This window comes from Streptomyces sp. NPDC079020 (genome assembly GCF_044542225.1).
Lineage (GTDB): Bacteria > Actinomycetota > Actinomycetes > Streptomycetales > Streptomycetaceae > Streptomyces.
On the sequence record NZ_JBITUB010000007.1, the window covers coordinates 343,760 to 401,430 of the forward strand.

Annotated in this window: 49 protein-coding genes (2 of these 49 running past the window's edge); 26 read left to right on the forward strand and 23 right to left on the reverse strand. The window is 71.3% G+C overall.

Annotation, left to right across the window (positions count from 1 at the left end; genetic code table 11):
• Both ACIGJO_RS17580 and ACIGJO_RS17585 read right to left on the reverse strand, forming a co-directional pair.
• Positions 1-598 carry the beginning of a phage holin family protein gene (locus tag ACIGJO_RS17580; protein WP_399959001.1) on the reverse strand. The gene continues 1,634 nt to the left of window position 1, outside the view, so only the first 598 of its 2,232 coding nucleotides appear in the window; the start codon lies at positions 596-598; its stop codon lies off the left edge, out of view.
• A gap of 157 nt (positions 599-755) precedes the next feature.
• A complete protein-coding gene (locus tag ACIGJO_RS17585; RefSeq protein WP_399958823.1) occupies positions 756-1,160 on the reverse strand; it encodes a hypothetical protein in 405 nt (134 codons plus the stop codon).
• A gap of 195 nt (positions 1,161-1,355) precedes the next feature.
• Here ACIGJO_RS17585 and ACIGJO_RS17590 point away from each other — a divergent pair, with 195 nt between their 5' ends.
• A complete protein-coding gene (locus ACIGJO_RS17590; RefSeq protein WP_399958825.1) occupies positions 1,356-2,132 on the forward strand; it encodes an MBL fold metallo-hydrolase in 777 nt (258 codons plus the stop codon).
• Complete coding sequence (locus ACIGJO_RS17595) at positions 2,129-2,758, forward strand: DedA family protein (RefSeq protein WP_399958827.1); 630 nt, start codon at positions 2,129-2,131, stop codon at positions 2,756-2,758. Before ACIGJO_RS17590 ends, ACIGJO_RS17595 begins: the two co-directional genes overlap by 4 nt.
• A 33-nt stretch (positions 2,759-2,791) precedes the next feature.
• On the opposite strand, the gene ACIGJO_RS17600 is transcribed toward ACIGJO_RS17595, so the two are convergent.
• Positions 2,792-3,997 carry an aminotransferase class I/II-fold pyridoxal phosphate-dependent enzyme gene (locus tag ACIGJO_RS17600; protein WP_399959003.1) on the reverse strand — a complete coding sequence of 402 codons (1,206 nt, stop codon included), beginning with the start codon at positions 3,995-3,997 and terminating at the stop codon, positions 2,792-2,794.
• A 410-nt stretch (positions 3,998-4,407) separates the two neighbouring features.
• On the reverse strand, positions 4,408-5,256 hold the full coding sequence (locus tag ACIGJO_RS17605; RefSeq protein ID WP_399958829.1) for an SMP-30/gluconolactonase/LRE family protein: 849 nt from the start codon (positions 5,254-5,256) through the stop codon (positions 4,408-4,410).
• A 179-nt stretch (positions 5,257-5,435) separates the two neighbouring features.
• Between ACIGJO_RS17605 and ACIGJO_RS17610 the strand changes: the two genes are divergently transcribed.
• From ACIGJO_RS17610 to ACIGJO_RS17620, 3 genes are all read left to right on the forward strand, one after another.
• Complete coding sequence (locus tag ACIGJO_RS17610) at positions 5,436-6,995, forward strand: bifunctional phosphatase PAP2/diacylglycerol kinase family protein (protein WP_399958831.1); 1,560 nt, start codon at positions 5,436-5,438, stop codon at positions 6,993-6,995.
• 135 nt (positions 6,996-7,130) lie between these two features.
• Entirely contained in the window at positions 7,131-7,940 is an 810-nt protein-coding gene (locus ACIGJO_RS17615) for a class I SAM-dependent methyltransferase (protein ID WP_399958834.1), read from the forward strand.
• A 98-nt stretch (positions 7,941-8,038) separates the two neighbouring features.
• The gene (locus tag ACIGJO_RS17620; protein ID WP_399958836.1) at positions 8,039-8,392 is read left to right on the forward strand and encodes a VOC family protein; all 354 of its coding nucleotides are present in this window, start codon (positions 8,039-8,041) and stop codon (positions 8,390-8,392) included.
• Positions 8,393-8,416: 24 nt separating this feature from the next.
• On the opposite strand, the gene ACIGJO_RS17625 is transcribed toward ACIGJO_RS17620, so the two are convergent.
• Positions 8,417-10,390, reverse strand: coding sequence for a DUF5107 domain-containing protein (locus ACIGJO_RS17625; protein ID WP_399958838.1), 1,974 nt, complete (start codon positions 10,388-10,390; stop codon positions 8,417-8,419).
• Positions 10,391-10,613: 223 nt separating this feature from the next.
• Between ACIGJO_RS17625 and ACIGJO_RS17630 the strand changes: the two genes are divergently transcribed.
• Both ACIGJO_RS17630 and ACIGJO_RS17635 read left to right on the forward strand, forming a co-directional pair.
• A complete protein-coding gene (locus tag ACIGJO_RS17630; RefSeq protein WP_266925534.1) occupies positions 10,614-10,967 on the forward strand; it encodes a DUF6204 family protein in 354 nt (117 codons plus the stop codon).
• Between the two features lie 348 nt (positions 10,968-11,315).
• Positions 11,316-13,793, forward strand: coding sequence for an ATP-binding protein (locus tag ACIGJO_RS17635; RefSeq protein ID WP_399958841.1), 2,478 nt, complete (start codon positions 11,316-11,318; stop codon positions 13,791-13,793).
• 81 nt (positions 13,794-13,874) lie between these two features.
• On the opposite strand, the gene kdpB (ACIGJO_RS17640) is transcribed toward ACIGJO_RS17635, so the two are convergent.
• Positions 13,875-16,025 (reverse strand): potassium-transporting ATPase subunit KdpB, encoded by a 2,151-nt coding sequence (gene kdpB, locus ACIGJO_RS17640; RefSeq protein ID WP_399958843.1) that lies wholly within the window; start codon positions 16,023-16,025, stop codon positions 13,875-13,877.
• 525 nt (positions 16,026-16,550) lie between these two features.
• Here kdpB (ACIGJO_RS17640) and kdpF point away from each other — a divergent pair.
• From kdpF to ACIGJO_RS17670, 6 genes are all read left to right on the forward strand, one after another.
• Entirely contained in the window at positions 16,551-16,640 is a 90-nt protein-coding gene (kdpF, locus tag ACIGJO_RS17645) for a K(+)-transporting ATPase subunit F (RefSeq protein WP_037777601.1), read from the forward strand.
• A 7-nt stretch (positions 16,641-16,647) separates the two neighbouring features.
• Positions 16,648-18,312, forward strand: coding sequence for a potassium-transporting ATPase subunit KdpA (gene kdpA, locus ACIGJO_RS17650; protein ID WP_266924706.1), 1,665 nt, complete (start codon positions 16,648-16,650; stop codon positions 18,310-18,312).
• 26 nt (positions 18,313-18,338) lie between these two features.
• The gene (gene kdpB, locus ACIGJO_RS17655; RefSeq protein ID WP_399959005.1) at positions 18,339-20,447 is read left to right on the forward strand and encodes a potassium-transporting ATPase subunit KdpB; all 2,109 of its coding nucleotides are present in this window, start codon (positions 18,339-18,341) and stop codon (positions 20,445-20,447) included.
• Positions 20,448-20,453: 6 nt separating this feature from the next.
• Positions 20,454-21,119 carry a potassium-transporting ATPase subunit C gene (locus tag ACIGJO_RS17660; protein ID WP_399958846.1) on the forward strand — a complete coding sequence of 222 codons (666 nt, stop codon included), beginning with the start codon at positions 20,454-20,456 and terminating at the stop codon, positions 21,117-21,119.
• Positions 21,120-21,232: 113 nt separating this feature from the next.
• Complete coding sequence (locus ACIGJO_RS17665; protein WP_266925527.1) at positions 21,233-21,919, forward strand: response regulator; 687 nt, start codon at positions 21,233-21,235, stop codon at positions 21,917-21,919.
• Between the two features lie 72 nt (positions 21,920-21,991).
• Positions 21,992-24,535: an ATP-binding protein gene (locus tag ACIGJO_RS17670; RefSeq protein WP_399958849.1), complete on the forward strand. Its 2,544-nt coding sequence runs from the start codon at positions 21,992-21,994 to the stop codon at positions 24,533-24,535.
• On the opposite strand, the gene ACIGJO_RS17675 is transcribed toward ACIGJO_RS17670, so the two are convergent.
• From ACIGJO_RS17675 to ACIGJO_RS17685, 3 genes are all read right to left on the reverse strand, one after another.
• A complete protein-coding gene (locus tag ACIGJO_RS17675) occupies positions 24,530-25,093 on the reverse strand; it encodes a universal stress protein (protein ID WP_266925524.1) in 564 nt (187 codons plus the stop codon). The two genes, ACIGJO_RS17670 and ACIGJO_RS17675, sit on opposite strands and share 6 nt — an antisense overlap.
• A 154-nt stretch (positions 25,094-25,247) precedes the next feature.
• Positions 25,248-25,964: a cation transporter gene (locus ACIGJO_RS17680; protein ID WP_399958851.1), complete on the reverse strand. Its 717-nt coding sequence runs from the start codon at positions 25,962-25,964 to the stop codon at positions 25,248-25,250.
• Between the two features lies 1 nt (position 25,965).
• Positions 25,966-26,301 (reverse strand): helix-turn-helix transcriptional regulator, encoded by a 336-nt coding sequence (locus tag ACIGJO_RS17685; protein WP_266925521.1) that lies wholly within the window; start codon positions 26,299-26,301, stop codon positions 25,966-25,968.
• Between the two features lie 181 nt (positions 26,302-26,482).
• Between ACIGJO_RS17685 and ACIGJO_RS17690 the strand changes: the two genes are divergently transcribed.
• Positions 26,483-26,809 (forward strand): thioredoxin family protein, encoded by a 327-nt coding sequence (locus ACIGJO_RS17690; RefSeq protein ID WP_399958853.1) that lies wholly within the window; start codon positions 26,483-26,485, stop codon positions 26,807-26,809.
• A 131-nt stretch (positions 26,810-26,940) separates the two neighbouring features.
• Here ACIGJO_RS17690 and ACIGJO_RS17695 read toward each other — a convergent pair whose 3' ends face one another.
• The 9 genes from ACIGJO_RS17695 to ACIGJO_RS17735 all read right to left on the reverse strand — a co-directional run bounded on the left by ACIGJO_RS17695 (position 26,941) and on the right by ACIGJO_RS17735 (position 37,290).
• Positions 26,941-27,615, reverse strand: a complete 675-nt coding sequence (locus ACIGJO_RS17695; RefSeq protein ID WP_399958855.1) for a methyltransferase domain-containing protein — start codon at positions 27,613-27,615, stop codon at positions 26,941-26,943.
• Positions 27,616-27,738: 123 nt separating this feature from the next.
• Complete coding sequence (locus tag ACIGJO_RS17700) at positions 27,739-28,293, reverse strand: GNAT family N-acetyltransferase (protein ID WP_399958857.1); 555 nt, start codon at positions 28,291-28,293, stop codon at positions 27,739-27,741.
• A 220-nt stretch (positions 28,294-28,513) separates the two neighbouring features.
• The gene (locus tag ACIGJO_RS17705; RefSeq protein ID WP_399958859.1) at positions 28,514-28,753 is read right to left on the reverse strand and encodes a LapA family protein; all 240 of its coding nucleotides are present in this window, start codon (positions 28,751-28,753) and stop codon (positions 28,514-28,516) included.
• Positions 28,754-28,891: 138 nt separating this feature from the next.
• Entirely contained in the window at positions 28,892-30,682 is a 1,791-nt protein-coding gene (locus ACIGJO_RS17710; RefSeq protein WP_399958861.1) for a CocE/NonD family hydrolase, read from the reverse strand.
• A 306-nt stretch (positions 30,683-30,988) separates the two neighbouring features.
• Positions 30,989-31,978, reverse strand: coding sequence for an LD-carboxypeptidase (locus ACIGJO_RS17715; protein WP_399958863.1), 990 nt, complete (start codon positions 31,976-31,978; stop codon positions 30,989-30,991).
• A complete protein-coding gene (locus ACIGJO_RS17720; protein WP_399958865.1) occupies positions 31,975-33,999 on the reverse strand; it encodes a S9 family peptidase in 2,025 nt (674 codons plus the stop codon). Before ACIGJO_RS17720 ends, ACIGJO_RS17715 begins: the two co-directional genes overlap by 4 nt.
• A gap of 23 nt (positions 34,000-34,022) precedes the next feature.
• Positions 34,023-35,366: a M20/M25/M40 family metallo-hydrolase gene (locus tag ACIGJO_RS17725; RefSeq protein ID WP_399958867.1), complete on the reverse strand. Its 1,344-nt coding sequence runs from the start codon at positions 35,364-35,366 to the stop codon at positions 34,023-34,025.
• Positions 35,359-36,192 carry a M55 family metallopeptidase gene (locus ACIGJO_RS17730; RefSeq protein ID WP_399958869.1) on the reverse strand — a complete coding sequence of 278 codons (834 nt, stop codon included), beginning with the start codon at positions 36,190-36,192 and terminating at the stop codon, positions 35,359-35,361. Before ACIGJO_RS17730 ends, ACIGJO_RS17725 begins: the two co-directional genes overlap by 8 nt.
• 96 nt (positions 36,193-36,288) lie before the next feature.
• Entirely contained in the window at positions 36,289-37,290 is a 1,002-nt protein-coding gene (locus ACIGJO_RS17735) for an aldo/keto reductase (protein ID WP_399958871.1), read from the reverse strand.
• A gap of 127 nt (positions 37,291-37,417) precedes the next feature.
• Here ACIGJO_RS17735 and ACIGJO_RS17740 point away from each other — a divergent pair, with 127 nt between their 5' ends.
• The gene (locus ACIGJO_RS17740) at positions 37,418-38,374 is read left to right on the forward strand and encodes a LysR family transcriptional regulator (RefSeq protein ID WP_399958873.1); all 957 of its coding nucleotides are present in this window, start codon (positions 37,418-37,420) and stop codon (positions 38,372-38,374) included.
• A gap of 6 nt (positions 38,375-38,380) precedes the next feature.
• Here ACIGJO_RS17740 and ACIGJO_RS17745 read toward each other — a convergent pair whose 3' ends face one another.
• The 4 genes from ACIGJO_RS17745 to ACIGJO_RS17760 form a co-directional block, all read right to left on the reverse strand.
• Entirely contained in the window at positions 38,381-38,752 is a 372-nt protein-coding gene (locus tag ACIGJO_RS17745; RefSeq protein ID WP_399958875.1) for a hypothetical protein, read from the reverse strand.
• Positions 38,753-38,876: 124 nt separating this feature from the next.
• On the reverse strand, positions 38,877-39,602 hold the full coding sequence (locus tag ACIGJO_RS17750) for a class I SAM-dependent methyltransferase (protein WP_399958877.1): 726 nt from the start codon (positions 39,600-39,602) through the stop codon (positions 38,877-38,879).
• 213 nt (positions 39,603-39,815) lie between these two features.
• Positions 39,816-42,263, reverse strand: a complete 2,448-nt coding sequence (locus tag ACIGJO_RS17755; protein WP_399958879.1) for an MFS transporter — start codon at positions 42,261-42,263, stop codon at positions 39,816-39,818.
• 224 nt (positions 42,264-42,487) lie between these two features.
• Positions 42,488-42,931, reverse strand: a complete 444-nt coding sequence (locus ACIGJO_RS17760) for an SRPBCC family protein (RefSeq protein ID WP_399958882.1) — start codon at positions 42,929-42,931, stop codon at positions 42,488-42,490.
• 149 nt (positions 42,932-43,080) lie between these two features.
• Here ACIGJO_RS17760 and ACIGJO_RS17765 point away from each other — a divergent pair, with 149 nt between their 5' ends.
• On the forward strand, positions 43,081-44,124 hold the full coding sequence (locus tag ACIGJO_RS17765) for an Rv2578c family radical SAM protein (RefSeq protein WP_399958884.1): 1,044 nt from the start codon (positions 43,081-43,083) through the stop codon (positions 44,122-44,124).
• Between the two features lie 156 nt (positions 44,125-44,280).
• On the forward strand, positions 44,281-45,894 hold the full coding sequence (locus ACIGJO_RS17770) for an alpha/beta hydrolase (RefSeq protein WP_399958886.1): 1,614 nt from the start codon (positions 44,281-44,283) through the stop codon (positions 45,892-45,894).
• Positions 45,895-45,946: 52 nt separating this feature from the next.
• Here the strand turns inward: ACIGJO_RS17770 and ACIGJO_RS17775 are convergent, their stop codons facing one another.
• Entirely contained in the window at positions 45,947-46,519 is a 573-nt protein-coding gene (locus ACIGJO_RS17775) for an adenylosuccinate lyase (protein WP_399958888.1), read from the reverse strand.
• A gap of 375 nt (positions 46,520-46,894) precedes the next feature.
• Between ACIGJO_RS17775 and ACIGJO_RS17780 the strand changes: the two genes are divergently transcribed.
• From ACIGJO_RS17780 to ACIGJO_RS17820, 9 genes are all read left to right on the forward strand, one after another.
• Positions 46,895-48,676 (forward strand): 3-hydroxyacyl-CoA dehydrogenase family protein, encoded by a 1,782-nt coding sequence (locus ACIGJO_RS17780; protein WP_399958890.1) that lies wholly within the window; start codon positions 46,895-46,897, stop codon positions 48,674-48,676.
• 91 nt (positions 48,677-48,767) lie between these two features.
• On the forward strand, positions 48,768-49,586 hold the full coding sequence (locus ACIGJO_RS17785) for a TetR family transcriptional regulator (RefSeq protein ID WP_399958892.1): 819 nt from the start codon (positions 48,768-48,770) through the stop codon (positions 49,584-49,586).
• A 69-nt stretch (positions 49,587-49,655) separates the two neighbouring features.
• Positions 49,656-50,450, forward strand: a complete 795-nt coding sequence (locus ACIGJO_RS17790) for a GNAT family N-acetyltransferase (protein WP_399958895.1) — start codon at positions 49,656-49,658, stop codon at positions 50,448-50,450.
• Between the two features lie 353 nt (positions 50,451-50,803).
• Positions 50,804-52,177 carry a crotonyl-CoA carboxylase/reductase gene (gene ccrA, locus ACIGJO_RS17795; protein ID WP_399958897.1) on the forward strand — a complete coding sequence of 458 codons (1,374 nt, stop codon included), beginning with the start codon at positions 50,804-50,806 and terminating at the stop codon, positions 52,175-52,177.
• 10 nt (positions 52,178-52,187) lie between these two features.
• Positions 52,188-54,200, forward strand: coding sequence for a protein meaA (locus tag ACIGJO_RS17800; protein ID WP_399958899.1), 2,013 nt, complete (start codon positions 52,188-52,190; stop codon positions 54,198-54,200).
• The gene (locus ACIGJO_RS17805) at positions 54,197-55,171 is read left to right on the forward strand and encodes an HpcH/HpaI aldolase/citrate lyase family protein (RefSeq protein WP_399958901.1); all 975 of its coding nucleotides are present in this window, start codon (positions 54,197-54,199) and stop codon (positions 55,169-55,171) included. Before ACIGJO_RS17800 ends, ACIGJO_RS17805 begins: the two co-directional genes overlap by 4 nt.
• 2 nt (positions 55,172-55,173) lie before the next feature.
• Complete coding sequence (locus tag ACIGJO_RS17810; RefSeq protein WP_399958904.1) at positions 55,174-55,677, forward strand: MaoC family dehydratase; 504 nt, start codon at positions 55,174-55,176, stop codon at positions 55,675-55,677.
• A 27-nt stretch (positions 55,678-55,704) separates the two neighbouring features.
• The gene (locus tag ACIGJO_RS17815; RefSeq protein WP_399958906.1) at positions 55,705-56,910 is read left to right on the forward strand and encodes an acyl-CoA dehydrogenase family protein; all 1,206 of its coding nucleotides are present in this window, start codon (positions 55,705-55,707) and stop codon (positions 56,908-56,910) included.
• A gap of 180 nt (positions 56,911-57,090) precedes the next feature.
• On the forward strand, positions 57,091-57,671 hold the 5' portion of the coding sequence (locus tag ACIGJO_RS17820; protein ID WP_399958908.1) for a phosphatidylserine decarboxylase. Its footprint extends 67 nt past the window's final position; 581 of the gene's 648 nt are visible here — the first part of the coding sequence; it begins with the start codon at positions 57,091-57,093; its stop codon lies off the right edge, out of view.

Sequence of the window (57,671 nt, forward strand, 5' to 3'; positions counted from 1 at the left end):
GCCACGGGGTCAGCCGGTGGCCGGATCCGTCGGCGAGCCGGCCCGCGACGGCCGGCATCAGCCCGTCGGCCGCCGCCCTGGTCAGAACGTCGTGGCCGACCCCGTCGAGCTGGAGGAAGACGATGCCGGGGGGTCCGCCGCGTCCGCCGTCCGCGGTGCCGGCCGTGCCGCTGCGGCGGCGCCGCCGGTCGGCGAGCCGGGAGAGCCTGCGCCGGTAGGCGTTGTCGTCCCGCACCGCGAGCGCGGTGGAGGTCGCGGAGGCGACGGCGGACATGACGGCGGCGACGACCACCGCCGTCTGGGGGTCGGCCGCCCCGCGCCCGTCCGGGATGAGCCGCAGGGCGATCAGCAGCAGGGAGCCGTTGAGGAAGAAGACCAGCATGCCGAGGACCAGGGCGGGCACGATGAGCAGGGCCCGGACCAGGACGGGCCAGACCAGCGCGGAGAGCAGGCCGAACGCGCCCGCGCCCCATGCCGCGGTGAACGCGGTCTTGGTGATGCTGTCACCGTCGTCGGACTGGAGCTGGAAGTCGGGCAGGATCCCGGCCAGCGCCAGCATCGTCAGGGTGGACACCGCCCACACCGCGACCACTCTCATCAGGGCGCTGCCTGCCGTACGCCATCGCCCGTCAACCACGCCGTTCCACCTCACGTCCGGGTCCGTCCGTCGTGGACCCGGACCCAGCCTTTCACAGCGGGTCCCCCGGACGGCGGAGCCGGAGTGCGGAGCGGGACCGCAGCCGCTCCCGGGGTGATCAGCAGCCGTCGTAGCCGGCGGTGGGCATGGACAGCCTGCGGTGGACGCCGGCCTTCGACCGTGCCGTGTAGTCCGGCTCGTCCAGCCCGGCGAGTTCCAGGCGCACGCCCCGGCGCTCGCACTCCGCGGTGAAATCGGACACCGAGGTGACCGCCCGTGCGAGCACCCGGTCGTTGGGCGCCACGAACAGCTCGACCTGACCGTCCTCGACATCGCTCCACAGGGCGCGGTGGTCGAAGCGGAGCCCGTAGACACGCAGCTGCCGGGTGACGGCGTAGCCGTGCCCCGCCGCCCAGCGCGCGCACATGGCGTGCTGGCTGCGGGTGTCGACGAGGAACGGATCGCCGTCGAGCTCCTCGAGCGGTGTGAGGCTGGCGATGGCCGCCACCCGTACGTCCCCCATGAACGGTCCCCCCGTATGTGGAATCCCGGGGGCCGACCCTACCCGGTCGGTAGCCGTCCGTAACCGGTCGTACCGCCGCGGAATCGGGCGACAAGGCGCACTCCGGCGTGCCACCGGCGCGCGGCGCTTACGCTCGTACCCGGAGCCGCGGTTCACCGCGGCTCCGGGGCGACGAGCGAGGAGGCGGGACTGCCGGTGGAGGTCACCTGGTGGGGTCATGCCACCTGCACGGTCGAGGACTCCGGGGTGCGGGTGCTGACCGATCCGCTGTTCGTTCGGCGTCTGGCACATCTGCGCCGGCGCCGGGGCGAGCTTCCGCCGCCCCGGGCGACGGTGGCCGATGTGGTCCTGATCTCCCATCTGCACTCCGACCACCTGCATCTGCCGTCGCTCGCGCGGCTGGCTCCCGGCAGCCGGCTGATCGTGCCCGGCGGAGCGGTGGCCACCGTGCCCGGTCTGCGGATGCTGCGCCGGATGCGTGCGTTCCGGATCACCGAGGTGGCGCCGGGGGATGTCGTCCGGGTCGGCGAGGTGCGCGTACGGGCGGTTCCGGCGCTGCACGACGGGCGGCGGCTGCCCTTCGGCCCGCGCCGGGTGCCCGCGCTCGGCTATGTGGTGGAGGGTGAGGCACGGACGTACTTCGCCGGGGACACCGGGCTGTTCGACACCATGGCCGAAGCCGTGGGGCCGGTGGACGTGGCGCTGCTGCCGGTGGGCGGCTGGGGGCCGAACCTCGGCCACAGCCATCTGGATCCGGCCCGCGCCGCCGAGGCGCTGACCCGGCTGGGGCCGAGTGCGGCGGTACCGGTCCACTACGGCACGTACTGGCCGATCGGGCTGGACGGTGTGCGTCCGCACGAGTTCCACTCGCCGGGCGACGAGTTCGTCCGGCAGGCGGCGCGGGTGGCCCCGAAGGTCGCGGTGCATCTGCTGGGGCACGGCGAACGGGTACGGCCGGAGGCCGGCCGGTGATCCATGAGATCCAGGGGGTCGTGCGCGAGCTGCCGGCCGAGTCGACGCAGCAGGTGGTCGGCTATCCCTCGTTGTTCCTGCTGGTGGCCCTGGGGTCGCTGGTTCCGGTGGTGCCGACCGGGGCCCTGGTGAGCTCGGCCGCGGTGGTGGCCTTCCATCAGACGGCACCGTTCGCGCTGCTCGTGGTGTTCGTCGTGGCGTCGTCCGCGGCGTTCCTGGGGGACATCTGCCTGTACTGGCTGGGGCAGCGCGGGGTGCGTTCCAGGAACGGTTCGAAGTGGCTGGAGACGATCAGCCGCCGGGCGGCTCCGGAGCGGCTGGCGCAGGCGCAGCGGAAGCTCGACGAGCACGGTGTGGTGGTGCTGGTGCTGTCCCGGCTGGTGCCGGCCGGCCGGATACCGGTGATGCTGGCCTGCCTCCTCGGCCGGATGCCGCTGCGGCGGTTCGCCCGGGGCGACGTACCGGCGTGTCTGGCGTGGGCGGCGACGTACCAGCTGATCGGCATTCTGGGCGGTTCGCTCTTTCCGGAACCGTGGCAGGGCGTGGTCGCGGCGGTGGGGCTGACGCTGCTGATCAGCGGTGCCCCGGCGGTGTGGCGCAGGCTGCGGACGAAGAGCGGTAGCTGAGACCGGCCGGCCGGGCGGTCCCGCCGGCGGGGCTCATCTCAGTTCGTCGAAGGCCGCCGCGAAATCACTCAGCGCCTTCGCCACATGCGGAAGTTTCAGGGGCTCCACCGCGGTGAGGGATTCCCGCTGCTCCTGCGGCGTCGCTCCGAGCAGCGGCCCGGTGCCCAGGCGTACCCGCAGTGCGCCCAGTTCGTCGCCGAAGCGGTGTCCGCCGGGAGCCGGGGCTCCGAGGCGGCCCGTCAGATACTCCTCCAGCTCCATCGAGTCCGTGACGCCCCGGGTGGCCAGCCGGGAGCGGAGCGGGCCGAGGTCGGCGTAGAGATGACGGCCCGCCTGCGGGGGTCTGGCCAGCGCCCCCGACGCGAGCACGGCGCGGTGCGCGGCGGCGGCGACCCGGGCCTGGAGCTCCGCGGTCTGCCGGATTCTGGCCGTGACGGAGTCCGGCTCCCCCAGCGCGTGGGCCGCCGCGTGCGCGACGGGTCCCGCGACCAGTGCGCCCAGCGCGGTGAGGATGTCGAGGGTACGGGCGTGGCGTACGGCGGCCCGCCCGGTGTCCGGGAAGCGGGCGACCGCGACGGGCCAGGCGGCCGGGGTCAGCGCGCCGGCCAGGTCGCTGACCACCGTGACCTCGCCGGGGAACATCTCGGCGGGGCTCAGCAGGACCGTGTCATGGGGCCGGTGCAGGGTGTCGCGCCAGGTCTCGTCGCTGATGATGTGCAGCCCCTCGGCGACGGCGGCCTCGCACGCCTCGTTGACCAGCTCGGGCGGTGCGACGGTGGCGGTCGGGTCGTCGGCCACGGAGAGCAGCAGCAGCCGGGGTCGGCCGCCCTCGGCCCGTACCCGGCGCACGGTCTCCAGCAGGGCGTACGGGTCGGGGATGCCGCCGCATTCGGCCGGGGTCGGCACATGGTAGGCGGGCCGGCCGAGCAGCCGCGCCTGCGGCATCCAGGTGGTGGGGCAGGGGCGCGGCATCAGGACGTCGCCGCCGTGCGCGGCGATCAGCGCGAGGAGCAGGGACTGAGCGCCGGGGGCGGCCGCGACGTGCTGGGGGCCGCCGCGCAGCCCGCGGCGGGCCCAGTAGGCACAGGCAGCCTCGCGCAGTGCGGTTCCGCCGCCGGGAGGTTCGGGCCGGGCCCCGTCCGCCGCGGCGGCCAGGACCTCGGCCAGCTCGGGCAGTACCGGCAGGCCCGGGTCGGGGGCGGGCGGACCGAACCGGACGGGACCGTGGTCCTCCCGCACGTGATGCGCCACGTGCCCGTCACGCCCGGCACTTCCGGCGCTCCCGGCACCTCCGTCGCGCCCGGTACTCCCGCCGTTCCCACCGTTCCCACCGCTCCCGGCACCTCCGTCGCGCCCGGTACTCCCCGTACTCCCGGCACTCCCGGTCCCGTGCATCCCGGCCCTCCTCCGCTCGCCGCCTCCGCGTTCCCCGCCCGCTCCTGCCCCCGTCCGTACCTCGTGCCCGCGTCACGCCCGCTTCGTACCGTCGTACGTCCGTGCTCCGGGTCTGCCGTACGTACCGCGCACCCGTGCCTGCCGCGTACCTGCCCACCGCGTACCCGCACTGCCCTCAGGGCCCTTTATACGGAGGTTTGGGACACGGCGCCCGTCCAGCTGTGCGAACCGGCCGACGCCGGCCGGTCCCCCGGTCAGCCGGCGAACGGTGTGCCCGGCAGACCGAGTCCCGCGTCCGGCAGGACCAGCAGCGAGCCGGAGAGCGGGGGCGGGGCGTCGCAGCCGGTCCGGGCGGAGGTGATGTACAGGTCGCGCAAGTCCCGGCCACCGAACGCACAGGACGTCGGGCGCGGTACCGGCAGGGCGACCGTGCGCTCCAGCCTGCCGTCGGGGGTGTAGCGGCGCAGGGCCCAGCCGTTCCACAGCGCGACCCAGACACAGCCCTCGGCATCGACCGTCAGCCCGTCGGGGGCGCCCGCGCCGGGCTCGATCGTCGCGAACGGGCGGCGGTCGCGCACGTGCTCCCCGTCCACGTCCAGGACGTCGATCCGGAGGGTGGGCGTATCGATGTAGTACATGAGCCGGCCGTCCGGGCTCCACCCGGTGCCGTTGCTGCACGCCACCGCACCCACCGTGTCCGTCACCGTGCCGTCGGGCGCGACGCGGTGGAGGCCGCCGCCGGTCTCGGCCGCGTCGTCCCGCATGGTGCCCGCCCACAGGGAACCGTCCGGTGCCACGGCGGCGTCGTTGCCGCGCCGTCCCGGGACCGGGTCGTGGAACAGCCAGGAGAAGGTGCCGTCCGCGTCGTAGCGCCCGATGCCCTCGCGCAGATTGACGACCAGGCCGCCACCGGCGCGCGGCTTGGCCGCTCCGACGTGCTGCCCGGTGGCCATGACGGTGCGCCGGCCGGTCTCCGGGTCGTAGGTGTGGACGCGGCAGGAGAGGATGTCGACCCAGATCAGCCGCCCGGTCGCCGGGTCCCAGGTGGGTCCTTCACCGAGCTGCGCCTGTTCGCGCACGGCCACTTCCGGTCGGATGTTCATGACTGCTCCAGGTGATGTCCGGGCCGCTCCGCGCCCACCCTTGTACACGCGTACGACGCCCGGTCATCGTACGGATCCGCTTGCGCGGCCCGGCTCCGCGGGGGCGGCCGCCGCCGGTGTGACCTTCGCCGCGGCGCGCCTGCCGATTCATCATGGCCGGGCCGGGTATTCGCTGACCCATGCCCTCACCACGCGTCATGCCCTCCGTCCCCTCGTCCTTTCCCTTCCCCGCCTCCTCCCCCGTCCGCTCCCCCGTCCCCGCGCCCGTGACGGCCCGGCTGCGCGGGCTGCTGCACAGCGGTGACCTCGCGCTCTTCCGGAACGTCGCCGCCCGCAGCTGGCCGGCCGGCGACGCGGTGCTGCCCCGGCTGAGCCGCGGCGCCGATCACGGGCTGCTGTGGTTCGGTGCGGCGGCCGCGATGGCGGCACTGGGCGGCAGCGCCCGAGCGCGCCGGGCCGCGTTGCGCGGGGTCGCCTCGCTGGCCGTCGCCTCGGCGGCGATCAACACCGTCGGCAAGCGGGCGGTGCGCAGGGAACGGCCGGTACTGGACCTGGTCCCGCTGGTGCGGCAGCTCAAGAGACAGCCGTTCACCACGTCCTTCCCCTCCGGTCACGCGGCGTCCGCGGCGGCCTTCGCCACGGGGGTCGCCCTGGAGTCGAAGGGCTGGGGTGCTGTCGTCGCGCCGCTCGCCGTGGCCGTGGCCGCCTCCCGCGTCTACACGGGCGTGCACTATCCCGGCGATGTGCTGGCCGGCGCGGCGCTCGGTGTGGGGGCCGCCTTCGCCCTGCGCGGAGTCGTACCGACCCGGGGACAGCTGCCGCCGCCGGGGAGGCCGCCGGCGACGGCTCCGGCGCTGGTGTCCGGCAAGGGTCTCGTCGTCGTGGTCAACGAGGAGTCCGGCACGGCGACCGCGACCGCGTCGCTGGTGCGCGACGCCCTGCCGCTCGCCGAGGTCGTGGAGTGCGCGCCCGGCGAGCTGTCCGGGGCACTGGACGGGGCGGCGGGCCGGGGCAGCGCGCTGGGAGTCTGCGGAGGTGACGGCACGGTGAACCTGGCGGCGGCCGTCGCGGCGACGCACGGCATCCCGCTCGCCGTCTTCCCCGGCGGGACGCTCAACCACTTCGCCTACGACCTGGGCATCGAGACGGTCGACGACACGGCGGCCGCTCTCGCCTCGGGCGCTGCCGTCCGGGTGGACCTGGGACGGTTCCGGCCCGGTCCCGAGGGGCCCGACGGGGCGGACGGCTACTTCCTCAACGCGTTCAGCCTGGGGGTCTATCCGGAGCTGGTACGGACCCGGGAGCGCTGGGCGCCCCGGATCGGGGGCTGGCCCGCCGGGGTGCTCGCCGCCTTCGAAGTGCTGCGCGGACAGAGCCCCCTGGAGGCCGAACTCCAGGGCAGGCGGCGGCCTTTGTGGCTGCTGTTCGTGGGCAACGGGCTCTTCCAGCGGGTGGGCCCCGCCCCCGGGCGCCGGCACAACCTGGCGGACGGCCTGCTGGACATCAGGGTGGTCCACGGCGGCCGGACTCCCGGCCTGCGGCTGCTCGCGACGGCGGTCGCCGGACCGCTGACCCGTTCTCCGATGCACGCGGCGGTACGGCGCCACCGGGTGCGGATCGCCGGACTGGCGCCGGGGACCCCGTATGCGTACGACGGCGAAGTGTCGCACTCCGGGAAGGAGTTGATGATCGACAAGCTGCCGGAAGCACTCACCGTCTACTGCCCGATGACCGTATGACACAGGCCCCGATGACCGCATGGCAAGACGGCTATCTCAATATTCGACATCGCGGCGTACCGTGGCCGTACCGCTCGCGGGAGAGAACACCCGGAAGAGAACGCCGGAAGAAATATCGAGAGAGGACGCACGGCCATGCCGAAGGAGACCGCTGTCTACACCCACGGCCACCACGAGTCGGTGCTGCGCTCGCACCGTTGGCGGACCGCCGCCAATTCGGCGGCGTACCTCATCGGCGAACTCCGCCCCGGCATGGCGGTGCTGGACGTCGGCTGCGGCCCCGGGACCATCACCGCCGATCTGGCGGCGCTGGTCGCCCCGGGACCGGTGACCGCCGTCGACAGCTCGCCCGGCGTCCTCGCGCAGGCCGCCGGGGCGGTCCGCGAACGCGGTCTGGACAACGTCACGTTCGCCGCCGCAGATGTCCACGCGCTGGACTTCCCGGACGACTCCTTCGATGTCGTCCACGCCCATCAGGTGCTCCAGCACGTGGGCGATCCGGTCCAGGCCCTGCGCGAGATGCGGCGGGTCTGCCGGCCCGGCGGCCTCGTCGCCGTACGCGACAGCGACTACGCGGCGATGACCTGGTATCCCGAGGCACCCGGCCTGACCGAGTGGCTGGAGGTGTACCGCCGTACGGCGCGCGCCAACGGGGGCGAGCCCGACGCGGGCCGCCGGCTGGTCTCCTGGGCCCGGCGGGCGGGCTTCACCGACATCACCCCGACCGCGGCGGCCTGGTGCTTCGCCACACCGGAGTCCCGCGCCTGGTGGAGCGCCATGTGGGCGGACCGCACCACCGGTTCGGCGTACGCGAGGCGGGCGGTGGAGGGCGGCCACGCGAGCGCGGAGCGGTTGACGGAGATCGCGGGGGCCTGGCACGCATGGGGCGCCGAGGACGACGGCTGGTTCATGGTCCCGCACGGCGAACTGCTGTGCCGCGCCTGACGCCCGCGCCTGTCAGGCCGGACCGCGAACCGGAAAGCCACGGTCCGGCCGCGCGGAACTGATCACACGCCCCGGGGGCGCCAACTACCCTCGTACGCATGGAAATCATCGGAACCACTCTGCGCATCTGCGTCGACGACCTGGAGGCCTCGGTGGCCTTCTACGAGACCCTGACGAGCACTCCGGCGCTGCGCTTCGAGCGCGGCGGGGTCTCGGTCGCCGCGATCGGCTGCTTCCTGCTGATGAGCGGACCGGAGTCGGAGCTGGAGATCCTCCGCAAGGTGACCGCGACCATCGCGGTCAAGGACGTCGACGAGGCACACGCGGCCCTGACCCGCGTCGGCGCGCACATCGTCGCGGGCCCGGTCCCGACCCCGGCGGGCCGCAATCTCATCGCACTGCACCCGGACGGTTCGGTCTTCGAGTACGTGGACCGCAACGTACCCGCCTGACCCGGCCGTCCGGGCTCCGTACGCTCAGTTCTTCGGGCGCATCCGGTAGTTGTACGCGTCCGGCAGCGGCTCCTCGCTGACCGCGGCCCACAGTTCGCCCAGGATCTCGGCGCCCTCGCGCAGATCGGCGACCTCGAAGCCGGCGTCGAGGAGCGCCCGCGCCGCCCCGGTCTCCCCCTGGGCGACCAGGATGCGGGCGTCGAGGAGCCGGAACCTGCCGCGCTCGCGGACGGCGGGGTCCAGGGCTGCCCACACCTCGCGGGCCGCCGCCGGACGCCCGGCGGCGAGCTGCGCCTCGATCGCCTCACGGGCCAGCGCCGTGGCAGCGGCGGCCCAGGACGCGGACTCGTCGTCACGGCGTTCCGCGCAGAGGTCCTCGAACGCCTCGGCGTAGAGACCGGCGGCGCGGTCCGCCTGGCCGCTGTCCTGGGCGGCGACGGCGAGACAGCGCAGCAGCGGCCAGCGGAACGTGGCGAGGGCGAGGCCGCGTTCCCAGCTGCGGACGGCCTGGGCGCGGTCGTCGGCGTGCCACTGGGCGATTCCGAGGTGGTACTCGGTGAGCGCGTCCGCGGGCGCGGTCTCCAGCATGTCGCGCCAGTGCGGGGAGACCAGCGAGGGTCCGGGCGGGCCCGCCCGGCGCGGCCGGGGCAGGGCGCCCTGGTGCAGCAGCTCCAGCCAGGGGCCCTGCTCCTCGCCGAGGGTGGACTCGGCGAAGGGGGTGCCGGGCAGATCGAGACCGGCCCGCTTCACCTCCAGGGCGCCCCAGCCGGAGCCGGTGGCGAGGACATCCGCCGGCTCGGTGTCGGCGAACGGCAGCCACGCCGCGTACGCCGCGTCGACATCGGTGCGCGGCAGGGCGTCCGCGAGCCGCCGCTCCGTCTCGGCGCGGGCCGCTCCCCAGTCGTCGCCGTGCACGACGGCGGGGTCCGCGGACAGCGGTCCGTACGACTCCAGCCAGCTGAACTCGGCGCCGGGTTCGAGGGGGACGTGCTCCAGCTGGGTGCGGGCCAGACCGGCCTGGATCTCGGCGTAGCCGCCGGTGCCGGGTTCGGTCAGCCACTGCTGCCAGCGGCGTCCGCCCGCGCCGCTGCCCCAGAGGAAGAGCTTGCGGCCGCGCAGCAGATCGGTGGAGGTCTGCACCAGTCCGCGGCCGTCCCCGTCCAGGGCGGCGATCCAGCGGCGGGCGCCGTCGGGCACCTCGTAGAAGTAGTCGGCCGGGTACTCGCTGCGCAGCGGGTACGTGCGGTCGGTGCCGCCGGTCTCCGGGACGGGAACCCGGGTCAGGCTCCGCTCGTACCCGAAGTGCCAGGCCTCGTCCGCCGGGGCCAGGATCCGGGTGCCCTCGCTCTCGGGGACGGCGATGTTGGACCACCAGTAGACGGGCGCGGGGTGCTCGTGCGGGTTGCGTATCCGTACGCCGACATGGAGGAAGTCGGAGTCGTCGGGCAGCCACAGGTCCACCTGGAAGGGCAGGTCCCGCAGCCGCTCCCACTCCCAGAGCCGGACCATCCGGCCGCCGTCCGGGGCCGGGACCACGGCCGCGTGGACGGGGGCGCAGGAGAGGGTGGTGTGGCCGGTGGCGCCGATGTTCCATTCGATGCCGCCGGAGAACCAGGCACCGTTGAGCGCGAAATCGGCGGGCTGGAACACAGGGTTGCGGTAGACCAGTTCGCGGCCCGTCGGCTTGTGGTGCAGGGAGTGCAGCCGGCCGCCGAGGCCGGGCAGCACCGTGGCGCGCAGCCGGTCGTTCTCGATGACGATCGCGTCGAGGCCGGTGGGGGTACGCTCACGCCCGTACCCGTCGAGGACGCGCACCGGCAGGACCGTGCGCAGCGGCTCGTGGCCGAGCTGGCGCGCCATGTCCCTGGGCAGTCCGGGCCGCTCGCGCTCGTCGACGGCATGCGGTTCGTCGAGCGTCCGCAGGGCGGGCAGCGGATTCTCCGGTCCCCGTGGCGCCGCGGGCAGAGTCAGTACGGCACGTCGTACGGTCGTGGCCAAGACAACCTCGCTCCCTCGCACGGGCCGCCGCAGGTCCGGGCGCCCCCGATGACCATGGAACACGCTGGACGCCGACCCGGCCAGGGGCGGAGCCGTCAGACTTCGGAAAAGGAGTGGACGCCCTCCGCCGGCCTTCCGGCAGGGGGAAATTCCCTGGGCCCGCCCGGCCTGCCCGCCGTACCCTTCGGTCCGCAAGGGTTCCGGACGGAGGGCAGGCAACAGGATGGGCACGCAGCACACCTACCGGGTGATCGTCCGGGGCACTTGGGAGGGGCTGACGGACAGCGCCCGTGCCCGGCTGCTGTCGGAGGTGGAAGCGCACGGTCTGACGGCGATGCGGTTCACCGAGGACGGCTCCCTGACGTACGACGCCGTGCTCAAGCACTTCAGCTTCCGCTATGTGGTGGTCTCCGACGCGGCGGACGGCGAGGAGATGGCGGGGGCCATCGCCGAGGACCGGGCGCAGACCGCGCTGAGGGAACAGGGCTACGGCCACGGCGAGCTGCGCTCCACGGTGACGGACATGGACACGATGAAGATCAATGACAAGGGGCGCCGGGGACCGGGGCGGGCATGACACCGTGGCCGGGGCGGGTATGACACCGGGGGCCGGGCGGGCATGACACCGGGCGGCACGTTCCCGCCGGGGATCTGATCGGGCCGTTCCCGCCGTTCGGCCTGCCATGGGCCTGCCCGGGGGGGTGCCCCGGCTCCGGGGACATCACGAGCCGGCGGGCGGCGGTGCGGGAGCTCCGGCGGAGAACGACGCCTCCCCCGCGGCCAGGATCAGGGTCGCGTCAAGGTTGCCGTGCCGGGCCCCCCGACCGTCGTCCACGGCCGATCCTGATCAGCAGCACCCGTCGCCGCGGCCACGCGGGAACGCCCCCACAACCGGCCGCGCGTGCGGCGCGAGGAGGCGCCTGCGGTGACGGAATCAGAAGTGGGACGGGGAAGACTCAAGGTCTTCCTCGGAGCGGCCCCCGGCGTCGGCAAGACCTACCGGATGCTCGACGAGGGACACCGCAGGGCGCGGCGGGGCACCGATGTCGTGGCGGCCCTCGTGGAATGCCACCGGCGCCCTCTCACCGAGGAGCGGCTCAACGGGCTGGAGGTCATCCCTCGCGCGGCGGGCGCGCACCGGAGCGGCGGGCGCGCCGAGTTGGACGGTGACGCTGTGCTGCGGAGGCGTCCTCAGGTGGCGCTCATCGACGAACTCGCCCATGCCAATCCGCCCGGCGGCCGGTACGCCAAGCGCTGGCAGGAGGTCGAGCAGCTTCTGAGCGCCGGCATCGACGTCGTCACCACGGTGAATATCCAGCACCTGGAGTCCCTCAGCGATGTCGTCGAGAGGATCACCGGTGTACCGCAGAGGGAGACCGTTCCCGACGACGTGGTGCGCCGCGCCGATCAGATCGAACTCGTCGACATGCCCGCCGAGGCGCTGCGCCGCCGGATGGCGCACGGGAACATCTACGAGGCGGAGAAGATCGACGCCGCGCTGTCCAACTACTTCCGGCCGGGGAACCTCACCGCGTTGCGGGAGCTGGCGCTGCTGTGGGTGGCCGGACGGGTAGACGAGGCGCTGCAGAAGTACCGCTCCGAACAGGGCATAGACCGCGTCTGGGAGACGCGCGAACGCGTCGTCGTGGCGCTCACCGGGGGTGCCGAGGGGGAGACCCTCATCCGCCGCGCGGCCCGGATCGCCGACCGCAGCGCGGGCGGTGACCTGCTGGCCGTGCACATCATCCGCAGCAACGGGCTGACCGGCGGTACGTCATCGGCTTCGCTGGCCCGCCAGCGGGCGCTGGTGGAGAGTCTCGGCGGCAGCTACCACTCCGTCGTGGGTGACGACGTGGCCGCCGCGCTCTCCGAGTTCGCGCGGGCCGAGAACGCCACGCAGCTCGTGGTCGGCACCAGCAGACGAAGACGCCTGGAGCGGTTTCTCACCGGTCGTGGTATCGGCGAAACGATCGTCGAACTGTCGCAGGACATCGACGTGCACATGGTGACCCATGAGCGCGTCGGCGGAGGCCGGCTGCTGCCTTCACGGCGGCGCACCCTGCCGACCGCACGACTCGTCGCAGGGCCGGTGTCGGGCCTTGTACTCCCGGTGGCTCTGACCTTCCTGCTGGACAACAGCAGGGGCAGCCTCAATCTGACGAGTGAGGCCCTGCTGTTCCTCGTGGTGGTGGTCGGGGTGGCCTGCGTCGGCGGGGTGGTGTCCGCACTCGTGGCATCGGTGACGGCGTCCTTGCTGCTCAACTACTGGTTCATACCGCCGATCGGTGAGTTCACGGTCTCCGGGCCGAACAACATCCTCGCGCTCCTGGTGTTCGCGGTCGTCGCGGCCACCGTGGCCGCGATCGTCGACCGGTCGCTGCGGCTGTCGCGCCGGGCGGCCCGGGCCACCGCCGAGGCGGAGACGCTGTCCTCGCTGGCGGGATCCATCGTCCGCGGGGACCAGGCGGTGCCGGTCCTGCTCGAACGCACGCGGGAAACCTTCGCGATGGCCTCCGTGGAGCTGCTCGACCGGCCGGCGGCGGACGGCGGCGCCGTCAACCTGCCGGTCGGCCCGGACGCTCATCTGGTCCTGCGGGGCCGCACCCTTCCCGCGTCCGAACTGCGTGTCCTGACGGCCTTCACCGCGCATGTGGCCGCGGCCCTTGAGCGCGCGCGTCTCGTCGAGGCCGCCGCCGAGGTCGAGCCCGTGCGGGCGGCCGACCGCATGCGTACGGCGCTGCTCGCCGCCGTCAGCCACGATCTGCGCACCCCGCTGGCGGCCGGCTGGGCCGCCATCAGTTCCCTGCGCAGCACCGAGGTCGAATTCAGCGAGGAGGACCGGTCCGAACTGCTGTCGACGGCCGAGGAGTCCATGGCCCGGCTGAACCGGCTCGTCGACAACCTGCTCGACATGAGCCGGCTCCAGGCGGGGGCCCTCACCCTCGACCTGCGGCCCACCACTCTCGACGAGGTGCTTCCGGCGGCGCTGGACTCGCTGCCCTGCGACCCGGCCGGTGTGACGGTCCGTATCCCCAACGGAGTGCCGCCCGTCGTGGCGGACCCGCCCCTGCTGGAACGCATCATCGCCAATGTCGTCGGAAACGCCGTCCGGTACAGCCCGGCCGGCCGGCCGGTCGTGATCACCGCGAGCGCCCTGGCCGACCGGGTCGAGTTCCGCTTCATCGACCGCGGCCCCGGCCTGGCGGCCGCCGAGCGTGACCGGGCTTTCGTACCCTTCCAGCGGCTGGGCGACACCGACAACACGACCGGGGTCGGGCTCGGTCTCGCTCTCGCCCGGGGCCTGGCCGAGGCCATGGGCGGCACCCTGACGCCGGAGGACACCCCTGGTGGTGGCCTGACCATGGCACTGTCGCTGCCCGCCGCCGTGCAGGAGTTCCTGTGAAGCACGGGTTCGTGGCCGCCGGTGGATTCCGGGCTCGCAGGGCCTGGTGGCTGACACCTCGAAGGGGAACGAGGCGCGTGGTCAGCCGATCCCCGGTATCCCGGAAACCGCCAGGTCGATCAGTTTGATGCCGACGAAGGGAAGGACCAGCCCGCCCAGACCGTAGAGCGCGAGGTTGCGACGCAGCAGATCGTGAGCGGAGGCCGGGACGTAGCGCACGCCGCGCAGCGCGAGCGGGATGAGCGCCACGATGATCAGTGCGTTGAAGATGATCGCCGACGCGATGGCGGAGGTCGGGCTGTGCAGGCCCATGATGTTCAGCGCGTCGAGACCGGGATAGGTACCGGCGAACATCGCGGGAATGATCGCGAAGTATTTCGCCACGTCGTTCGTGATGGAGAACGTCGTCAACGCGCCCCGGGTTATGAGGAGTTGCTTGCCGATCTCGACGATCTCGATCAGCTTGGTCGGGTTGGAGTCGAGATCGACCATGTTCCCGGCCTCCTTGGCGGCCGAGGTCCCGGTGTTCATCGCGACACCGACGTCCGCCTGTGCCAGTGCCGGGGCGTCGTTGGTCCCGTCCCCGGTCATCGCGACGAGCTTCCCGCCCTCCTGTTCCCGCTTGATCAGCGCGAGCTTGTCCTCGGGGGTGGCCTCGGCGAGGAAGTCGTCGACCCCGGCCTCCCGGGCGATGGCCCTGGCGGTCAGCGGGTTGTCACCCGTGATCATGACGGTGCGGATACCCATGCGGCGCAGCTGGGCGAAACGCTCGCCGATGCCTTCCTTGACGACGTCCTTGAGATGGATCAGGCCGAGGATCCGCGGCCCGTTCCCGTCGTGCACCGCGACCGCGAGAGGGGTTCCTCCGGAGGCGGCGATGGACTCGGTGTACCGGAGCGCCTCGTCGGGGACATGCCCTCCGTAGGAGCGCACCCAGCCGATCACCTGCGTCACGGCGCCTTTACGGATGTGGGTCGCGGCCCCGTTGTCCCAGCGCAGGTCGACCCCGCTCATCCTGGTCCTGGCAGTGAAGCCGATGAACCTGGCCCTGCTCAGGTCCACCCCGGTGGGCTCACGCAGCGCGTGGCGCTCCTTCGCGAGTACGACAACGGAGCGGCCCTCGGGTGTCTCGTCGGCCAGCGAGGCGAACCGGGAGGCGTCGGCGAGATGGGTCTCCTCCACACCGGGCATCGGCACGAAACCCACGGCCTCCCGGTTGCCCAGGGTGATCGTGCCGGTCTTGTCGAGCAGCAGGGTGTCGACATCCCCCGCCGCCTCCACGGCACGGCCCGACATGGCGAGCACATTGCGCTGGACGAGCCGGTCCATGCCGGCGATCCCGATCGCGGAGAGCAGAGCCCCGATGGTGGTCGGAATGAGGGTGACGAGGAGGGCGACCAGGACCGTCGTGGACTGGGCCGCGTTCGCGTACGAAGCCATCGGCTGCACCGAGACCACCACCAGCACGAACACCAGCGTCAGGGCGGCCAGCAGGATGTTGAGCGCGATCTCATTCGGCGTCTTCTGCCGGGAGGCGCCCTCCACCAGGGCGATCATCCGGTCCAGGAACGAGTGACCGGGGCGCGAGGTGACCCGGACGACGATGCGGTCGGAGAGCACCGTCGTACCCCCGGTGACACCGCTGCGGTCCCCGCCCGACTCCCGGATGACGGGAGCCGATTCGCCCGTCACCGCCGATTCGTCGACGGCCGCGACGCCGTCGACCACATCGCCGTCCGCCGGGATCATCTCCCCGGCCCCGACCACGACGAAGTCGAAGAGCCCGAGCTCGGTCGCGGCCACCGTCTCGGTCTCCGCGCACCCCAGATCCATGCCGACGTGCCATCCCCGCAGTCGCAGCGCGACCGTGTCGGTGCGCGCCCTGCGCAGGGACTCGGCCTGCGCCCTGCCCCGTCCCTCGGCAACGGCCTCCGCGAGGTTGGCGAAGATCACTGTCAGCCAGAGCCAGCAGCTGACCACCCAGGTGAAGACGGAAGGGTGGACAAGGGCCGAGACCGTGGTCAGCGCCGATCCGATGGCCACGACGAAGAGCACGGGGTTACGGGCCAGGTCCCGCGGATGCAGCTTGCGCAGAGCCTCGGGGAACGACGTCAGGAGTTGCATGGGGTCGAAAGGACCGCCCGGCTGAGTGGCCCGGCCGGATGAGCGCGCCTTCGGGGAAGGCGATTCCTCTGACGAGGGCGGGCTCTGGTGAGGTGCGGCGGGATGCATCGCGGAAGACCTTCTGAGGGGACCTGATCGGTCGATGGGGAGAGAGCCGCTGGTCCCTGCCGGTATGCCGGTTTCCGATACCGGCAGGGACGTGCGCGAACGCAGAGCGGGGTACGCCGCCGCGTTCCACCGCCGACGACGCCGGGGGCGGGGAGGGAAGGATCCCGGCCCCCGGCGATGTCGTCGGCGTTCGCCACCTTGAGCGGCGTACGAAATCTAGGCGACCGTCGGGCACCCGCCCGGATGCGGCCACGAGTATTGACACCCCTCTGACAACCCGGACAGCCCAGGAGCAGCGTTTTTCCGCAGACGGGTGCGGCGGCGTAAGGGTCCCGTCAAAGACGCGCCAACGACCGTAAGGGACCTGCCAACAGAGAGCACAAACGCTCGTTTCGGGTCTTTACTCAAGTTGTCCGAGTGTCCGAATCTCATCTAGGAGCTCACGATGGCCGATGTGGCCTTCGTCGTCACCATGATCGCGGTGTTCGCGTTGGTGGCTCTGGTCGCGCGGGGGGTGGCGAAGCTGTGACTGCCGAGAATGTTGTCGGTCTGGTCGTGGCCGTTGCCCTGCTGGGCTATCTCGTCCTCGCCCTTCTTTACCCGGAGAGGTTCTGAGCCCGAAATGAGCCCCGTCCTTGCTGGTGTGCTCCAGTTGCTCGCGCTCGTCGTGGCGCTGGGTCTGGCGTACCGTCCGCTCGGTGACCACATGGCCCGTGTGTATTCCTCTCCGAAGCATCTGCGGGTGGAGAAGTGGGTATACAAGGCGATCGGTGCCGATCCCACTACCGAAATGCGTTGGCCCGCGTATCTGCGCGGAGTTCTGGCGTTCTCGGCTGTGAGTGTTCTCTTCCTGTATCTGTTGCAGCGGGTGCAGGGGGTGTTGCCCGGTTCGCTGGGTTTCTCGTCGATCGATCCGGATCAGGCGTTCAATACGGCGGCGTCGTTCGTCGCGAATACCAACTGGCAGTCGTACTACGGCGAGCAGGCCATGGGCCACGTCGTGCAGACCGGTGGTCTGGCGGTGCAGAACTTCGTGTCGGCGGCGGTCGGTATGGCCGTCGCGGTGGCGCTCGTGCGGGGCTTCGCCCGTGCCCGGACGGGTGAGCTGGGCAATTTCTGGTCCGATCTGGTGCGGGGTGTCGTGCGCATCCTGGTCCCGATCGCGGTGGTGGGTGCTCTGGTGCTGGTCGCCTGCGGTGCGATCCAGAACTTCTCCGGCATTCACGAGGTCGGTCAGTTCATGGGCGGGTCGCAGGAGTGGAACGGCGGGGCGGTGGCTTCGCAGGAGGTCATCAAGGAGCTGGGGACGAACGGGGGCGGTTACTTCAACGCGAACTCGGCGCACCCGTTCGAGAACCCCAGCCCGGTGTCCAATCTTTTCGAGATCTTCCTGATCCTGGTGATCCCGTTCGCGTTGACGCGGACGTTCGGCAGGATGGTCGGGAGTGTGAAGCAGGGGTACGCGATCCTTGCCGCGATGGGTGTCATCTGGCTGGGTTTCAGCGGCCTGATGATGTGGACGGAGTTCGCCCACAACGGGCCGGCGTTCGATATCGCCGGCGGGGCGATGGAGGGCAAGGAGAACCGGTTCGGTATCGGCGGCTCCTCGCTCTTCGCGGTCGCGACGACGCTGACGTCGACGGGTGCGGTGAACTCGTTCCATTCCTCGTACACGGGGTTCGGCGGCGGGATCACGATGCTGGGCATGCAGCTGGGTGAGATCGCGCCCGGTGGTGTGGGTTCCGGGCTCTACGGCATGCTGATCATGGCGGTCATCGCGGTGTTCATCGCGGGTCTGATGGTCGGCCGTACGCCGGAGTACCTGGGCAAGAAGATCGGCACGCGTCAGATCAAGCTGGCGGCCTGTTACATCCTGATCACTCCGGCGCTGGTGCTGTGCTTCACGGCGGTGGCGATGGCTCTGCCGACACCGGGCAATTCGATGACGAACTCGGGGGCGCACGGTTTCTCGGAGATCCTGTACGCCTATACCTCGGGTGCGAACAACAACGGTTCGGCGTTCGCCGGGCTGAACGCGGACACGCAGTGGTTCAACAGCACGATCGGGATCGCGATGCTGCTGGGCCGGTTCCTGCCGATGGTGTTCGTCCTGGCGCTGGCCGGGTCGCTGGCCGAGCAGAAACCCGTCCCGGCGACCGTGGGGACGCTCGGGACGCAGAAGCCGATGTTCAGCGGTCTGCTGGTCGGCACGATCCTGATCATCACCGGACTGACCTACTTCCCGGCCCTGGCGCTGGGTCCGCTCGCCGAGGGGCTGGCGTCATGAACACTCGTCTGAACCAAGAGGACGCGATGTCCACCGTTACTCCCTCCAGGGCACCGCACCAGGACGCACCCACCGGGCACCGGTCCGAAGGGCGTGTCGGCGGGGGTCTGTTCGACCCGGGGCAGTTGCTCAGGTCGTTCCCCGACGCGGTGCGGAAGCTGGATCCCCGGGTGATGGTGAAGTCCCCGGTGATGTTCGTGGTGCTGATCGGCTCGGTGCTGACGACCGTGCTCGCGGTGCTGGACCCGACGGACTGGTTCGGCTGGGCGATCACCGTGTGGCTGTGGCTCACCACCGTCTTCGCGAATCTGGCCGAGGCGGTCGCGGAGGGGCGTGGGAAGGCGCAGGCCGACACGCTGCGCAGGGCGAAGACCGACACGGTCGCCCGGCGGGTCATCGGTAAGAACGAGGAGCGGGTCCCGGGGACCGAGCTGCGTATCGGTGATCTGGTGGTGTGCGAGGCCGGTGACATCATTCCCGGTGACGGGGACGTCGTCGAGGGTGTCGCGAGTGTCGACGAGTCCGCGATCACGGGCGAGTCGGCCCCCGTCATCCGGGAGTCCGGCGGCGACCGCAGCGCGGTGACCGGCGGCACGAAGGTCCTCTCCGACCGGATCGTCGTGAAGATCACCACCAAACCCGGTGAGACGTTCATCGACCGGATGATCGCCCTGGTCGAGGGCGCGGCCCGGCAGAAGACGCCCAACGAGATCGCTCTCAACATCCTGCTGGCCTCGCTCACCATCGTGTTCCTGCTGGCCGTGGTGACACTCCAGCCGTTCGCGATCTACGCGGGCAGCGAGCAGTCGATGATCGTGCTGGCCGCGCTGCTGGTCTGCCTCATCCCGACCACGATCGGTGCGCTGCTCTCCGCGATCGGGATCGCGGGCATGGACCGTCTGGTCCAGCGCAATGTCCTCGCGATGTCCGGGCGGGCGGTCGAGGCGGCCGGCGATGTGTCGACCCTCCTCCTCGACAAGACCGGCACGATCACCCTGGGCAACCGGCAGGCCGCCGAGTTCGTCCCGGTCAAGGGGGTCACGGAGGCCGAACTCGCCGACGCCGCCCAGCTCTCCTCGCTGGCCGACGAAACCCCCGAGGGCCGCTCCGTCGTCGTCCTCGCCAAGGAGAAGTACGGGCTCCGCGAACGCCACCAGGGCGAACTCGCCCACGCCGAATGGGTGGTGTTCACCGCCCAGACCCGGATGTCCGGGGTCGACCTCACCGAGGACGGCACCGCGCGCAGGACCCGTAAAGGGGCATCGGGATCGGTGCTCGCCTGGGTCCGTGACCAGGGCGGCACGGTCTCCGAGGACGCCGGCCGGCTGGCCGACACCATCTCCGAAGCAGGCGGGACACCACTTCTGGTGGCCGTCCACGACGACCGGGGTGCCCGGGTCCTGGGTGTCATCCACCTGAAGGACGTCGTCAAGGAGGGGATGAGGGAGCGGTTCGACGAGCTGCGGCGGATGGGCATCAGGACGGTCATGATCACGGGTGACAACCCGCTGACCGCGAAGGCGATCGCCCAGGAGGCGGGGGTCGACGACTTCCTCGCCGAGGCCACCCCCGAGGACAAGATGGCCCTCATCAAGCGGGAACAGGCCGGCGGGAAACTCGTCGCGATGACCGGCGACGGGACGAACGACGCCCCCGCCCTCGCCCAGGCCGACGTCGGCGTCGCGATGAACACCGGGACCTCGGCCGCGAAGGAGGCCGGGAACATGGTGGACCTCGACTCCAACCCCACCAAACTCATCGAGATCGTCGAGATCGGGAAACAGCTCCTGATCACCCGCGGCGCGCTCACCACGTTCTCCATCGCCAACGACGTCGCGAAGTACTTCGCGATCATCCCGGCCATGTTCGCCGTCGTCCACCCGGGCCTGGACAAGCTCAACATCATGGACCTCTCCTCCCCGAGGTCCGCGATCCTGTCCGCCGTGATCTTCAACGCCCTGATCATCATCGCGCTGGTCCCGCTCGCCCTGAAGGGCGTCAGCTACCGGCCCTCCAGCGCCGACAGCATGCTCCGCCGCAACCTCGGGATCTACGGACTCGGCGGACTGATCGCCCCGTTCATCGGCATCAAGATCATCGACCTGCTCCTCTCCCTCATCCCCGGAATCGGCTGAACCGCCATGAACAACTCCGCAGGAAACACGACCCGGCTCCTCGGGGCCGCACTGCGCGCCCTCCTCGTCCTCACCCTGGTCTGCGGCGTCCTCTACCCCCTCGCCGTCACCGGCGCCGCCCAGGCCCTCCTCCCCGGCAAGGCCAACGGCTCCGAGATCACCGCGGACGGCAAGGTCGTCGGCTCCTCCCTCATCGGCCAGCGCTACGACCTCCCCCTCAAGGACGGACAGGAGACCCCCGCACCCGACCTCGACTGGTTCCAGCCCCGCCCCTCCAACGGCCTGGGCACCAACAGCGTCAACACCCAGTACGAACTGATCCTCTCCGGCGCCACCAACCGCTCCGGCGACAACAAGGAACTCATCGACTGGGTCACCGCCGCCAAGGCCGCCGTCGTCAAGGACAACTCCGTCCCCGGACACACGATCGACCCCGACGACGTGCCGGCCGACGCCGTCACCTCCTCCGGCTCCGGCCTCGACCCCGACATCTCACCCGCCTACGCCGAACTCCAGACCCGCCGCGTCGCCCAGAACAACCACCTCGACGTCAGCCAGGTCCAGAAACTCGTCAAGGAACACACCGACGGCCGCGTCCTCGGATTCATGGGCGAACCCCGCGTCAACGTCCTCCAACTCAACATCGCACTCAAGAAGCTCGTCGAGCAGTGATCGGCTTACCGGAACGGGCGGGAGCCGAGACGGTGAGCGCAGTCGGCGGATTCCCGGCTCCCGCCCTCGTTCCCGGTGACCACGGCTCGCGCACGACAGAAAGGCGGCACGCCGTGACTCGGGTACTGGTGGTGGAGGACGAGCCGCAGCTCGTCCGTGCGATCGCGATCAATCTGCACGCCCGCCAATACGAAGTGGACGCCGCGCCCAACGGGAACACGGCACTCCGGCTGGCCGCGGCGCACCCCCCTGACGCCGTGCTGCTGGACCTCGGGCTCCCGGACATGGACGGCATCGAGGTGATGCGTGCGCTGCGGCGGTGGTCCCGGGCGCCGATCCTGGTGGTCTCCGCGCGGAGCGCTTCCGACGAGAAGGTCAGAGCACTCGACGCGGGTGCCGACGACTACATCACCAAACCGTTCAGCATGGACGAACTCCTCGCCCGGTTGCGGGTCGCGACCCGGCGGCGTACGGGCTCCGCCTCCCCTGCGGGCGGCGAGAGGACCGTCGTCACCGAGGGGTTCGTCCTCGACCTGGTCACGAAGGAGGCCAGACGCGACGGGCACACCGTCCGGCTGACGCCGACCGAATGGCAGTTGCTGGAGATCCTGATCCGCAACAACGGCCGGCTCGTCAGCCAGCGACAGCTGCTGGACGAGGTGTGGGGGCCCACCTATCGGACGCACAGCAACTACCTCCGCGTCTACATGGCCCAGTTGAGGCGGAAACTCGAACCCGACCCCGCGCACCCGCGTCACTTCATCACCGCCCCGGGCATGGGATACCGCTTCGTGCAGTGAGAAGCCGGAACACATCCCTGGAGACTCTCCTGCCCATCCAGTCGACTTCAGAGAACGGAACCTGTCGGAACCATGGGACGCGGGAAGCTCCGGATCTACCTCGGCGCGGCGCCGGGGGTAGGCAAGACGTACTCGATGCTGTCCGAGGCACATCGACGGGTCGAGCGGGGCACCGACTGCGTGGTGGCGTTCGTGGAGCACCACGACCGGCCGCGCACGGAGGTGATGCTGCACGGTCTGGAGCAGGTCCGGCGCAGCGAGATCGAGTACCGCTCGGCGGTCTTCACCGAGATGGACGTCGACGCCGTGCTGGAGCGGGCCCCGGCGGTCGCCCTGGTGGACGAGCTGGCCCACACGAACGTTCCCGGTTCGCGCAACGCGAAGCGGTGGCAGGACGTGGAGGAACTGCTGCGGGCCGGGATCGACGTGATATCGACGGTGAACATCCAACACCTGGAGTCGCTGGGCGATGTGGTCGAGTCGATCACGGGTGTACGGCAGCGGGAGACCGTGCCGGACGAGGTCGTCCGCCGGGCCGACCAGATCGAGCTTGTCGACATGTCGCCACAGGCCCTCCGGCGGCGGATGGCCCACGGCAACATCTACAAACCGGACAAGCTCGACGCGGCCCTGTCCAACTACTTCCGCCCCGGCAACCTCACCGCCCTGCGCGAGCTGGCCCTGCTCTGGGTCGCCGACCGGGTCGACGAATACCTCCAGCAGTACCGCGGCGAACACAACATCCGCACCACCTGGCAGGCCCGCGAACGCATCGTCGTCGGGCTGACGGGCGGCCCCGAAGGGGCGACGCTGATCCGCCGGGCCGCACGGCTGGCCGAGAAGGGGGCGGGCGGCGAGGTGCTCGCGGTGTACATCACCAGGAGCGACGGACTGTCCTCCGCCTCTCCCCGGGACCTGGCCGTCCAGCGCACGCTGGTCGAGAACGTGGGCGGTACGTTCCACCACGTCATCGGCGACGATGTGCCGCAGTCCCTGCTGGAGTTCGCACGCGGGGTGAACGCGAGCCAGATCATTCTCGGCTCCAGCCGCCGCAGGGCCTGGCAGTACGTCTTCGGGCCGGGTGTCGGCGCCACGGTCGCCAGGGACTCCGGACCCGACCTGGACGTCCATATCGTCACGCACGAGGAGGTCGCCCGCGGGCGGAGGCTGCCCGTGCCCCGGCATGCCCGCCTGAGTACGGCGCGGAGCGTCTGGGGCTGGGTGGTCGGTCTGGCCGGCCCGGCCCTGCTGGTCGCGCTGCTCACCCACATCGACGCGGATCTCGGGCTCGCCAACGACATGCTGCTGTTCCTGGCGCTGACGGTGGCCGCCGCGCTGGTGGGCGGGCTGCTTCCGGCGCTCGGCTCCGCCGCCCTCGGGTCCCTCCTTCTGAACTACTACTTCACCCCACCGTTGCACCGGCTGACCATCGCCGATCCGAGGAACATCCTCGCCATCGCCATCTTCGTGAGTGTGGCGGTCTCGGTTGCCTCGGTGGTGGATCTGGCGGCCCGCCGTACCCACCAGGCGGCCCGGCTGCGCGCCGAATCGGAGATCCTCTCCTTCCTCGCGGGCAGCGTCCTGCGCGGAGAGACCACCCTGGACGCCCTCCTGGACCGGGTCCGCGAGACCTTCGCCATGGAATCCGTCGCCCTGCTGGAGCGGCAGAGCGAGGTGCAGCCGTGGAGCTGTACGGGGAGCGTCGGGCCGGCGCCCGTCGCCCGCCCCGAGGACGCGGACGTGGACATGCCCGTCGGCAGTCACATGGCGCTGGCCCTCTCGGGGCGGGTCCTGCCGGCCGAGGACCGCCGGGTGCTCGCCGCGTTCGCCGCCCAGGCCGCCGTCGTACTCGACCGCCAACGCCTGCGGGGCGAGGCCGAGCAAGCACGTGAGCACGCGGAGGGCGACAGAATCCGCACGGCCCTCCTGGCCGCGGTCAGCCACGATCTGCGGACTCCGCTGGCGACCATCAAGGTGTCCGCCACATCCCTGCGCTCCGCCGACGTGGAGTGGTCCGACGAGGACCGCAGCGAGCTGCTGGCCGGAATCGAGGAGGGCGCCGACCGCCTCGACCATCTGATCGGCAACCTTCTGGACATGTCCCGGCTGGACACCGGGACGGTTCGGCCGCTGATCCGTGCGACGGACCTCGACGAGGTCGTTCCCATGGCGCTCGGCGGCGTTCCGGAGGAGAGCGTCCGGCTGGACATCCCCGAGGAGCTGCCCCTGGTGGCCGTGGACCCGGGGCTGCTGGAGCGCGCCGTCGCCAACGTCGTCGAGAACGCGGTGAAGTACGGCCCACGGGGCGAAGCGGTACTGGTGGCCGTCAGTGCCATGGCCGACCGCGTCGAAGTCCGGGTCATCGACCGCGGGCCGGGCGTACCGGACGAGGACAAGGAGCGGATCTTCGCCCCCTTCCAGCGCTACGGCGACACACCGCGCGGCGCCGGAGTCGGCCTCGGCCTCGCGGTGGCCCGCGGTTTCGTGGAGGCGATGGGGGGAACGCTCGCCGCCGAGGACACCCCGGGAGGGGGTTTCACCATGGTGTTCACCCTGTGCGCCGCGGGGGGTGGTCCCCCGGTCAGACCCGATCTCCCGGCGACCGTGACGTCATGACACATCCCCCTTGCCTGGCCTCGGACGCACCGGGCCGGTCAGCTCCCGGGTATCCAGCGGCAGCCGCCAGACGATGCTGCGTCGCACCACCCCGAGCTCCTTCTCCAGCGGCGAGGGCGGAACGGCCAGCACCGGACACGACGCGTGTGCGAGGCAGTAACGTGCCACGGACGGGCTGAGCACGCGGTGCACCCATCGGCGCGATCCTGTGCCGACGACCAGGAGGTCGTCCTCCCGGCCGCCGGTCTCCACCAGTACCCGTCCCGGCGAACCACGCACGACCAGGCGCCGCAGCGGGACATCGGGGCCACCGCTGCCGAAAGCGGCATCGAGCGCCGTGCACAGCCGCTCTCCCGCCGAACTGCGGCACTCGGCCGGCTGCGGCGGACAGGGCAGGCTGCGGTGACCGAGTTCCCCGCCGGGCGGCTCCCAGGCGAGCACGGCCCACAACTCGCCCTCGATCCGCCGGGCTTCGGCCGCGGCCCGGTGCAGCGGGGCGAGGCTTCCCTGCGAGCGGCTCACCCCGACCACCACACGACGGCAGACGGTTTCGTCCATGGGCCATCACTCCCGAGTCGGTTCCTGTCCCCCCATCGAAGCGCCGATGTGCCCGCCGTTCACGGCTTGTTGCCGCGTCCCTGACGGAGGAGCCGGAGACTGATACGGGCTCCTGACGGACACCATCGACGCCGGCCCGGCCCGCCCCCGCCGGTCAGGCGCAGCAGGCGCAGCCGGGTCGGCAGCCGCGCGCGTCCGCCCCGCTGTCGGCCACCGCCGTGTCAGTGGGGCGAGCGGGGGGTGCGCAGCAGCCCTTGCCCCGCCAGGCGTCGCGGCCTTCCTTCACGGCGACGACGGCGATGACCAGGGCGGCGACGGGATCGGCCCAGGACCAGCCGAGGGTGGCGTTGAGGACCAGGCCGACCAGCAGCACCGCGGAGAGATAGGTGCACAGGAGGGTCTGCTTGGAGTCGGCGACCGCGCTGGCGGAGCCCAGTTCGCGGCCCGCCCGGCGCTGGGCGGCGGACAGGAACGGCATGATCGCCAGGGACAGGGCGGCGATGACGATTCCGGGGATCGAACGGTCGGCCTCCGCGGTACCGGTCAGGGCACGCACCGCGTCCGCCCCCACGTACACGGCGAGCGCGAAGAAGGAGACGGCGATGATCCGCAGCGTGGTCTGCTCCCGCGCTTCGCGCACCGTGTGGTCACGGGCGGAGAACTGCCAGGCGACAGCTGCGGCGGAGGAGACCTCGATGACCGAGTCCAGGCCGAAGCCGACCAGCGCCGTGGAGGAGGCGAGCGTCCCGGCGGTGATCGCGACGATCGCCTCGATGACGTTGTAGGTGAGGGTCGCCGCGACCAGCAGCCGTATCCGGCGGGCGAGGGCATCGCGGCGGGCCGGCGACGGCTCCAGGGATATCGCGGTCACCTCAGCAGCAGCCCTTCGTCTCCGCGTCCGGGCAGGTCCTGCCGGTCTCCACGGCGATCACGACGTGGCGCAGGTCGTCCAGGGCCTGGCCGAGGCGTTCGTCGGCCAGTTCGTAGCGGGTGCGCCGCCCTTCGGGCACGGCGACGACCAGGCCGCAGTCGCGCAGGCAGGCCAGGTGGTTCGACAGCCGGGTGCGGGAGATGCCCAGGGCGTCGGCAAGGTCCGAGGGGTGGGCCGGGGCCTCGCGCAGCGCGAGCAGCAGTCGGCAGCGAATCGGGTCGGCGAGCGCGCGGCCGAAGCGGGCCAGCACCTCGATGTCGGGGGCAGCGGTGAGCACTCCACGAAAGTACACGCAAACCTGAATTCATGAAACCATGGACTATTGATGCGGCGGTCGGCGCCGGTGGCCACCCCCGCGCCGGGCTTCGTCAGCCTCCGGCGTACGGCCCGGCCTTCCAGCGCCCCGGAAGGTCCGGCGTTGCAGAGCGAGGACTGGATGAGCCGGGAGGACGAGCAGCATGCGGATCACGGTACTGACGGTTCCGGGGTGCCCGAACGCCCCGCTGGCCCTGTCGCGGGTCACCGCCGCGCTGGCGGGCCGGAAGGCGGAGGTGGAGCTGGTCGAGGTCCACGACGAGGCGCAGGCCGCCGAACGCGGGATGAACGGCTCGCCGACGGTCCTGCTGGACGGCGTGGACCCGTTCGCGCCGGCCGGAGCGGTGCCCAGCGTGTCCTGCCGCCTGTACCGGGAGGGGGACGGCGCCGTGGCGGGAGCCCCGGGCGTGGCGGCACTCCGCGCGGCCCTCGACGGCGGCACCGGCCAGGAGGCTGCCGCGCCCCGGTGACCGCCGCACGGCGACGGAGGCCGGCGGATGACCGCCGTCCCGCTCCCGGTCACCGACGGGCCGGCCATCACCCGGAAGCACTGAACGCGGATTCCCGGGGGCCGCGCCCGTCAGGACCTGTGGGACAGCCCTCACACCTTCCGCAGGATCAGGTGCCCCCGCCGGAATCGCTCGCTCTCCAGCGGCTGCCTCAGCATGCGGCCCACCTCCTGGAATCCGGCGGCCGCCGCCACTTCCGCGAGGTGGCCGACCGGCCACCGGTACGCGGTGGTGACCTTGTGGTCGAACGGCACCAGGGGCCCCTCCTCCGATTCGAAGAATGCAAGAAGAAGGTGTCCCCCGGGCGCCAATACCCGATGGAATTCCGCAAAATACTTGGGGATTTCCACCGGCGGGGCATGGATGATCGAATACCACGCGACAATTCCACCGAGAGTTTCGTCAGCATTGTCCAGTGTGGTCATCGAACCGACGGAGAACTGCAGGTCCGGATAAATCCTGCGCGCATGCCCGACCAGCTCGGGAGAAGCATCGACGCCGAACACCTTGAGGCCGAGTCCGTGCAGGTAGGACGAAACATAGCCGGGTCCGCACCCCAGGTCGCCCACCGGGCCGGTGCCGTCCCGAAGGACGAGATCCGCAAATGCCGAGACAATGGATCGATCCAGCGGAAGCGAAGCGAGACCGTCCCCGACAAGGGTGACATATTCAGCAGCAATGGTGTCGTAGGCCTGGGCGGTGGTGCTCACGTGAGATTCATAGGTGCTGTCCACATCGGCATCGTAGCGCAGCAGCTCCACGCCCATCCGGGGTTTCCCGAACAGTCCGTGACGTCCACAGAGCGCACTAGCGAACAGTGAATTCTGGGCATATGGAACATGCCGATCGACACCCGGCCGAACAGCACTTCGCCCCCGTCGGCCGGCACCTCACCGGGCCGTGATCGCCCACCGCTCGTGGTCGCGCCAGGCCCCGTCGACGAAGAGGAAGTCCGGTGAGAGCCCCTCCAGCCGGAACCCGGCCCGCCGGACCAGTGCGATCGAAGGCGCGTTGCCTGGCTGGATGTTGGCTTCCAGGCGGTGCAGTCCGAGCGGCCCGAAGGCGTGGGCGAGGACGAGGCCGAGCGCCTCGGACATCAGTCCGCGGCCGGCCGCGTGGGCGAAGGCGCCGTATCCCAGGGCGCCGCAGCAGAATCCGCCGAGCACGATGTTGTTGATGTTGATGAACCCGGCGATGGCGCCGCCCGCCGCGGGTTCGCAGACGAGGAAGCCCTCCCTGGACGGGTCGTCGGCGAGATGGCCGGTGTAGACGGCGTACGTGCCGGGGTGCTCCGGCGGGAACAGCCACGGGTGGTGGTGCGCTCGGCTCTCCCGGGCGCGGGCCGTGAACTCCTCGGCGTCCGCCGCCGTGAAGCGCCGCAACGCCGTTCTCGGCCCCCGGGCCAGGTACGCGGCGGCCGGGCGGAGGTCGGTCGTCTCGGGCATCCGGCCAGCGTACGACGGGGTGCCCGGCCGGTCCACACGCCGGCGCCGGTCACCGCCGCCCGGTGCACCGCCGGGTCCCGCGCCGCCCGCCCGTGTGCCGCCACGCGGCATGCCGCCGCGCCTCATGCCGTTGCGCCTCATGCCGCTGCCCCGCCTGCCGTTGTCCCGTGCACCGTCACGCCTCCCGTGCACCGTGTGCGGTCACATGCCCCGCGGGCGGTCACTTGTCCCGCCTACGGATCGCATAGCCGCCGCAGACCAGCCCGGCCACGAACACGCCGAGCAGCGCGAGCCAGAGCGGCATCGAGACCTCGGGGACGATCAGCCGGATGGTGACGTCCTCGGTGTTCACACAGATGAAGACGACCGCGAGCACGGCCACGACCGCCACCGTGACGCGCCCCGGCGTGACCAGTCCCGTACCGCCCTTGCCGCCGCTCGATACGTCCCTGGGGCTCATGGTCCGGCCCTTTCGCTGGCTCCTCGTGTCCGGCCCGGCGCCGCACCGCCCTACGACAGCCGCCCCCGGATCCAAGGATGTCTCCATCCTCGCTCCGGGGGCGGTCGCTGCGCGTCCGTTCGGGTGACGCGGAGCCGGTCAGCCGGCGGGGACCACCGGGAGTTCCAGCACTCCCGTGTCCTCGGGCGCGCTGACGACGGTGACGGGCTTGATGCCGCGGTTGCCGAAGTACGCGGTGTCGCTCGCCGCGATCACGAATTCGAGCCGGTGCCCCGCCTCGTACCGGTGGACGATGCCCGGGAGCTCCACGGTGAAGGGCAGCGTGACGTCCGGCACCCGGACCGGCGAGACCAGCCGGTTGACCAGCTCCCTGCTGCCGTCGGGGGCCACGTCGTACACCTTGGCGAACAGCACGAGCCTGTCGGCCGCGTCACCGCTGTTCTGGACGCGTTCCGTCTTCGGCGAGACGACCTTCAGGGTGGCCTTCGGGGCACCGACGACATCGAGGGGCGCGGTCAGGGGGGCGCTGGTCCAGCCGAGGTAGGTGCCCTTGGTGTCGTACGGCTCCGGGTCGGGCAGGCCGATGATACCGGCGAGCGAGTTCTCCGAATGGCTGGTCGGCACCGGCCAGTTGGTGTACTGGCGACTGCCGCGGATCACCTTGGACGAGTTGTCCACGAGTTTGCCGTCGCCGGAGAGATACATCTTCCGCGACAGCGACGGCACACCGGCCGCGGTGCCGTAACCGCTCTGCCAGTCGCGGTAGTAGGCGAAGTCGGGGCCGGTGTCGGTGTCCGCCTTCTTCTGGAGGTAGCGGTCGAACCAGGCGAGGACGCGCTGTCCCACGTAGCTCGTCTCCAGGTTCCCCTGGCCCAGGTCGAGTTCGCCGGGAACCTGGCCGCCGCTGTGGCCCCAGGCCTGCCAGATCATCTTCGCGGTGGTGCCCCGCGCCTTGAGCGTCCTGTACGTGGCCGTGGCCTCGTTCAGGTTGAAGAGGCTGTCGGCCTGGCCCTGGACCAGCAGGGTGGGCGCCTCGACCCGGCTCAGGTAGGAGACGGGTGAGACGCTGCGCGCGTAGGCGAGCATCGCGGCGGCCCTGTCGGCGGGGTAGCGGCCGGAGTTGAGCAGCCGGATGGTCTCGCAGGCGCGGGCGGCGAAGTGCAGACAGTCGAGACTGCCGAACCGGGAGGGATCGAGGCTCGGGTTGAGGACGGTCTGCCCCTCACCCATCAGATAGAACCCGTTGGTCCACTGCCACTTGAAGACACCGGGGGTGTCGGAGGAGACCCCGGCGGGCGCCCCGGTGTTGTTCGGCGCGAGGGCGTAGCCGAGGTCGTTCCAGGTGATCAGCGGGACGAGCGCGTCCACTCGGCGGTCGGCGGAGGCCGTGGCCAGCTGGATGGCACCCCCGTACGATCCGCCGATCATGCCGACGCGCGGGTCGCCCGTGCCGTCCCGGGTGATGTAGTCCGCCTCGGTGCCGTCGTCCGCCGCACGGGTTCCGGCGAGGAAGTCGATGAGCCCGCTCGCCGCGCGGCCGTCCACAGCGGGGTCGTCCAGGGTGATCAGGCAGCCGGACCTGCCGAAGCCGAGGCCCGAGTAGACGAGGCTCACATAGCCGCGCCCGGCGAACGCCTTGCCGATCACGTCCGTCGAGCCGTCGGACTTGCTGCCGCCGAAGCCGTTGGTGGCGAGCACGGCGGGGGCCGGGTGGGCGGCGTCGACCCCGGCGGGCCGGTAGAGGTCCGCGTCGACGGTGCAGGAGCGGCCGCCCGCCTGGACGGTGAACTTCAGCGGGGTGACGGTGTACGGGACGGCGTCGGCGTGTGCGGGCCCGGCGAGGGCGAGCGGTGCGGCGAGGGCCGCTCCCGCGACGGCGACGAGCGGCTTGCGGAATCCGGAGACAGCACCTGACACGTAGACCTCCACACCGAGGACACCTTACCGACCGGTACGTATTGGGCCGCGCTCATGGTGTGACAGGCGTCATAGCCGTGTCAACGCACAAGGCAACGTTTCTTGACGGATGTTCACCTTCCGCACACAGGACAGGACCACCGACGCGGAGAGCCGCGGGTGGACCGGCTTCGGGGAAGAAGCGGGGACCGTGACGGAGGCCGGAGCGGAGGCGGGACCGGAAGCAGGGGCGGCGGGAGCCGGGACCGGCGCCCGGTGCCGCGGCCGACGGCCCCTACCGGAGGCCGAAAGCTGGTACGGACTTCCCGCGCCGAGGGCTCAGACCAGGGCCGGAACCTCGGCCGTCAGTGTGCAACGGCCGCCGCCCGCCGGGGCGTTCAGCACCGCGGGGATGCCCAGCGGAATGGTCAGAGCCGTCGGGGAGTGACCGAAGCCCAGCTCCTCCACCACGGGTATGCCGAGGCCCCCGAGCCGGTCGGCGAGGACCGCCCGCACCCGGCCGTAGGGCCCGCAGTCCGCCCAGGAGCCGCACACCACACCGGAGATCCCGTCGAGCGCCCCGGCCCGGAGCAGCCGCGTGAGGATGCCGTCGAGCCGGTACGGATCCTCCGTGATGTCCTCGATGACCAGCAGCCCGCCCCGGGCCGACGTCCTGGCCCGCGGGGTGCCCAGATCGGCGGCGAGCATGCTGACACAGCCGCCGTGGAGGATGCCCCGGGCGCGGCCCGGCACCAGGGCGCCCGCCGTGTCCAGGCCCAGCGTGCGCACGGTCTCGGGCGCGAACAGCGTGGCGCGCAGATGTTCCTGGGTGGCCGCGTCCTTCAGGAAGACCTCGGTGGCGGCCATCGGGCCGTGCAGCGTCGCGAATCCCGCCCTCAGCGCGAACGCCTCATGGAGCACGGTGATGTCGCTGTAGCCGACGAACACCTTCGGCCCGGCCGCCCGGATCGCGGGCCAGTCCAGCAGATCGACCATACGGTGCGCCCCGTATCCCCCACGGGCGCACAGCACGGCGTCGACGGACGGATCGCACCAGGCGTTCTGGAGGTCGGCGGCACGGTGCTCGTCGGTTCCGGCGAGGTAGTCCAACTCCGGGTGGACGTCGAGAACATGGGGTGCGACCACCGGATCCAGGTCCCAGCCGCGCAGCAGGTCGAGGCCCACCTCCAGCCGGTCGGCGGGCACCGGACCGCTGGGGGCCACCACGGCGACGCGGGCTCCCGGCCGCAGCCGCGCGGGCCGGACGAGAGGCTGCAACCGGGCTCCGGGGCCGGCCGCGGCGGTGGAGACCGGCGGTCGCGGGGTCACTCCCTCAGCTCCAGCCGCGGTACGTCGGGACGGTCGATGCCGAACGTCTGGGCGTACAGGGAGAGTTCGGCCTCCAGTGCGCGGATCATGGTGTCCGCACGCCGGAAGCCATGGCTCTCCCCCTCGAACGCGAGGTACGCGTGCGCGATGCCGCGGCCCGCGACCGCCGCGAGGAAGCGCTCGCACTGGACGGGCGGGCAGATCACGTCGTCCAGCCCCTGGAGCAGCAGGAACGGTGTGGTGAGGCGGTCGGTGCGGTGCATCGGGGAACGCTCGCGGTAGCGCTCCGGCACGTCGGCGAACGGGCCGACGAGCGACTCCAGGTACCGCGACTCGAAGTCATGGGTCTCGTCGGTGGCCCAGCCCGCGAGGTCGAGGATCGGGTAGCTGATGGTCGCGCAGGCGTACAGGCTCGTGGCCGTCAGTGAGGCCGCCGCCGTCCAGCCCCCCGCGCTGCCGCCTCGGATCGCGAGCCGGGCCCGGTCGGCCTCGCCCCCGGCCGCCAGCGCCTCCGCGACCGCGGCGCAGTCCTCGACGTCGACGACGCCCCACTGCCCGCGCAGCCGCTCGCGGTAGCGGCGGCCGTAGCCGGTGGAGCCCCCGTAGTTGACCTCGGCGACCCCGATGCCGCGCGAGGTGAAGTAGGCGATCTCCAGATCGAGCACGGGCGGGGCGTGCCCGGTCGGGCCGCCGTGCGCCCAGATGACGTACGGCGGGAGTTCGCCGTCGGGGCCGGTGCGGACGGGGCTGTGCGGCGGGTAGACATGGGCGTGGATCTCGCGGCCGTCGGGGCCGGTGAACGTGCGCTCGCGCGGTTCGGGGTAGTACGCGGGATCGACCGCGTCGCGGTGGGGTGCGCCGATGGTCAGGGTGTGTCCGGTCGCGGTGTCCAGCTCCACCACCTCGGCCCCGCTGCGCGGGCTCGCGGCGACGCCGATGACCCTGCTGCCCCGTACGGCGAGCGTGTCGGCCCAGGCCGTCCAGGGTCCCGCCACGTCGGCGAGTTCCTCGGTCTCCGGGTCGAGCACGCCGAGCCGGGTGGTGCCCCGGCCGTGGATGACGGCGATCAGCCCGTTGTCCAGCGGCCGGAACCAGCGCAGCCCGATCTTCCACAGCGGCCCGCCGAACTCCTCGCCCCGGCCGGAGCAGAGCCGGCTGGCGGGGACCGCCCCGCCCGCCACGGCGTCGGGCCGGATGCGCTGGAGCTCCCACCAGTCGCCGAGGTCCGAGACGAACAGCAGCGTGCCGTCCCGGTCCCACTCGATCTGGCAGACCGACTCGTCGATGTCGCCGACGAGCGGGCGCACGCCGGTGAACGTGCCCTTCTCGGTGACCTCGGCCAGCATCACCGTCGTCCCGTCCCACGGCATCCGCGGGTGGTCCCAGGCGATCCAGGCGGCCCGTCGCCCGTCGTGCGACAGCCGCGGGCCGGTGACGAACCGGTGCCGGTCGTCGGAGAGTTCCCGTACGGCGGAGCGGTCGTCGGCGGCCGAGCCGTCCAGCGGAACGGCGGCGATGACCCGGCGCACATCGGTCGGCGCCTCGCCGGTGAACTCCTCCAGGACACACCAGACTTCACCCTGCTCGCCGTGTTCCAGGCGCAGCTCCGGGTCCACCCAGCGCAAGCCGCCGCCGGTGTCCGAGACGGGGGTGAGCGGCCGGGGTCCGTCCGGGCCGTCGGGGGCGTAGGCGTACAGCCGCTGGTCGGCGAAGTGGACGAAGACGACGAGCGGACCGCCCTCGGCGCGCAGGGTCCCGGCCCACGGCTGTCCGCCGTACTCGATGACCCGGCTGCGGACGTTCCAGGGCGCGGGCAGCACCGCCTCGGTGCCGCCGTCCGCGCGCCGGCGCACCAGGGCACGCCTGCCGCCCTCGGCCGGCCGCGGCTCGGTCCACCACACCTCCTCGCCGACGGTTCCGACGTACTCCGGGCGTCCGTCGTGCGAGGCGGCGAGTGCCGCGTCGATCGGCGACGGCCAGGTTCCGTACGCGCCTGTGGACACGTTCTGTTCTGTGGTCACGTTGGGCTGTCCCCCCGGTCGGGTCAGGCGGTGCGCAGATAGTGGTCCAGGACACGGACGCCGAAGTGCAGGGCGTCCACGGGCACGCGCTCGTCGACGCCGTGGAACAGCGCCTGATAGTCGAAGCCGACGGGCAGCTTCAGCGGTGAGAAGCCGTAGCCGGTGATGCCGAGGCGGGAGAACTGCTTGGCGTCCGTCCCGCCCGACATGCAGTACGCGACGGCGTGCCCGTCCGGGTCGAAGTGCTCGACCGCGGCGCGCAGTTTGGCGTACGTGGGTGAGTCGACGGGGGCCTGGAGCGCGACCTCCCGGTGGTGGAACTCCCAGTGGACGGCGGGCCCGGTCAGCCGGTCCATGGTCTCGCGGAACTCGTCCTCGCAGCCCGGCACGATGCGGCCGTCGATGAGGGCGGTGGCCCGGCCGGGGATCACATTGACCTTGTACCCGGCGTCCAGCATCGTCGGGTTGCTGCTGTTGCGGACGGTCGGCGCGACGAGTTCGGCGGCCGGGCCCAGCTTGGCCAGCAGTTCGTCCACGTCGAAGCCGGGGGCGTCCAGATCCACGTCGATGCCGTGGAGTGCGGCGATCTCGGTGAGGGCGGCGCGCACGGTCGGGGTGAGCCGCACCGGCCACTCGTACCGGCCGATGCGGGAGACGGCGTCGGCGAGGGTGGTGACTGCGTTGTCCCGGTTGACCTTGGAGCCGTGGCCCGCCCGGCCCTCGGTGGTCAGCTTCAGCCAGCCGGTGCCGCGTTCGCCCGCGGCGATCGGGTACAGCGAGAGACCGTCCCCGGCGTGGAAGGTGAAGGCGCCCGATTCGCTGATGCCCTCCGTGCAGCCCTCGAAGAGCCCCGGGTGCCGGTCGGCGAGGAATCCGGCGCCGTCGTCGGCGCTGGCCTCCTCGTCCGCGGTGTACGCGATGACGATGTCGCGGCGGGGCCGGACACCGGCGCGCGCCCAGCCACGGACGACGGCGAGCACCATCGCGTCCATGTTCTTCATGTCGACCGCGCCGCGCCCCCACACGACACCGTCGCGCACCTCCCCGGAGAAGGGGTCCACGGTCCAGTCGGCCGCTTCGGCCGGCACCACGTCCAGATGGCCGTGCACGAGGAGGGCGTCGGCGGAGGGGTCGGTGCCCTCGATCCGGGCGACCACGTTGGTGCGTCCCGGGGTGCGCTCCAGCAGGGTGGGCTCCAGGCCGACGCCGGCCAGCCGCTCCGCCACGTACTCGGCGGCCGGGCGCTCCCGGCAGCTGCCGTCACCGTGGTTGGTGGTGTCGATCCGGATGAGCTCGGAGGTGAACGTCACCACTTCGTCGAGTGCCTGGTCGTCCACCGGTCCGAGCAGGTCGCGGGTCTCAGCCATATTGTTCCTCCACGGCGGACGACACGATGGTGGTCACCGCCTTGAACGTGCGAATACCTTCGTACATCGTCGCGCTGGTGTACGCGACGCGCCTCTCGCCGCTCGGCGCCACGCCGGGGACCACGGTCGCCGCCGCGGCCAGATGCTCGGCGTCGAACTCCAGCTCCACCGTGAAGGAGCCGCCCGTGACCGGCTCGTGCCGGACGGCGAGCACGGTGGCCTTCGCGGCCGCGGCCCGGATGTCGGCGGCGGTACGGGCCGGGGTGCGGCACACCGCCGCGTACCGCGAGACGTAGTCCTTGACGGCGACCTTGCGGGCCTCGGGGGCGTAGCCCTCGGCGTCCGCACAGGTGAGGTCGTCGCCGGTGACGAGGACGACCGGGACGCCGTACTCGGCGGCGACATGCGCGTTGAGCAGGCCCTCACTGGCGCGGACCCCGTTCAGCCAGACCCCGGTGATGGAGTTGGCCAGATAGGTGTGGGCGAGCACCCCCTCCGCACCGGCACCCGTGTGGTAGCCGACGAAGGCGATCGCGTCGACGTCACCGTGCTGGATGCCCTCCACCATGGAGAGGGACTTGTGCTTGCCGGTGAGCATCTGCACCCGGTCGTCGAGGTGCTCCAGCAGCAGGTTGCGCATGGACCAGTGCGCCTCGTTGATCAGCACGTCGTCGGCGCCGCCGTCGTAGAACCCGAGGACCGCGGCGTTCACGTCGGAGGTGAACATCGAGCGGCAGCGCTCCCACTGCGGAGTCCCGGGCAGCACATCGGCCGGCCAGGTCACTCCGGTGGCGCCCTCCATGTCGGCGCTGATGAGGATCTTCATGCCGCCACACCGTACGCGCCCGCGTACGCCCGGGCCAGGGGGTTCCGCACCTCCACAGGTCGAGTCCGCTGAAGGTCCCTCCGGCGCGTGCGGGGCTCAGCCCCGGCGCGTGCCCCTGAGCAGCTCCTCGATCCTGGCCAGCTCCTCCTCGCCGAACTCCAGGTTGCGGACGGCCGCCACGCTGTTCTCCAGCTGGGTGACACTGCTCGCGCCGACGACGGCGGAGGTGACCCGGCCGCCGCGCAGCACCCAGGCCAGCGCCAGCTGTGCGAGCGACTGGCCGCGCTCCCTGGCCAGGGCGTCCAGGCCCCGCAGCCGGTCGACCAGCTCGGGGGTGACGGCGTCCGGGGTCAGGAAGGGGCTGGCGCCCGCCGCCCGCGAGCCCTCCGGGATGCCGCGCAGATAGCGGTCGGACAGGATGCCCTGCTCCAGCGGCGAGTAGGCGATGGACCCGGCGCCCAGCTCGTCGAGCACGCGCAGCAGTCCGTCCTCGGGCCGGCGGTCCAGCATCGAGTAGCGCGGCTGGTGGATGAGGAGCGGTGTGCCGAGGTCCTTCAGGATCGCGGCGGCCGCACGGGTCTGTTCGGGCGAGTAGTTGGACAGCCCGGCGTAGAGAGCCTTGCCCTGCCGTACGGCGGTGTCGAGGGCGCCCATGGTCTCTTCGAGCGGGGTGTCGGGGTCGGGCCGGTGGGAGTAGAAGATGTCGACGTACTCCAGGCCGAGCCGGGTGAGGCTCCGGTCCAGCGAGGAGCGCAGGTACTTCCGCGATCCCCACTCGCCGTACGGGCCGTCCCACATCCGGTACCCCGCCTTGGTGGAGACGACGATCTCGTCGCGGAGCCGGGCGAAGTCCGTCTTCAGGGCGCGGCCGAAGGTGACCTCGGCGGAGCCGGGCGGCGGGCCGTAGTTGTTGGCGAGGTCGAAGTGGGTGATGCCCAGGTCGAAGGCCCGGCGCAGGATACGGCCCTGCTCCTCCGGGGCCCGGTCGCCGCCGAAGTTGTGCCAGAGGCCGAGCGACAGGGCGGGCAGCAGCAGCCCGCTGTGCCCGGTGCGCCGGTAGGGCATGGCGGTGTAGCGGTCGGCGGACGGAAGGTACACAGGGGTGCTCCGCAGGAGAGTTCCGAGGGGTGCGCCGGGCTCGGCGCGCGGAATCCAGGCTGTCGGAGAACGATCCAGCAGTCCAACAGGAGATTCCGCTGGGATTCATCGCCTAGGTTTCTCAGTCATGGAACTGCGTCAGCTGGAGCACTTCGTCGCCGTCGCCGAGGAGGCGCACTTCACCCGCGCCGCGGAGCGCCTCGCCGTCTCGCAGTCGGGGCTGTCGGCCTCCGTCCGGGCCCTGGAGCGGGAGCTGCGTACGCCGCTGTTCAGCCGGACCACGCGTTCGGTGCGGCTCACCGGGGCGGGGCGGGCCCTGCTGGTGGAGGCGGAGCGCACGCTGGCGGGGGCGCGGGCGGCCCGGGACGCGGTCGATGCCGTACGGGGGCTGCTGCGCGGCACCCTGACGGTGGGGGTCGAGCAGTGTGTGGCGGGGGTCAGCCCGGCGCGGCTGCTCGCGGCCTTCCACCGCGATCATCCGCACATGGAGCTGCGGCTCAGGCAGGAGGGCACGTCGAGCCTGCTGGACGGGGTGGCCGGGGGCCGGCTCGACATCGCGTTCGCCGCCACGGTCAGCCCGTTGGAGTGGCGCGGCGAGCTGGTCCCGCTGGCCAGGGAGCCGATGGTTCTCCTGTGCGCTCCGGGACACCGGTTCGCCGGGCGGCCGGCGGTGGCCTGGGACGAACTGCGCGGCGAGTCGTTCATCGACTTCCACCCGGACTGGGGGCCGCGGCGGGCGGCGGACGAGGCGTTCGCGGGCGCCCGGCTGCGGCGGACGGTGGCGCTGGAGGTGAATGACGTGCACAGCCTGCTGGACCTGGTGCACGAGGGGCTGGGCGTCGCGGTCGTCCCGCACCACTTCTCCCGCAAGCCCGAGGCCCGAAACCTGTTCGCGGTGGAGCTGGAGGGCCCGGACGGGCCGGTGTACGAGAGCGTGGTGGTGCTGCCCCCGGCGCGGGACCTGAGCCCGGGGGCGCGGGCGCTGATGCGTCTGGTGCGGGAGCACCAGCGGCGGGGCGGGCCGGTCGGGGACGGCGGAGACCCGGACGGAGGCGTGGGCGAGGTGGTGCGACGGGCCCGGTGAGTCCGGTCAGACGATCTCGCCGGCGCAGGACCCGTGGGCACCGCAGGCGTAGCAGGTGTACCGCATGCATCCGGTGCACAGCCCGATGTTCTCCATCCGGTACGTGTCCCGGCAGTTCTCGCATTCGGTGCGCAGCCGCAGCATGGCGTTCCAGCCGTCGCCGCCTCCGTTGAACCTGTACGAGGCGGTGACGAATTCCGCCTGTGCGACGTCGAGGCCGGTGCGGTGCCGGAAGTACCACGAGTACACCGCGAAGAACGCCTTGCCGGTCAGCAGATGACCGTGGTCGCGGCCCTCACCGATCCATGTCCGGGCGGCCTGCCCGATGCGTTGCTCGATGGGACGTCCGCAGCCGAGTACGACGTGATTGTTGCTCATCACCGCATTATCCGGCCGGACCCGCCCCCGCGGAGAGGAACGGCTCCCCTCGACGCATCCCGCCGCCACGTCCCGTACCAGCGGGGGACGTTCCGCGAGGGTACGCCGCTACGGGAGGCCCGCGTCACGCCTTCCGGCCCACGACCAGCCAGTTGCAGGGGAGTTCGATACGGGTGCCGTCGGCCACGTACTCCGTGGTGAGCAGGGGCAGTTCGCCCTCGGCGAGGACGGAGAGCCCGGCCTCGCGGAAGTACTGGGGCACGGCCGCGTCCCGGACCCGGCCCGCAGCGATGCCGTGGGTGAGGACCGGACGGAGCTTCGGCGGCGGCCCGGCGGGGGCCTGTGCGAGCACCGACAGCTCGGCACCCGCGGCCTCGGCCAGTTCGATGACGAAGGCCCGGCCCCGCTCCCCCACCAGGGTCGCGATGGAGTCGATCAGCGGCTGCCGGTCGGCGGGGTCGCACTGATGGAGCACGCTGCGCATGTAGACGTGGGTGTCGCCCAGTTCACCGTGGAGGCGGCGCACGGCCTCCGGGTCCGCCGCGTCGAGTTCGCGGAAGGGAACCGCGCCGAGCGGGTCGCGGCGCCGGGCGTGGGCGAGCGCCGCCGCGGAGAGGTCCACTCCGGTGACCCCGGGCAGCCGTTCGGCGAGGAAGAACGTCTGTGTGCCGTTTCCGCAGCCCAGGTCCACCAGGGGAAGGTCCGTCGCCATCAGGTGCGGCTCGAACAGCGCGAGGTGCAGCCCGGACGTCAGGGCGGGTTCGGCGTCCCAGAAAACGGCACCGGGACCGTCGGGGGCTTCGCTCCAGAAGCTTTCCCAGGCACGTTTGTACCGGCTCGTCACACTCATGGCCTGCTCCCCAGGGCGTCCGCACAACTGTCATGACACGTTGTCAGGGACGGTTTATCGCGCCCCGGTTGCAGCGACAAGCAACCGGCGCATTCCTTTACCGCGCGTTCGATCCTTACGCGCTCCCTGCGCGCCGTGTGCGCCCCGCGCACGGCACCGTACCGGACCGCGGGCGGGGCGACCGGGGCGGGTTCCCGGGGACGGTCGCCGGAGTCAGTCCTCGTGCCCGAGCTGGAGGTCACGCTCGGTGCGCCCGCCGCCCGCGACCTGGAGCACGGTCGCCACCGGCGGATAGCCCGCGGCGATCACGGTGTACTCGCCGGACGACAGATCGACGAACCGGAACGCACCGTCCGGCCCGGTGGTGAGGGTGTCCACCACATTGCCCGCCGCGTCGAGGAGGGTGACCCGGGCGTCCTCGACCGGCCGGCCGCCGCTCGCCCGGACGATCCCGCGCAGGACCGCACCGCCGGCCAGTTCGATGTCCTGACGGGTCTCCCTGGCGGCCTGCACGCTGACCGGCAGCGCGGCGGGCCGGAAGGCCGGGGCGCTGGCGGCCAGGGTGTACTCACCGGCCACCAGTTCCGTGATCACATAGCCGCCCTCCCGGCCGCTGCGGGTGGTCGAGACGACGTCGCCGCGTACGTCGGTGAGGGTCACCGCCGCGTCCCGCACCGGGGTCCCGTCGGCCGTGACGACCGTACCGGCGAGCCGTCCGGCACCGCCGAGCACCACATCGAGCTCGACGGGCCGTTCGCCCACGGTGACGCTGACGGCCTGCGGCTGATGACCGCCCGCGGCGGCGATCAGCACATAGGAGCCGGCGCCCGGGACGCTCAGCGCGTACCGCCCGTCGTCGCCGCTCGCGCCGCGCCCCACCTGCTGCCCCTGGACGTCGATGAGGGTGAGGGCCGCTCTGGGGACCTTGGTTCCGTCGGGGTGCTGGACGTTCCCGCAGACGGGCACTCCGGACAGGTAGCCGACGGACGGGGGGGCGGAGTCGGTACGGGCGGCGGGGATCTGCGAGGGCTCGACGGCCGCTTCGGGGCTGTGATGGGACACCAGCGGTTTCTCCTTGAGGAAGAAGGCGAGGAACAGGCCGAGCACGAGCACCGGCACGAGGTAGAGGAAGACGCGCGGCATCGCGTCGGCGTACGCCCGGATGTAGGCGTCGCGCAGCGCGGGCTCCATCGCGTGGACGAGCTGCGGGGTGATGGACCCGGGGTCGGGGAGCTCCGCGCCGGACGGCAGGCGCACGGCGAGGGCGTCGGCGAGCCGCCCGGCGAACAGGGTCCCGAAGACGGCGGCGCCGACGCTGCCGCCGATCTGCCGGAAGTAGTTGTTGGCGCTGGTGGCGGTGCCGAGGTCGGCGGGCCGTACGGAATTCTGCACGGCGAGCACGAGTACGGGCATGACCAGTCCGATCCCGATGCCGAGGACGGCCTGCCCCAGGCCGCACTCCAGCCGGGAGGTGCCGGGCTCCAGCCGCGAGAGCAGCCACATGCCGACGGCGGAGACGCCGCTGCCGACGAGCGGGTGGATACGGTAGCGGCCGGTCCTGGAGATCAGGTGCCCGGAGACGACCGACGCCACGACGATCCCGCCCATCATCGGCAGCATCAGCAGCCCGGACTCGGTGGCGGAGGCCCCGTCGACCATCTGGAGGTACGTCGGCAGATAGCTGGCGGCCCCGAAGAGCGCGACACCGACGACGGCGCCCACCAGTCCGGTGATGTTGAAGATCGAGTCCCGGAACAGCCGCAGCGGGATGAGGGGTTCGGCGGCACGGTGCTCGACGGCGATGAAGAGCAGAGCCGTTCCGGCGGCGCCCGCCGCGAGGCCCAGGATGGTGCGCGAGCCCCAGGCGTACTCGGTCCCGCCCCAGCTGGTGAGCAGGACCAGGAAGGTGGAGGCGGCGGCGAGCAGCAGTGCGCCCAGCACATCGAGGCGGGGGCGTACGGCGGGCTTGGGGAGCTTCAGCACGACGGCGATGACGGCGAGGGTGACCAGACCGAACGGCACGTTGATGTAGAAGCACCAGCGCCAGGAGACGTGGTCGGTGAAGAAACCGCCGAGCAGCGGGCCCGCGACCGAGGCGAGGCCGAAGACGGCACCGATGAGGCCCATGTAGCGGCCCCGTTCCCGGGGCGGGACGACATCGGCGATGATCGCCTGGACGCCGATCATGAGTCCGCCGCCGCCGATGCCCTGGACGGCGCGGAAGGCGATCAGCTCGTCCATGGTGCGGGACCAGCCGGCCAGCGCGGAGCCGATGACGAAGACGACGATGGCGAACTGGAAGACGCCCTTGCGGCCGAAGAGGTCGCCGAGCTTTCCGTAGACCGGGAGGCCGATGGTGGAGGCGAGCAGATAGGCGGTGACCGCCCACGACATCTTCTCCAGGCCGTGCAGCTCACCCACGATCCTCGGCAGGGCGGTGGCGACGATCATCTGGTCGAGCGCCGCGAGCAGCAGGGTGAGCATCAGCCCGAGGAAGATCAGCCGGACCCGGCGCGGGCCGAGCTCTCCGGCCGGCGCCCCGGCGGCACCGGCCGGGCCGGGTACGGGAGGTGATGGCGCGGGCAGCGGCACGGTCCCGGCGCCGGCTTCCCCCGCCGAGCCGCCCGGCCCGTCCTTCGTCAGCGTGACCCCGCCCACCACGTAACGCTCCCCTCGTCGCACCTGCGCCGCCCATTTCTCGCACCGCGCGGCGGGGCGGGGCAAACGCGGGCAGGGGCGCGCAGGGCGCGGACAGAGGGCTTATGCGCCGGTCGGAGCCGCTACGGCGCGCGGCCGGCCTCCCCGGAAGACCACCCGTTCCGGTGAGGCCGGCCGTCACGCGTGCGGCCGGGCCGAACGTGGTGTCGGCCGGGCGGTGCCGGTGCCTACTTCTCGACCTCGTCGGCGAGGTTCTTGAGCAGTTCGTCGTAGATGCGGCCGAGGCCCTTGGGCGCGAACGTTCTCTCGAAGAATCCGCCGATGCCGCCCGCGCCGTTCCAGACGGTCGAGACGACGGCCCGGGACTTGCCCTCACCGGCCGGAGTGACGGTCCAGGTGGTGACCATGGAGGAGTTGCGGTCCTTCTCGATGAGCTGCCCGTCGGTCGGCTCGGAGACCTCCAGCAGACAGTCGCGGACCCGCTTGCTGGTGGCCTGGAGCTTCCAGTGGACGAGGGTGCCCTCGCCGTCGCCGCCCTCGCGCACCTCGTACTCGCTGAAGTGGCCGGTCAGCACCTTGCCCCGGACCTCCTGGTAGTCGGCCAGCGCATCGAACACCGTCTCTGCGTCCGCCGCGATGATCCGCTCTGTCGTGGCCTCGACCTGCGCCATGGCTGTTCCTCCAGCACTCGGTTGTTCGGGGGGTGAGCTGAGCCAACCACCTCGGGTGCGGCGCCTCAAAATCGGGGTCCGCGTGCCGCCCCGCACGATCAAGGGAACAAATGTTCTATTCTTTGCCCAGCTCTACCGAGGAGGCGTCCATGCGCTGGGACAATCTGGTCGAGAACGGCACAATGACCGGGAACAGCGCGCTCTTCGCCGCGGACGCGGTGACCACGCGCACGTTCGACACCCCCGAATTCAGGGGAATCACTTTCCATGAGATCCGGGCCCGTTCGATCGTGAACCGGGTGCCCGGGGCATCCCGGATGCCGTTCGAATGGACGGTGAACCCGTACCGGGGCTGCACCCATGCCTGTGTGTACTGCTTCGCCCGCAAGACCCACGGCTACCTCGATCTCGACACCGGGCTCGGTTTCGACTCCCAGATCGTCGTCAAGATCAACGCGGCGGAGCTGGTGCGGCACCGGCTCACGTCCCGCCAGTGGCACGGCGACCACATCGCGATGGGCACGAATGTCGACTGCTACCAGCGGGCCGAGGGCCGCTACCGGCTGATGCCCGGCATCATCGCGGCCCTGCGCGATCACGCGAACCCGTTCTCGATCCTGACCAAGGGCACCCTGATCCTGCGGGACCTGGAGCTGCTGCGGCAGGCGGCCGAGGTCACCGAGATCGGCGTCTCCGTCTCCGTCGGCTTCACCGACCGCGAGCTGTGGCGCACCGTGGAGCCCGGCACGCCCTCCCCCGAACGGCGCCTGGACGTCGTACGCGCGCTCACCGCCAGCGGCATCGGCTGCGCGGTCCTGATGGCCCCCGTGATCCCGTTCCTCGGCGACCGGCCCGACCAGCTGCGCGACACGGTCCGCGCGATCGCCGCCGCCGGAGCGACGTCGGTCACCCCGCTCGTGCTCCATCTGCGGCCCGGCGCCCGGGAGTGGTTCACCCAGTGGCTCACCCGGCACCACCCGCACCTGGTGGCGCGCTACGAGCGGATGTACGCGGACGGGCCGTACGCGCCGACGTGGTACCAGCGCCGGATCACCCGCCAGGTGCACGAACTGGCCACCGAGTTCGGTATCGGGCCGCCCGACTGGGGCGCTTCCCGCCGCGTCGCCGCGTCCGGGACACCGGCGCCCGCCGGGGAGGGGCCGAGCGGCCCGACCCAGCTGACGCTGCTGTGACCGTGGCCTCGCTGCCGCCGACCGGCAGGTGACCGTACCTGTATGACCAATCGGGTCAACTCTTGGCGGAACATGTCCGCTTCCCTCTGAATGCGGGGACCATGCGGCGGGGGCTGTGCCATCCACAGCCGCGTTCCCTCCACCCTGGGAGGCCGTATGACGAATCGTGCAGGAATTCTGGTCGCCGTCGGCGCGACGGTCGCCGGTCTGGTGAGCGCGGCGCCCGCCCCGGTGAGCGCCGCGCCGTCCGCGGCGGGCGCCGGCGTGAACGCGCCGCCCGCGCAGCAGCTCACCTGGACCGACTGCGCGACGGAGGACTATCCGGCGCTCCAGTGCGCGACGGTCCGCGCCCCGCTGGACCATGACCGCCCCTCCGGCCGGCAGGTCACGCTCGCCCTGTCCCGGATCCCGCACACCGCGAAGACCTCGCAGGGCCCCCTGCTGGTCAACCCGGGCGGCCCCGGCGGCAGCGGCCTCTCGATGGCCGGTTTCGTGGCCTCCGCGCTGCCGGCGAAGGTCGCCGCGAGCTATGACGTGATCGGGTTCGATCCGCGCGGGGTCGGGAAGAGCACCCCGGCGCTGGACTGCGTACCCGGCTACTTCGATCCGGTACGCCCCGGCTCGGTGCCGGTGTCCCTCCGGGACGAGCGGGCCAAGCGGGACCGGGCCGCCTCGTTCGCCGGGGCGTGCGGGGAGAAGCACGGTGACCTGCTGCCCCACATGGACACCGTCAGCGCCGCCGAGGACCTCGAAGTGATCCGCCGGGCACTGGGCTCACGCCGGATCAGCTACTTCGGCTACTCGTACGGCACCTACCTCGGCGCGGTCTACGCGAAGCTCCACCCCGAGCGGGTGCGGCGCCTGGTGCTCGACTCGGTCGTCGACCCGGCCGGGGTCTGGTACGACGACAACCTCGCCCAGGACTACGCGTTCGACGCCCGCCACAAGGCGTTCGCCGCCTGGGTCGCGAAGAACGACGCCGCCTACGGGCTCGGCACCGACCCGGCGCGGGTCGAGGCCGCCTGGTACGAGATGCGCGCGGCGGTCGCGGAGCACCCCGCGGGCGGCAGGGTCGGACCGGGCGAGCTGGAGGACACCTTCCTGCCGGGCGGGTACTACAACGGCTACTGGCCCTATCTGGCCGAGGCGTTCGCCGCGTATGTGAACGAGGGGGACCAGGAGGCGCTGGCCGGGGCCTACGAGACCTTCGGCGCCGCAGACGCGGACAGCGACAACGGCTACTCGGTCTACGCGGCTGTCCAGTGCCGCGACGCCGCGTGGCCGCGGCACTGGAGCACCTGGCGCAGGGACTCCCGCTCGGCGAACGCCAAGGCGCCCTTCATGACCTGGAACAACACCTGGTACAACGCGCCGTGCGCGTCCTGGCCGGTGAAGCCGCTCGATCCGGTGCGGGTGTCCAACGACAGGCTCCCGCCGGCCCTGCTCTTCCAGGCCACCGAGGACGCGGCGACCCCGTACGAGGGCGGTGTCACCATGCACCGCGCGCTCAAGGGCTCCAGCCTGGTCGTGGAGCGGGGCGGGGGCAATCACGGGATCACCCTGAGCGGCAGCGACTGCCTGGACGCGTATCTCGCGGACTATCTCGCCACGGGCAACCTCCCGCGCGGCGGGAACGGCCGGGCCGACGCCGACGCGGTCTGCTCCGCGCTGCCCGACCCCAAGCCGCTGCCCGCCGAGAAGGCGGCCGCGCAGAGCGCGAACGGCAGCAGGGGCAGCCGGCTCCACGGGCTGCTGGGCTTTAGAAGCTGAACAGGCGGGCGGCGGCCCGGACCGGGCCGGGAGGTCCGGTACGTACGCGGGCTCAGCCGGCCGGGAGCCGGCTGAGGGCCTCGGCCGCGGCGGGGCCGAGGCGGGGGTGCGGCAGCGCCGCCCGCAGGACCGGGCGGGCGCGGTCGTCGCCCAGCGTGCCCAGTCCCTCCACACAGGCGAGCGCCACCCGCCAGTGCGGCTCCTGCGGGGCCAGCAGCCGCTCCAGCGTCCCGACCAGGGCCGGGACGGACTCGGGTGCGCGCAGCGCGGTGAGCAGCCGCACGGGGTGCAGGGCGTAGGCCGTGCGCAGGGTGTTGGTGGCGAGCGCGGCGGCCGCCCGGGGTGTGCGGGGATCGCCCAGCCGCTCCAGGGCGTGGGCGGCGGAGACACAGCGCTCGGAGTCGCGGTGGTTGAGCAGCAGGACCAGCGCCTCGAAGGCCCGCCGGTCGCCGCCGCAGCCGAGCCGGAACGCGGCGATCTCACGCGCCCACAGCGGACGTTCGGGCTCGACGAGGACCCGGGCCAGCTCCTCGTCGTCGTCGGTGCTGATGAGCCGGTCGTACACCGCCGACCGCCCCGCCTCGTCCCGCAGCCGGTCCCTGAGCGACCGGAACTCCTCATCCATGACGCTCAGCGTATCGGCGGGCACGCACCGTGGGGACCCCGGCGGCGCACCCCCCGGGGCGTGCGGTGTGACCCAGCGCATACCGACGCAGGGCTGGCGCGCTCATTACTCGCCGGTTAACCTCATGTGAGCGGGGCGCATTCCCCGCAGGCTCCGACGGCCTGGTGACGCAGCCGTCCGGAGTTGCTCGTCGGTTCGGCAGTTCTGCGAGACGTGACTTCGGGACAGAGTCCGTCGCCCCTTCCCGGCCCGGGTGCGCTCCGAGCACCCCGGCCCCGTGCACCACGGCACGCACCCTTCCGCACGCCCTGCGCCGCTCGACCGATTCCCGGCGCGCCGTGCTCCCTCAGTCGTCACTCACCCTGGAGTCCCGTGATGGACACCCCGCTCAGCACCATTGCCGTCGTCGGCCTCGGCACCATGGGAACCGGCATCGCCGAGGTCCTGGCCCGTGCGGGCCGCGAGGTCATCGGTATCGACACGAACGACGCGGCGGCCCGCCGGGCCGTCGCCTCCCTCGAAGCCTCCACCGCCCGCGCCGTGCGGCGCGAGCGGATCACCGAGCGGGAGCGGACCGACGTCCTCGCCCGGTTCCGCACCTCCTCCGACCTCCGGGCCGTCGCGGAGGCGGAACTGGTCATCGAGGTCGTGCCGGAGTCGTACGAGATCAAGCAGCAGCTCTTCCGCGAGCTCGACGCGGTCGTCTCCCCCACCGCGATTCTGGCCACGGGCACCAACGCCCTGTCGGTGACCCGGCTGGCCGCCGAGTCGCGGTATCCCGAGCGCGTGCTCGGGCTGCACTTCTTCAACCCGGCGCCCGCGATGAAGCTGGTCGAGGTGGTGTCCTCGGTGCTGACCGCGCCGCCCGCCGTCGAGTCCGTCACCCGGCTCGCCCGGGAACTCGGCAAGGAACCGGTCGCGGTCGGCGACAGGCCGGGCTTCGTCGCGGACGGGCTGCTGTTCGGCTACCTCAACCAGGCCGCCGCGATGTACGAGGCGAACTACGCCTCCCGCGAGGACATCGACGCCGCCATGAAGCTGGGCTGCGGGCTGCCGATGGGGCCGCTCGCCCTGCTCGACCTGATCGGCATCGACACCGCCCGTACGGTCCTGGAGGCGATGTACGCCGCTTCGCACGACCGGCTGCACGCACCGGCACCCGTGCTGGGGCAGCTCGGCCAGGCGGGCCTGACGGGCCGCAAGGCGGGCCGCGGCTTCTACACCTACGAGGCCCCGGGCAGCCGGACCGTGGTGCCCGACGCGCTGACGCCGCCGGAGGGCGCGGGGACGGCCGCCGGGCGCACCGTGCGGTCGGTCGGGGTCGCGGGCTCCGGAACGATGGCCTCGGGCATCGCCGAGGTCTTCGCCAAGGCGGGTTACGACGTGGTGCTGGCCGCGCGCGGTCAGGAGAAGGCGGATTCGGCGAAGGGCCGGATCGCCGCCTCGCTGGAACGCTCGGTGTCCAAGGGGCGGCTGACCGCCGGGGCGCGGGACGAGACGCTGGCCCGGATCACGGCGGCGGACTCGCTGGACGCCTTCGCCGGGGTGGACCTCGCGGTCGAGGCGGTCGCCGAGGACCTCGATGTCAAGCGGCAGCTGTTCGCGGTGCTGGACAAGGTGTGCCGGCCGGGCGCGGTCCTGGCCACCACGACCTCGTCGCTGCCCGTCGTCGCGATAGCGCGGGCCACCGCGCGGCCCGAGGACGTCATCGGGATGCACTTCTTCAACCCGGCGCCCGCGATGAAGCTGGTGGAGGTGGTCCGCACGGTGCTGACCGCCGACGATGTGCACGCCACGGTCCGCGAGGTGTGCGCGAAGGTGCGCAAGCACCCGGTGGACTGCGGGGACCGGGCCGGCTTCATCGTGAACGCGCTGCTCTTCCCGTACCTCAACAACGCGATCAAGATGGTCGGGGAGCACTACGCGACCCTCGACGACATCGACGCCGCCATGAAGCTGGGCGGCGGCTACCCGATGGGCCCCTTCGAACTGCTGGACGTCGTCGGCCTCGATGTCTCGCTCGCCATCGAGAAGGTCCTGCACAGCGAGTTCCGGGACCCGGGCCTGGCCCCGGCACCGCTGCTGGAGCACCTGGTCGCCGCGGGCTGCCTGGGCCGCAAGACGGGGCGCGGCTTCCGCGAGTATGCCCGTCGCTGAGCCGGGAGCAGGCTGGGGCGGGCTGCTCGAACCTTCGGGCGGCCCGCCCCCTCAGGCGCGCTCTCCTGCACGGATGCAGTACGTTCACACCATGTCCCAGCCCGCCAAGTCACCCCGTGCTTCCGCCGCGCCCGACGCCCCGGAAAGTGCCGCCGGCACGCGCGCCGCCGCCCAACGGCTCAAAATGCGCCGAGAGCTGGCCGCCGCGGCGATGGAACTCTTCGCCACGAAGGGCTACGAGGCGACGACCGTCGACGAGATCGCGGGCGCCGCGGGTGTCGCCCGGCGGACCTTCTTCCGGCACTTCCGTTCCAAGGAAGAGGCGATCTTCCCCGACCACGACGACACCCTCGTCAGGGCCGAGGCCGTGCTCAACGCCGCCCCCGCTCACGAGCATCCGCTCGACACCGTGTGCCGCGGCATCAAGGAAGTCATGAAGATGTACGCGGCCAAGCCCGCCGTCTCCGTGGCCCGTTACAAACTGACCCGCGAGGTACCCACCCTGCGGGAGGCCGAGATCGCGTCGGTGGCCCGCTACGAGCGGCTGTTCACCCGCTATCTGCTGGGCCACTTCGACGAGCGCGACCACCATGTGGGCAATGACGACCCGCTGCTGGCCGAGGTGGCCGCGTCCGCCGTGGTCACCGCGCACAACCATGTGCTGCGCCGCTGGCTGCGCGCGGGCGGCCAGGGGGATGTGGAGGCGCAGCTGGACCACGCCTTCTCGATCGTCCGGGAGACGTTCGGTTCGGGCATCGGGGCCGGGCGGATCGCCGGGACCGAGCCGATGGCGGCGCCCCCCGCGACGGTGGCGTCCGACGGCGAGGTGCTGGTCGCGGTGGCGCGGACCGACGCGCCTCTCGACGAGGTCATGCGCACCATCCAGCAGGCGCTCAGCAAGGAACGCTGAGCCGGTCGGTCCGTCCGGCCCGCCCGATACCTGGTTGCCGCCGTCCGCCGCCGGTGCTGAGCTGGGCGGATGGATCATGATCAGCACACTCTGCTCGCCCTGTTCGACCACGGGATGCGGGAGAACGCCCGCCCCGACGGCCCCGGCGTACGGGTCGAACGCGCCGGCCCGGTCGTCCGCCAGGCGGGCGCCGCCGACGACTGGAACGGCGTCGTCTGGTCGTCCCCGGAGCTGGACCCCGAGGGAGCGGACGCGGCGATCGCCGCGCAGGTGGCGTACTACACGGCGCTCGGCCACGACGAGTTCGAGTGGAAGCTGTACGCGCACGACCGGCCCGCCGATCTGCCGCGGCGGCTGCGGGCGGCCGGTTTCGTTCCGGAGCCGCCGGAGACCCTGATGATCGCCCCGGCCGGCCCGGCCACCGCCGTCGAACTGCCCGCGGGGGTCGAGCTCCGCACGGTGACCGACGCGGCCGGTGCCGAGCTGATGGCCGCCGCCCATGAGCGCGTGTTCGGTTCGGACCCGTCGCGGCTGCGTCATCAGGTGCTGGCCCGGCTGGAGCGGGACCCGGACAGCTTCGTGGGGGTGCTGGCGATGGCGGGCGACGAGCCGGTCAGCTCGGCCCGGATGGAGCTGTACCCGGGCACGGGGTTCGCGGGGCTCTGGGGCGGTGGGACGGCGGTCCCGTGGCGGGGCAGGGGCATCTACCGGGCGCTGGTCGCCTTCCGTGCGCGTATCGCCGCCGAGCGGGGCTACCGGTACCTCCAGGTCGACGCGAGCGACCGATCCGCTCCGATCCTGCGCCGGCTCGGATTCACGGCCCTGGGTGCCACGACGCCGTACGTGTACCGCCCGGCACCGTAACGCGCCGACAGCAGGACAGAACATCCCGTAACACCCATCGTATTGCTCATGCGTGCCCACCGGATGACAAGTGAGAGAAATTGTTGGCACTCGGTGCCTTGTCAGGTGTCACGGAGTGCCATACGTTGAAGGAGTCCGGGCGGCCGGCGTGCTGGGACCTCACGTACGCCGGCTGTCCCCGCGAACCACGTGTCCGCGCGCCCGGACGCCTGCGTCACAGGCACCCTTCTGCTCCACAGAGCAGGCCGAAGTTCCACCCGCCGAACCGACGGCAGCACCTCCACACCGCTCCCCCTGCCCCGCAGGGACCTCTCAAGCGTTCCCTCGACGCCAGCTTCGCCGGAGGCAACACCGTGAAGGAAATCCTGGACGCGATCCAATCGCAGGACAGCACCGCCGCGGACTTCGCGGCCCTGTCCGTCCCCGAGTCGTACCGCGCGGTGACCGTGCACAAGGACGAGACGGAGATGTTCGCCGGGCTCGAGACCCGCGACAAGGACCCCCGCAAGTCACTGCACCTGGACGAGGTCCCGGTGCCCGAACTGGGCCCCGGCGAGGCACTGGTCGCCGTCATGGCCAGCTCGGTGAACTACAACTCCGTCTGGACCTCCATCTTCGAGCCGATGTCCACGTTCGGCTTCCTGGAGCGGTACGGCAGGCTCAGCGAGCTCACCAAGCGCCACGACCTCCCGTACCACGTCATCGGCTCCGACCTCGCGGGCGTCGTCCTGCGCACCGGTCCCGGGGTCAACGCCTGGAAGCCGGGCGACGAGGTCGTCGCGCACTGCCTGTCCGTCGAGCTGGAGTCCTCGGACGGCCACAACGACACGATGCTCGACCCCGAGCAGCGCATCTGGGGCTTCGAGACCAACTTCGGCGGGCTCGCGGAGATCGCCCTCGTCAAGTCCAACCAGCTGATGCCCAAGCCGGACCACCTCAGCTGGGAGGAGGCCGCCGCTCCCGGCCTGGTCAACTCCACCGCGTACCGCCAGCTGGTGTCCCGCAACGGCGCGGACATGAAGCAGGGCGACAACGTGCTGATCTGGGGCGCCAGCGGCGGCCTCGGCTCCTACGCGACGCAGTTCGCGCTGGCCGGCGGCGCCAACCCGATCTGTGTGGTCTCCAGCGACCAGAAGGCGGAGATCTGCCGGAGGATGGGCGCCGAGGCGATCATCGACCGCAACGCCGAGGGCTACCGGTTCTGGAAGGACGAGCACCACCAGGACCCGCGCGAGTGGAAGCGCTTCGGCAAGCGCATCCGCGAACTGACCGGCGGCGAGGACGTGGACATCGTCTTCGAGCACCCGGGCCGCGAGACGTTCGGCGCCTCGGTCTACGTCACCCGCAAGGGCGGCACGATCGTCACCTGCGCCTCGACCTCGGGCTACAACCACGAATACGACAACCGCTACCTGTGGATGTCGCTGAAGCGGATCGTGGGCTCGCACTTCGCCAACTACCGCGAGGCCTGGGAGGCCAACCGGCTGGTGGCCAAGGGCAGGATCCACCCCACGCTCTCCAAGGTCTACTCCCTGGAACAGACCGGCCAGGCCGCGTACGACGTGCACCGCAACCTCCACCAGGGCAAGGTCGGCGTCCTCGCGCTGGCGCCCCGCGAGGGTCTGGGGGTGCGCGACCAGGAGCTGCGCGAGCAGCACATCGACGCCATCAATCTGTTCCGTGACGCTCCGTCGGAGCAGTCCGTCCCCTCCAGCCGGAACGTCTGAGGTCCACCAGATGACTGAGCGCCAGAAGGACCGGCCCTGGCTCATGCGGACCTACGCCGGTCACTCGACCGCCGAGGCGTCCAACGAGCTGTACCGGCGCAACCTCGCCAAGGGCCAGACAGGTCTGTCGGTCGCCTTCGATCTGCCCACGCAGACCGGATACGACCCCGATCACATCCTCGCCCGGGGCGAGGTGGGCCGGGTCGGCGTGCCCGTCTCGCACCTTGGTGACATGCGACGGCTCTTCCAGGACATCCCCCTGGAGCGGATGAACACGTCGATGACCATCAACGCGACCGCGATGTGGCTTCTGGCGCTCTACCAGGTGGTCGCGGAGGAGCAGGGCGCGGACCCGGACAAGCTCCAGGGCACCACGCAGAACGACATCGTGAAGGAGTACCTCTCGCGCGGGACGCATGTCTTCCCGCCCGGCCCCTCGCTGCGGCTGACCACCGACATGATCACGTACACGGTCGGCCGCATCCCCAAGTGGAACCCGATCAACATCTGCAGCTACCACCTCCAGGAGGCGGGAGCCACCCCGGTCCAGGAGATCGCGTACGCGATGTCGACCGCCGTCGCGGTGCTGGACGCGGTGCGCGACTCCGGCCAGGTGCCCGAGGAGAAGTTCGGCGATGTCGTCGCGCGTATCTCGTTCTTCGTGAACGCGGGTGTCCGCTTCATCGAGGAGATGTGCAAGATGCGCGCCTTCGGCCGCATCTGGGACCGCGTCACCCGGGAGCGGTACGGCATCACCGATGCCAAGCAGCGCCGTTTCCGCTACGGCGTCCAGGTCAACTCCCTGGGTCTGACCGAGGCCCAGCCGGAGAACAACGTCCAGCGCATCGTCCTGGAGATGCTGGCCGTCACCCTCTCCAAGGACGCCCGCGCCCGCGCCGTACAGCTGCCGGCCTGGAACGAGGCCCTGGGGCTCCCCCGCCCCTGGGACCAGCAGTGGTCGCTCCGCATCCAGCAGGTCCTCGCCCATGAGAGCGACCTGCTGGAGTACGAGGACATCTTCGCCGGTTCGCATGTCATCGAGGCCAAGGTGGACGCCCTGGTCACCGAGTCGCTCGCGGAGATGGACCGGATCGAGCGGATGGGCGGCGCGATGGCCGCCGTCGAGTCCGGCTACCTCAAGTCGGAGCTGGTCTCCTCGCACGCCGCACGGCGGGCCCGGATCGAGGGCGGCGAGGAGAAGATCGTCGGCGTCAACATCTACGAGACGACGGAGCCCAACCCGCTCACCGCCGACCAGGACGGCGCGATCATGACGGTCGACCCGGCGAACGAGGCCAGGGTCGTCGCCGCCCTGCACCAGTGGCGCGACAACCGTGACGAGGCACGCGCCACCGAGGCGCTCGCGGCGCTGAAGAAGGCCGCCGCGGGCACCGAGAACATGATGGAAGCGACCGTGGAGTGCGCCCGCGCGGGCGTCACCACCGGCGAGTGGTCCTGGGCGCTGCGGGACGTCTTCGGCGAGTTCCGGGCGCCGACGGGCGTCTCGTCGGCCCCGGTCGCCGTCACCGCCGAGGCGGGCACCCCGCTCGCGCTGGTCCGCGAGAAGGCCGCCCGGACGGCGGCGGACCTGGCGGTGGGCCGGCTGCGGCTGCTGGTCGGCAAGCCGGGCCTGGACGGGCATTCCAACGGTGCCGAGCAGATCGCCGTGCGGGCCCGTGACGCCGGGTTCGAAGTGGTCTACCAGGGGATCAGGCTGACCCCCGAGCAGATCGTCGACGCCGCCCTGGCCGAGGACGTGCACTGCGTCGGCCTGTCCATCCTGTCCGGCTCGCACGCCGAGCTGGTGCCCGATGTGCTCCACCGGCTGCGCGAGGCCGGCGCGGCCGACATCCCGGTGATCGCGGGCGGCATCATTCCGCCCGCCGACGCCACCGCCCTGATCGGAGCCGGCGTCGCCGCCGTCTTCACCCCGAAGGACTTCGGCATCACGGAAATCATCGGCCGTATCGTCGACGAGATCCGGAAAGCGAACAAGCTCGACCCTCTGGAGGTCCCCGCATGACCACGCCCACGACGCCGGTGAACCGGCTGCGTCCGCGCCGTTCCTGTCTCGCCGTGCCCGGCTCGAACCCGCGCTTCCTGGAGAAGGCCCAGGGCCTCCCGGCCGACCAGGTCTTCCTGGACCTGGAGGACGCCTGCGCGCCGCTCGCCAAGGAGGGCGCCCGCCACCACATCGTCGACGCGCTCAACAACGGTGACTGGACGGGCAAGACCCGGGTCGTGCGGGTCAACGACTGGACGACGCACTGGACCTACCGGGACGTCATCACGGTCGTCGAGGGCGCCGGTCCGAACCTCGACTGCATCATGCTGCCGAAGGTCCAGGACGCCCAGCAGGTCGTCGCCCTGGACCTGCTGCTGACCCAGATCGAGAAGACGATGGGCTTCGAGACCGGCAGGATCGGCATCGAGGCGCAGATCGAGAACGCCAAGGGCCTGGTGAACATCGACGACATCGCCGCCGCCTCGCCCCGTCTGGAGACCCTGATCTTCGGCCCGGCCGACTTCATGGCGTCGATCAACATGAAGACCCTGGTGGTCGGCCAGCAGCCGCCGGGCTACGGCGCGGACGCCTACCACTACATCCTGATGCGCATCCTGATGGCGGCCCGCACCCACGATCTCCAGGCGATCGACGGGCCGTTCCTCCAGATCCGCGACGTGGACGCCTACCGCGAGGTCGCGGGCCGTGCCGCCGCCCTCGGCTTCGACGGCAAGTGGGTACTGCACCCCGGCCAGGTCGACGCGGCCAACGAGGTGTTCTCGCCCTCCCAGGAGGACTACGACCACGCCGAGCTGATCCTGGACGCCTACGACTGGTGCACCTCCGAGGAGGGCGGCAAGAAGGGCTCGGCGATGCTCGGCGACGAGATGATCGACGAGGCCAGCCGCAAGATGGCGCTGGTCGTCGCGGGCAAGGGCCGCGCGGCCGGAATGCAGCGCACCTCCACGTTCGAAGTTCCGGAGGCCTGATCATGCAGTTCGGACGCACATACGAGGAATTCGAAGTCGGTGCCGTATACAAGCACTGGCCCGGAAAGACCGTCACGGAATACGACGACCACCTCTTCTGTCTGCTGACCATGAATCACCACCCGCTGCACATGGACAGCAACTACGCGGAGAGGACGACCGATTTCGGGAAGAACGTCGTCGTCGGCAACTACATCTATTCCCTGCTGCTCGGCATGTCGGTGCCGGACGTCTCCGGGAAGGCCATCGCCAACCTGGAGGTCGAATCGCTCAAGCACATCGCGCCGACCTTCCACGGCGACACCCTCTACGGCGAGACCACCGTCCTGGACAAGACCCCGTCGAAGTCCAGGAACGACCGCGGAATCGTGTACGTGGAGACCAGGGGCTACAAGCAGGACGGCACCGTGGTCTGTGTGTTCCGCCGCAAGGTGATGGTCCCCACCGAGACCTACACCAAGGAGCGCGGCGGCGAACAGCCCGGCCGCCCGACGCCTTCCAACTGACCGCGTGAAGCCACAGGAGAAGCAGCCATGACGCGACTCGCCCAGACCGCCGGCCTGAACGACATCCAGCGGGAAATCCTCTCCACGGTCCGGGATTTCGTCGACAAGGAGATCATTCCGGTCGCGACTCAACTGGAGCACCGTGACGAATACCCCACCGAGATCGTCGAGGGACTCAAGGAACTCGGCCTTTTCGGGCTGATGATTCCCGAGGAGTACGGGGGTCTGGGTGAGTCGCTTCTCACATACGCGCTGTGCGTGGAGGAAATCGCCCGCGGCTGGATGAGCGTGTCGGGGATCATCAACACGCATTTCATCGTGGCGTACATGCTCAAGCAGCACGGCACGCAGGAGCAGAAGGACACGTTCCTGCCGCGGATGGCGCTGGGAGAGGTGCGCGGCGCGTTCTCGATGTCGGAGCCGGCGCTCGGCTCGGACGTCTCCGCCATCACCTCCAAGGGCGTCAGGGACGGCGACGAGTACGTCCTGAACGGCCAGAAGATGTGGCTGACGAACGGCGGCACCTCGAATCTGGTGGCCGTGCTGTGCCGGAGTGACGAAGGCCACCCCGAGGGGACCGCTCCGCACAAGTCGATGACGGCCTTCCTGGTGGAGAAGGAGGCCGGCTTCGGGGAGGTCCGGCCCGGCCTCACCATCCCCGGGAAGATCGACAAGATGGGTTACAAGGGCGTCGACACGACCGAACTCATCATGGACGGGCTACGCATTCCGGCCAATCGTGTACTGGGGGGCACCACCGGCCGCGGGTTTTACCAAATGATGGATGGTGTCGAGGTCGGCCGGGTAAATGTGGCGGCGCGTGGTTGTGGTGTCGCGCAGCGTGCATTCGAGCTGGGTGTTTCGTACGCGCAGCAGCGTCAGACCTTCGGAAAGCCCATCGCGCAGCATCAGGCCATCCAGTTCAAATTGGCCGAAATGGCCACCAAGGTCGAGGCCGCCCATGCAATGATGGTAAACGCGGCCCGCAAAAAGGACTCCGGGGAACGAAACGACCTGGAGGCAGGGATGGCGAAGTACCTCGCCTCCGAGTACTGCAAGGAAGTCGTCGAGGACGCCTTCCGCATCCACGGCGGCTACGGCTTCTCCAAGGAGTACGAGATCGAGCGCCTCTACCGTGAGGCACCGATGCTGCTGATCGGTGAAGGTACCGCCGAAATCCAGAAAATGATCATTGGTCGCCGCCTCCTGGAGGAGTACCGACTTCAGGGCTGAATGTCCCCTTAGGGGTGATTTAGTCGCGAAGAAGATCACACCCTGTCACCCTCGGCAGGTGCGCTCAAGCCGTCCGACTCGGCTGCTGGCTTGCCCAGTTGCGGCTCGCAACCGATAGCATCGCCGGAAAGCCGCCGTCCCCCGTTGCCAGCGCGGCATCATCCGCTACGAAGGTCATTCATGCCCGACAGCCATACCTCCGCACCACGCGGTGGGGTCCGCATCGCACGCGGAGCATCGCCGTGGCTCCTGCCGACCGTCGCCACCGCCGCACTCAGCCTCTCCCGGGCACGCAAGTCCGGACGCTGGGCCGCCGTGGCCGTGCCCACCACCGCGCTCGCGGCGGGCATGCTCTGGTTCTTCCGTGACCCCGAGCGCGAGATCACCGAGGGCCGGGTCATCTCCCCGGCCGACGGTGTGGTGCAGAGCATCATGCCGTGGAAGGACGGGCGCACCCGCGTCGCGATCTTCATGAGCCCGCTGAATGTACACGTCAACCGGGCGCCGCTGGCCGGCACGGTGACGTCGGTGGAGCACATCCCCGGCGGTTTCGTTCCGGCGTTCAACAAGGAGAGCGAGAACAACGAGCGCGTTGTCTGGCACTTCGACACCGAGCTCGGCGACATCGAGATGGTGCAGATCGCGGGAGCGGTCGCCCGTCGCATCGTGCCGTACCTCCCGCAGGGTACGAAGGTGGAGCAGGGCGAGCGCATCGGCCTGATCCGCTTCGGCTCGCGTGTCGACATCTACCTTCCGGAAGG

Bases quoted from the DNA above. Each gene is read 5' to 3' on its own strand.
- ACIGJO_RS17585 (WP_399958823.1), bottom strand. From the start codon at position 1,160: ATGGGGGACGTACGGGTGGCGGCCATCGCCAGCCTCACACCGCTCGAG.
- ACIGJO_RS17605 (WP_399958829.1), bottom strand. From the start codon at position 5,256: ATGAACATCCGACCGGAAGTGGCCGTGCGCGAACAGGCGCAGCTCGGT.
- ACIGJO_RS17610 (WP_399958831.1), top strand. From the start codon at position 5,436: ATGCCCTCACCACGCGTCATGCCCTCCGTCCCCTCGTCCTTTCCCTTC.
- ACIGJO_RS17615 (WP_399958834.1), top strand. From the start codon at position 7,131: ATGCCGAAGGAGACCGCTGTCTACACCCACGGCCACCACGAGTCGGTG.
- ACIGJO_RS17620 (WP_399958836.1), top strand. From the start codon at position 8,039: ATGGAAATCATCGGAACCACTCTGCGCATCTGCGTCGACGACCTGGAG.
- ACIGJO_RS17630 (WP_266925534.1), top strand. From the start codon at position 10,614: ATGGGCACGCAGCACACCTACCGGGTGATCGTCCGGGGCACTTGGGAG.
- kdpB (WP_399958843.1), bottom strand. From the start codon at position 16,025: ATGCATCCCGCCGCACCTCACCAGAGCCCGCCCTCGTCAGAGGAATCG.
- kdpA (WP_266924706.1), top strand. From the start codon at position 16,648: ATGAGCCCCGTCCTTGCTGGTGTGCTCCAGTTGCTCGCGCTCGTCGTG.
- kdpB (WP_399959005.1), top strand. From the start codon at position 18,339: ATGTCCACCGTTACTCCCTCCAGGGCACCGCACCAGGACGCACCCACC.
- ACIGJO_RS17660 (WP_399958846.1), top strand. From the start codon at position 20,454: ATGAACAACTCCGCAGGAAACACGACCCGGCTCCTCGGGGCCGCACTG.
- ACIGJO_RS17670 (WP_399958849.1), top strand. From the start codon at position 21,992: ATGGGACGCGGGAAGCTCCGGATCTACCTCGGCGCGGCGCCGGGGGTA.
- ACIGJO_RS17675 (WP_266925524.1), bottom strand. From the start codon at position 25,093: ATGGACGAAACCGTCTGCCGTCGTGTGGTGGTCGGGGTGAGCCGCTCG.
- ACIGJO_RS17690 (WP_399958853.1), top strand. From the start codon at position 26,483: ATGCGGATCACGGTACTGACGGTTCCGGGGTGCCCGAACGCCCCGCTG.
- ACIGJO_RS17695 (WP_399958855.1), bottom strand. From the start codon at position 27,615: ATGGGCGTGGAGCTGCTGCGCTACGATGCCGATGTGGACAGCACCTAT.
- ACIGJO_RS17700 (WP_399958857.1), bottom strand. From the start codon at position 28,293: ATGCCCGAGACGACCGACCTCCGCCCGGCCGCCGCGTACCTGGCCCGG.
- ACIGJO_RS17705 (WP_399958859.1), bottom strand. From the start codon at position 28,753: ATGAGCCCCAGGGACGTATCGAGCGGCGGCAAGGGCGGTACGGGACTG.
- ACIGJO_RS17725 (WP_399958867.1), bottom strand. From the start codon at position 35,366: ATGGCTGAGACCCGCGACCTGCTCGGACCGGTGGACGACCAGGCACTC.
- ACIGJO_RS17730 (WP_399958869.1), bottom strand. From the start codon at position 36,192: ATGAAGATCCTCATCAGCGCCGACATGGAGGGCGCCACCGGAGTGACC.
- ACIGJO_RS17740 (WP_399958873.1), top strand. From the start codon at position 37,418: ATGGAACTGCGTCAGCTGGAGCACTTCGTCGCCGTCGCCGAGGAGGCG.
- ACIGJO_RS17745 (WP_399958875.1), bottom strand. From the start codon at position 38,752: ATGAGCAACAATCACGTCGTACTCGGCTGCGGACGTCCCATCGAGCAA.
- ACIGJO_RS17750 (WP_399958877.1), bottom strand. From the start codon at position 39,602: ATGAGTGTGACGAGCCGGTACAAACGTGCCTGGGAAAGCTTCTGGAGC.
- ACIGJO_RS17760 (WP_399958882.1), bottom strand. From the start codon at position 42,931: ATGGCGCAGGTCGAGGCCACGACAGAGCGGATCATCGCGGCGGACGCA.
- ACIGJO_RS17765 (WP_399958884.1), top strand. From the start codon at position 43,081: ATGCGCTGGGACAATCTGGTCGAGAACGGCACAATGACCGGGAACAGC.
- ACIGJO_RS17770 (WP_399958886.1), top strand. From the start codon at position 44,281: ATGACGAATCGTGCAGGAATTCTGGTCGCCGTCGGCGCGACGGTCGCC.
- ACIGJO_RS17775 (WP_399958888.1), bottom strand. From the start codon at position 46,519: ATGGATGAGGAGTTCCGGTCGCTCAGGGACCGGCTGCGGGACGAGGCG.
- ACIGJO_RS17780 (WP_399958890.1), top strand. From the start codon at position 46,895: ATGGACACCCCGCTCAGCACCATTGCCGTCGTCGGCCTCGGCACCATG.
- ACIGJO_RS17785 (WP_399958892.1), top strand. From the start codon at position 48,768: ATGTCCCAGCCCGCCAAGTCACCCCGTGCTTCCGCCGCGCCCGACGCC.
- ACIGJO_RS17790 (WP_399958895.1), top strand. From the start codon at position 49,656: ATGGATCATGATCAGCACACTCTGCTCGCCCTGTTCGACCACGGGATG.
- ACIGJO_RS17800 (WP_399958899.1), top strand. From the start codon at position 52,188: ATGACTGAGCGCCAGAAGGACCGGCCCTGGCTCATGCGGACCTACGCC.
- ACIGJO_RS17805 (WP_399958901.1), top strand. From the start codon at position 54,197: ATGACCACGCCCACGACGCCGGTGAACCGGCTGCGTCCGCGCCGTTCC.
- ACIGJO_RS17810 (WP_399958904.1), top strand. From the start codon at position 55,174: ATGCAGTTCGGACGCACATACGAGGAATTCGAAGTCGGTGCCGTATAC.
- ACIGJO_RS17815 (WP_399958906.1), top strand. From the start codon at position 55,705: ATGACGCGACTCGCCCAGACCGCCGGCCTGAACGACATCCAGCGGGAA.